The 57,671-nt window shown below is 42.4% G+C and carries 49 protein-coding genes (1 of these 49 only partly in view); 26 read left to right on the top strand and 23 right to left on the bottom strand.

All coding sequences use genetic code 11. The annotated features are described in order from the left end of the window. A protein-coding gene (locus tag ACGF49_RS09145) for a neuraminidase-like domain-containing protein (RefSeq protein ID WP_387490632.1) crosses the window boundary here: on the bottom strand, positions 1 to 4,749 show its 5' portion. 2,265 nt of this gene lie to the left of the window's left edge; only the first 4,749 of its 7,014 coding nucleotides appear in the window; it begins with the start codon at positions 4,747 to 4,749; the stop codon falls past the left edge of the window. 814 nt (positions 4,750 to 5,563) lie between these two features. Between ACGF49_RS09145 and ACGF49_RS09140 the strand changes: the two genes are divergently transcribed. Beyond that, positions 5,564 to 6,283, top strand: coding sequence for a class I SAM-dependent methyltransferase (locus ACGF49_RS09140; RefSeq protein WP_113042125.1), 720 nt, complete (start codon positions 5,564 to 5,566; stop codon positions 6,281 to 6,283). Between the two features lie 110 nt (positions 6,284 to 6,393). Here the strand turns inward: ACGF49_RS09140 and ACGF49_RS09135 are convergent, their stop codons facing one another. From ACGF49_RS09135 to ACGF49_RS09120, 4 genes are all read right to left on the bottom strand, one after another. Continuing rightward, a complete protein-coding gene (locus ACGF49_RS09135; RefSeq protein WP_387490643.1) occupies positions 6,394 to 7,506 on the bottom strand; it encodes a DUF3396 domain-containing protein in 1,113 nt (370 codons plus the stop codon). After that, positions 7,430 to 7,990 carry a contractile injection system protein, VgrG/Pvc8 family gene (locus tag ACGF49_RS09130; protein ID WP_387490629.1) on the bottom strand — a complete coding sequence of 187 codons (561 nt, stop codon included), beginning with the start codon at positions 7,988 to 7,990 and terminating at the stop codon, positions 7,430 to 7,432. The genes ACGF49_RS09135 and ACGF49_RS09130 overlap by 77 nt, the downstream gene beginning before the upstream one ends. A 483-nt stretch (positions 7,991 to 8,473) precedes the next feature. Continuing rightward, positions 8,474 to 10,144: a Tn3 family transposase gene (locus ACGF49_RS09125; RefSeq protein ID WP_387490626.1), complete on the bottom strand. Its 1,671-nt coding sequence runs from the start codon at positions 10,142 to 10,144 to the stop codon at positions 8,474 to 8,476. After that, entirely contained in the window at positions 10,116 to 11,306 is a 1,191-nt protein-coding gene (locus ACGF49_RS09120; RefSeq protein ID WP_387490624.1) for a DUF4158 domain-containing protein, read from the bottom strand. The genes ACGF49_RS09125 and ACGF49_RS09120 overlap by 29 nt, the downstream gene beginning before the upstream one ends. Positions 11,307 to 11,490: 184 nt before the next feature. Here ACGF49_RS09120 and ACGF49_RS09115 point away from each other — a divergent pair, with 184 nt between their 5' ends. The 7 genes from ACGF49_RS09115 (at position 11,491) to ACGF49_RS09085 (ending at position 20,024) form a co-directional block, all read left to right on the top strand. Then, positions 11,491 to 12,321 carry a KilA-N domain-containing protein gene (locus ACGF49_RS09115; protein ID WP_113042121.1) on the top strand — a complete coding sequence of 277 codons (831 nt, stop codon included), beginning with the start codon at positions 11,491 to 11,493 and terminating at the stop codon, positions 12,319 to 12,321. A gap of 7 nt (positions 12,322 to 12,328) precedes the next feature. Beyond that, entirely contained in the window at positions 12,329 to 12,940 is a 612-nt protein-coding gene (locus tag ACGF49_RS09110) for a recombinase family protein (RefSeq protein ID WP_228901517.1), read from the top strand. A 1,490-nt stretch (positions 12,941 to 14,430) separates the two neighbouring features. Next, positions 14,431 to 14,955, top strand: a complete 525-nt coding sequence (locus ACGF49_RS09105) for a fimbrial protein (protein ID WP_228901720.1) — start codon at positions 14,431 to 14,433, stop codon at positions 14,953 to 14,955. Between the two features lie 56 nt (positions 14,956 to 15,011). After that, positions 15,012 to 15,680 carry a molecular chaperone gene (locus ACGF49_RS09100; RefSeq protein WP_228901722.1) on the top strand — a complete coding sequence of 223 codons (669 nt, stop codon included), beginning with the start codon at positions 15,012 to 15,014 and terminating at the stop codon, positions 15,678 to 15,680. A gap of 23 nt (positions 15,681 to 15,703) precedes the next feature. Then, entirely contained in the window at positions 15,704 to 18,184 is a 2,481-nt protein-coding gene (locus tag ACGF49_RS09095; protein WP_387490619.1) for a fimbria/pilus outer membrane usher protein, read from the top strand. A gap of 28 nt (positions 18,185 to 18,212) precedes the next feature. Continuing rightward, positions 18,213 to 19,235: a fimbrial protein gene (locus ACGF49_RS09090; RefSeq protein ID WP_228901726.1), complete on the top strand. Its 1,023-nt coding sequence runs from the start codon at positions 18,213 to 18,215 to the stop codon at positions 19,233 to 19,235. Positions 19,236 to 19,280: 45 nt separating this feature from the next. Then, positions 19,281 to 20,024 carry a 4'-phosphopantetheinyl transferase gene (locus ACGF49_RS09085; protein ID WP_228901727.1) on the top strand — a complete coding sequence of 248 codons (744 nt, stop codon included), beginning with the start codon at positions 19,281 to 19,283 and terminating at the stop codon, positions 20,022 to 20,024. Positions 20,025 to 20,065: 41 nt separating this feature from the next. Here the strand turns inward: ACGF49_RS09085 and hpaR are convergent, their stop codons facing one another. Beyond that, a complete protein-coding gene (hpaR, locus tag ACGF49_RS09080; protein ID WP_113042113.1) occupies positions 20,066 to 20,518 on the bottom strand; it encodes a homoprotocatechuate degradation operon regulator HpaR in 453 nt (150 codons plus the stop codon). Positions 20,519 to 21,025: 507 nt separating this feature from the next. Here hpaR and ACGF49_RS09075 point away from each other — a divergent pair. The 9 genes from ACGF49_RS09075 to hpaI all read left to right on the top strand — a co-directional run bounded on the left by ACGF49_RS09075 (position 21,026) and on the right by hpaI (position 29,546). Continuing rightward, positions 21,026 to 21,658: a fumarylacetoacetate hydrolase family protein gene (locus tag ACGF49_RS09075; RefSeq protein ID WP_228901728.1), complete on the top strand. Its 633-nt coding sequence runs from the start codon at positions 21,026 to 21,028 to the stop codon at positions 21,656 to 21,658. Further along, positions 21,655 to 22,416, top strand: coding sequence for a fumarylacetoacetate hydrolase family protein (locus tag ACGF49_RS09070; RefSeq protein ID WP_113042111.1), 762 nt, complete (start codon positions 21,655 to 21,657; stop codon positions 22,414 to 22,416). The genes ACGF49_RS09075 and ACGF49_RS09070 overlap by 4 nt, the downstream gene beginning before the upstream one ends. Next, a complete protein-coding gene (hpaE, locus tag ACGF49_RS09065; RefSeq protein ID WP_113042110.1) occupies positions 22,416 to 23,882 on the top strand; it encodes a 5-carboxymethyl-2-hydroxymuconate semialdehyde dehydrogenase in 1,467 nt (488 codons plus the stop codon). Before ACGF49_RS09070 ends, hpaE begins: the two co-directional genes overlap by 1 nt. A 64-nt stretch (positions 23,883 to 23,946) precedes the next feature. Then, entirely contained in the window at positions 23,947 to 24,825 is an 879-nt protein-coding gene (gene hpaD / locus ACGF49_RS09060; protein WP_113042109.1) for a 3,4-dihydroxyphenylacetate 2,3-dioxygenase, read from the top strand. Positions 24,826 to 24,839: 14 nt separating this feature from the next. Continuing rightward, entirely contained in the window at positions 24,840 to 25,226 is a 387-nt protein-coding gene (locus tag ACGF49_RS09055) for a 5-carboxymethyl-2-hydroxymuconate Delta-isomerase (RefSeq protein WP_113042108.1), read from the top strand. Positions 25,227 to 25,228: 2 nt separating this feature from the next. Continuing rightward, on the top strand, positions 25,229 to 26,458 hold the full coding sequence (locus ACGF49_RS09050) for a Bcr/CflA family multidrug efflux MFS transporter (RefSeq protein ID WP_191214828.1): 1,230 nt from the start codon (positions 25,229 to 25,231) through the stop codon (positions 26,456 to 26,458). Further along, entirely contained in the window at positions 26,448 to 27,920 is a 1,473-nt protein-coding gene (locus ACGF49_RS09045; protein WP_113042107.1) for an NAD-dependent succinate-semialdehyde dehydrogenase, read from the top strand. The genes ACGF49_RS09050 and ACGF49_RS09045 overlap by 11 nt, the downstream gene beginning before the upstream one ends. A 4-nt stretch (positions 27,921 to 27,924) precedes the next feature. Next, on the top strand, positions 27,925 to 28,728 hold the full coding sequence (hpaH, locus tag ACGF49_RS09040) for a 2-oxo-hept-4-ene-1,7-dioate hydratase (RefSeq protein WP_049583187.1): 804 nt from the start codon (positions 27,925 to 27,927) through the stop codon (positions 28,726 to 28,728). An 11-nt stretch (positions 28,729 to 28,739) separates the two neighbouring features. Then, positions 28,740 to 29,546: a 4-hydroxy-2-oxoheptanedioate aldolase gene (gene hpaI / locus ACGF49_RS09035; protein ID WP_113042106.1), complete on the top strand. Its 807-nt coding sequence runs from the start codon at positions 28,740 to 28,742 to the stop codon at positions 29,544 to 29,546. 30 nt (positions 29,547 to 29,576) lie between these two features. On the opposite strand, the gene ACGF49_RS09030 is transcribed toward hpaI, so the two are convergent. Continuing rightward, complete coding sequence (locus ACGF49_RS09030; RefSeq protein ID WP_262977945.1) at positions 29,577 to 29,708, bottom strand: hypothetical protein; 132 nt, start codon at positions 29,706 to 29,708, stop codon at positions 29,577 to 29,579. Between the two features lie 57 nt (positions 29,709 to 29,765). On the opposite strand from ACGF49_RS09030, the gene hpaX reads away from it, so the two are divergent. The 9 genes from hpaX (at position 29,766) to phoA (ending at position 37,894) form a co-directional block, all read left to right on the top strand. Beyond that, entirely contained in the window at positions 29,766 to 31,142 is a 1,377-nt protein-coding gene (gene hpaX / locus ACGF49_RS09025; RefSeq protein ID WP_113042105.1) for a 4-hydroxyphenylacetate permease, read from the top strand. A gap of 25 nt (positions 31,143 to 31,167) precedes the next feature. After that, positions 31,168 to 32,058, top strand: coding sequence for a 4-hydroxyphenylacetate catabolism regulatory protein HpaA (gene hpaA, locus ACGF49_RS09020; RefSeq protein WP_113042104.1), 891 nt, complete (start codon positions 31,168 to 31,170; stop codon positions 32,056 to 32,058). Between the two features lie 606 nt (positions 32,059 to 32,664). Continuing rightward, the gene (locus ACGF49_RS09015) at positions 32,665 to 32,976 is read left to right on the top strand and encodes a YjeO family protein (RefSeq protein ID WP_113042102.1); all 312 of its coding nucleotides are present in this window, start codon (positions 32,665 to 32,667) and stop codon (positions 32,974 to 32,976) included. A 270-nt stretch (positions 32,977 to 33,246) separates the two neighbouring features. After that, a complete protein-coding gene (locus tag ACGF49_RS09010; protein ID WP_113042101.1) occupies positions 33,247 to 33,726 on the top strand; it encodes an Hcp family type VI secretion system effector in 480 nt (159 codons plus the stop codon). A gap of 2 nt (positions 33,727 to 33,728) precedes the next feature. Next, entirely contained in the window at positions 33,729 to 34,598 is an 870-nt protein-coding gene (locus ACGF49_RS09005) for an RNase A-like domain-containing protein (RefSeq protein ID WP_271859031.1), read from the top strand. Positions 34,599 to 34,615: 17 nt separating this feature from the next. Further along, positions 34,616 to 34,909, top strand: a complete 294-nt coding sequence (locus ACGF49_RS09000; RefSeq protein ID WP_113042099.1) for a contact-dependent growth inhibition system immunity protein — start codon at positions 34,616 to 34,618, stop codon at positions 34,907 to 34,909. A 126-nt stretch (positions 34,910 to 35,035) separates the two neighbouring features. After that, entirely contained in the window at positions 35,036 to 35,206 is a 171-nt protein-coding gene (locus tag ACGF49_RS08995) for a contact-dependent growth inhibition system immunity protein (protein WP_158536543.1), read from the top strand. 77 nt (positions 35,207 to 35,283) lie between these two features. Beyond that, positions 35,284 to 35,598: a hypothetical protein gene (locus ACGF49_RS08990; protein ID WP_349010650.1), complete on the top strand. Its 315-nt coding sequence runs from the start codon at positions 35,284 to 35,286 to the stop codon at positions 35,596 to 35,598. 862 nt (positions 35,599 to 36,460) lie between these two features. After that, a complete protein-coding gene (phoA, locus tag ACGF49_RS08985) occupies positions 36,461 to 37,894 on the top strand; it encodes an alkaline phosphatase (RefSeq protein WP_113042097.1) in 1,434 nt (477 codons plus the stop codon). A 69-nt stretch (positions 37,895 to 37,963) separates the two neighbouring features. Here phoA and ACGF49_RS08980 read toward each other — a convergent pair whose 3' ends face one another. The 16 genes from ACGF49_RS08980 to ACGF49_RS08905 form a co-directional block, all read right to left on the bottom strand. Next, positions 37,964 to 38,752, bottom strand: coding sequence for an ABC transporter permease (locus ACGF49_RS08980; protein WP_158536542.1), 789 nt, complete (start codon positions 38,750 to 38,752; stop codon positions 37,964 to 37,966). Beyond that, positions 38,752 to 39,525: an ABC-2 family transporter protein gene (locus ACGF49_RS08975; RefSeq protein ID WP_271866898.1), complete on the bottom strand. Its 774-nt coding sequence runs from the start codon at positions 39,523 to 39,525 to the stop codon at positions 38,752 to 38,754. The genes ACGF49_RS08980 and ACGF49_RS08975 overlap by 1 nt, the downstream gene beginning before the upstream one ends. 12 nt (positions 39,526 to 39,537) lie before the next feature. Then, on the bottom strand, positions 39,538 to 40,542 hold the full coding sequence (locus tag ACGF49_RS08970; RefSeq protein WP_113042095.1) for an ATP-binding cassette domain-containing protein: 1,005 nt from the start codon (positions 40,540 to 40,542) through the stop codon (positions 39,538 to 39,540). A gap of 2 nt (positions 40,543 to 40,544) precedes the next feature. Further along, on the bottom strand, positions 40,545 to 42,092 hold the full coding sequence (locus ACGF49_RS08965) for a GMC oxidoreductase (protein ID WP_158536541.1): 1,548 nt from the start codon (positions 42,090 to 42,092) through the stop codon (positions 40,545 to 40,547). Between the two features lie 70 nt (positions 42,093 to 42,162). After that, positions 42,163 to 43,185 (bottom strand): hypothetical protein, encoded by a 1,023-nt coding sequence (locus ACGF49_RS08960; RefSeq protein WP_113042093.1) that lies wholly within the window; start codon positions 43,183 to 43,185, stop codon positions 42,163 to 42,165. Continuing rightward, entirely contained in the window at positions 43,175 to 43,882 is a 708-nt protein-coding gene (locus tag ACGF49_RS08955) for a radical SAM/SPASM domain-containing protein (protein WP_113042092.1), read from the bottom strand. The genes ACGF49_RS08960 and ACGF49_RS08955 overlap by 11 nt, the downstream gene beginning before the upstream one ends. Positions 43,883 to 43,918: 36 nt before the next feature. Beyond that, complete coding sequence (locus ACGF49_RS08950) at positions 43,919 to 45,148, bottom strand: glycosyltransferase (protein WP_113042091.1); 1,230 nt, start codon at positions 45,146 to 45,148, stop codon at positions 43,919 to 43,921. 16 nt (positions 45,149 to 45,164) lie between these two features. Further along, positions 45,165 to 46,076, bottom strand: coding sequence for a radical SAM protein (locus ACGF49_RS08945; RefSeq protein WP_113042090.1), 912 nt, complete (start codon positions 46,074 to 46,076; stop codon positions 45,165 to 45,167). Between the two features lie 158 nt (positions 46,077 to 46,234). Continuing rightward, positions 46,235 to 47,467 carry a 2-deoxy-scyllo-inosose synthase gene (locus ACGF49_RS08940; RefSeq protein WP_113042089.1) on the bottom strand — a complete coding sequence of 411 codons (1,233 nt, stop codon included), beginning with the start codon at positions 47,465 to 47,467 and terminating at the stop codon, positions 46,235 to 46,237. A 14-nt stretch (positions 47,468 to 47,481) separates the two neighbouring features. After that, positions 47,482 to 47,757: a DUF6137 domain-containing protein gene (locus ACGF49_RS08935; protein WP_113042088.1), complete on the bottom strand. Its 276-nt coding sequence runs from the start codon at positions 47,755 to 47,757 to the stop codon at positions 47,482 to 47,484. Continuing rightward, a complete protein-coding gene (locus ACGF49_RS08930) occupies positions 47,742 to 48,515 on the bottom strand; it encodes a PIG-L deacetylase family protein (RefSeq protein ID WP_113042087.1) in 774 nt (257 codons plus the stop codon). The genes ACGF49_RS08935 and ACGF49_RS08930 overlap by 16 nt, the downstream gene beginning before the upstream one ends. Next, a complete protein-coding gene (locus ACGF49_RS08925; protein ID WP_113042086.1) occupies positions 48,512 to 49,762 on the bottom strand; it encodes an aminotransferase class III-fold pyridoxal phosphate-dependent enzyme in 1,251 nt (416 codons plus the stop codon). The genes ACGF49_RS08930 and ACGF49_RS08925 overlap by 4 nt, the downstream gene beginning before the upstream one ends. Beyond that, on the bottom strand, positions 49,755 to 51,668 hold the full coding sequence (locus tag ACGF49_RS08920; protein ID WP_228901769.1) for a hypothetical protein: 1,914 nt from the start codon (positions 51,666 to 51,668) through the stop codon (positions 49,755 to 49,757). Before ACGF49_RS08920 ends, ACGF49_RS08925 begins: the two co-directional genes overlap by 8 nt. Before the next feature lie 7 nt (positions 51,669 to 51,675). Next, positions 51,676 to 55,356 (bottom strand): hypothetical protein, encoded by a 3,681-nt coding sequence (locus ACGF49_RS08915; RefSeq protein ID WP_228901767.1) that lies wholly within the window; start codon positions 55,354 to 55,356, stop codon positions 51,676 to 51,678. A 19-nt stretch (positions 55,357 to 55,375) separates the two neighbouring features. Beyond that, on the bottom strand, positions 55,376 to 56,029 hold the full coding sequence (locus ACGF49_RS08910) for a histidine phosphatase family protein (RefSeq protein WP_113027085.1): 654 nt from the start codon (positions 56,027 to 56,029) through the stop codon (positions 55,376 to 55,378). Between the two features lie 23 nt (positions 56,030 to 56,052). Continuing rightward, positions 56,053 to 57,318, bottom strand: coding sequence for a DegT/DnrJ/EryC1/StrS family aminotransferase (locus tag ACGF49_RS08905; protein ID WP_205068547.1), 1,266 nt, complete (start codon positions 57,316 to 57,318; stop codon positions 56,053 to 56,055). Between the last annotated feature and the right edge of the window lie 353 nt (positions 57,319 to 57,671).

The following is a 57,671-nucleotide window of genomic DNA, read 5'->3' as shown; positions in this document are numbered from 1 at the left end:
TTCCATTGCATCAGGGGAATCTTCTCCTAATTTAGGTTCCTGAATATTCTGAGTTTCCATGCTCAAAATAGTATCTATTCCCGCGTTAGCGCGGCTAATTAATTTACGGGCAAACAACGTATTAAGGCGAGTACGATAGTCTCCCCATTGCATATATTGTGCCCCGCTTGGATCGCTGTGAAGGGATAGGACATTATTAGTTTCCGCCTTTTTGATAATACGGATACTAAAATGTTCTTCGCCTAGGTTACGATAATCTTTATCACCTTCATCAAATTTCTCAGCAAATGCTGTAAAGGTGACATCAATACTTGTTTCATTATTATTATATGTCAGCTCGGAGACATCTATTTCTTCGAGAGCTTTAAATTGATAATACATTTCTTCGAAGTTAGGGGTTGGCTCAGTAGGCACATTGTTGTTCTCGCTTGCTATAAACGTTTTTCCTTCGATACCGGTAGCCTTTATTATGACTTTAACATTTGAAGACTTAATATCGGTATTAATAAACATTGGCCCCGAAACATCAGTGTCAATACCACCGTGGTCATCCATATAGAAATATTCTTTGAATGGATTGTTGTTACTATGTTTATTATCAATATAACCATAGTTACCACTAATGTTACCGCCGGTGGTTGTGGATATTTCTTGAGAGCCAGGGGGAAGGTTAGGGAGCCAGGCTCTTACAAAGTTAGTGGTACTATCTCGATAAAACAGTAGTTTCCCTTTTTCGGGAGTGTCTCCATATTGATAAACAGGGTAGATAAATTTTTTATTTGATAAATTATTCGGGTTAATACCTAGCGTGGTATAAATAATAAATTTATCACCGAGCTTGCCGTATTTCTTAATCAGATTGCATTGATTACGTTGTCGACCTTCATATCCATTATGAATAATTCTTAACTTCGGTGAGATTTGGATTTTTGAACCTTTTAATAGGGGGCGGGTAATCAGAATACTCCCGCCATATACCATACTCAGGTAGCCTTCGCCCCAATCATAACCGTTATTACTGTTTACTGATGAAGGGATTTCGTAGTTTTCTGCATAGCGGTTATTGACTCTTATAATATTAGGAGTATCAAACTGTTTATAAGTATTTGTTTTGTAATTGTCAGGATTCATATCTTCATGTGATATATTTGATGAAATATACAGTCCTTGTATTGGAAAGAATTTTTCTTCTATTTCTTTTAATTTTTTCTCTGCTAGTTTTTTTTCCTCTGCTGATTTTTCTTTTACGCTGTCTATTGTTTTTGATTTTATTTCTTCTTCTGCTTTTTCGTTAGAATACCGCTCTACATCTTGTTTGATATAAAACATCACCAATAACTTATCTTTGCCTTGATAACTTGCACAATAGAGCCCTAACGCTTTATTCTTCGATTCTGGATTTAGAGTAGATATTTTATTATTCACATCAAAAGTGACTGGTGTATTCCAGGTACCGTCATAACGAATATGTGCCAATTTCAGTTCATAATAATAGCTTGTGGTCGTTTTGCTTCCTTGTTTGTCTTTTTTTATTTCTGATAGAGCTTCTGCTTCTGATCGATTAGTTACCTTCTTCTGTTCCAGCCAGATAATATACAGGCGGGATTGGTAGACTACTGGACGGATAGTATCTTCGTAGGGATTAATTGGGCAATCAATTTTATGCCACTCGCTCCAGGCATTAGCGGGGAATTTGCCTTCGCTGAATTTATTGTGATCCACACTGCGCCAATAATATTGATTCACTTCTGTTTTACTGCGCCCGATAAAATAGGTTAATCCTTGGTCATTATTAATGTTGTCATGATAGGCGCTGATGACTTCCAGATTAGCCACCTGTTCGAATGACGTTAGATAAGATTTAAAGGCATCTTCTACGGTATCGGTATTCAATTGACTCTGGCTGATGGATTGCAGTAGTGCATCCATTGTTTTTGTCTGGCCGATCCGCAATGTCGGATCGATGTAATTTTCAGGGTAGTAAAGGAGTTTAGCAATGCCGGCCCAGGTGCTATAGCGTTTGTTGTATTTATCCCAGTTAGTAAAGAATGAACGGCTGGTGACACTTGTGTCGGTATCTTCCTCCATATTTTTCAATGCGCGGTTAATATACAGTTGGATACTGGCAATAGCTTCCGCAATTTCCGTGGTTTTGATGGCGGCGGAGACCTGGTTATCGATCAATAGGTATTGATATAGATCATCCCGGTCTTTAATTACCGTATGTTTTCTTTCTTGTCGATCTTTTTGGTTATGAGAATAAATATAGTATGTACTTAATGCAGCACTGCGAGACTCATCCAGAAATGCATGTAGGGCATTGGCTTTTTGGGTGTCTAGCCCGGAGATTAATATCGAAGCGACATTTTCCCATTGGACATAATTAGTGGAAGATTCTATGTCTAATACTTGCGCCAGTTCAGAAATACCTTGTGGAGAGATATTCAATTGACGTGCGATATTAATCCATTGCCGGATAGTGTCGATAGATGGCCAGTTGGAGAAATCAGCTTTTGCTTGAGTCTTGGCTTGTTCCAGTAGATTTTTATCAAGATTCATGGCGTTAGCCAATAGTTCTGCTGTTAATGTTTCTTTTTCAAATTCGGCCAGTACAGAAGAGGCGTTTTCACCGAGTGAGTTAACCCAATCAGCAAAACGCGTTAGTATTATCAGGGAATGATGTGTTGGTGCTGTTACCTCTGTCATGCCGAAAAGTTCAGGTTTTGTCACAAACAGACGTATGGTGCTTTCGTTAAGGCCGGTAGAACGGTAAATCAGTGCTAGTTGTGCCAAGCACTGGAAATACTGGACCACGGGTTCAGCTTGTTTTTGGAATTCTGGTTGAGCGGTAACGGGATTTGTCCGCAACCAGTTCCATAATTTTTCCGCTGTCATTTTTCCTGTGCCGGGTTCTAGTTTATCTGCCCAGGTGAGTATGAAATATGCCGCATGTCCAGATGGTAATTGCAAAGCGGCGGCGATATAAGGAGATATGGCTTTTAATAGCTCTTCTTTGGTTTTTGCCTTTTTCTTGTCAAAGTTTTGCAGGCCGTTATATACAGTATCCAGTAAGTTGTGTACTTCTAGGACTAGGGTTTTGTGATAGTCGGTGGTGGTCATCACAAGTAACTGATATACACTCCACTTCCGTGTACGTAGCCAATTGGTAATGGTATAGAGTTTGCTAATTAGAACCGCTAAATTATCATGAGTAATCTCAGATAAATTGGTTGTTCCTTCATTTATGATTTCCAGAAGTAAACTCAGTTCATCAATAGTTAATTGATGGATATCCGCGAGTAATTTTGTGCGATAGAGATGAGAGAGATTATCTCTATTATTAACCATTGTTTCTTTAGTGTTGTCTCCATAGGTAACCTTTAGTAGTCGATTTAATGAGATATCATCAACGTTAAAAGCACGTTTAAGTACTGTTTTGTGCCAGCTGTTGGTACTGCTTAGATTGAAATCAATCTCCTGAGTGACATTGGTGGAAAAATCCTGACCATTCAGTTTTGGGGAATTAAATAAACGATCAAACTGGCTTGGATGGTCACCATTGCTAGGTTGTGAAATTGGTTCCTTGCATAGTATTAATGCAGTCTCAGCATCAATACCATAACGTTGCATATAGTATTTAATACAGAAGATTTTTTTTAACACTTCTTCATTGATGTTGAATTCTGGACTGATACTGCGGAGGATTCCACTTAATACCGTTGGTGATAAGTTTATAGCTTTGAATAGACGAATAAATTTATTAATTTTCAACAGAGCACGATAATCAGTCTTTTTAGTAGCATGCGATGCAGGTTCAGTAATTGCTATTTCTTCTGGGAGAGGTATAGTTCTTATTTTAAGGAAGTCGCTAAACTCTTCATCACTCAGATTGTAATAACTTTTCAGATATTCCAGTTTTTCTATCAGAGAAGGTTTAATATCACCAAAATTATTCTTATAAAGAGTTTCAGCAGTAGATTCGGTAATTTCTTCTGTCAGAATAGTAAATAACTCTGGTGAAACGGAGGCATTAATATCCAATAAGGAAGCTTGATACTGCAATTGAGAGAGTGTTGTTTCTGGGAATACACTTAATTGCTCAAATACTGAAGCCTGTAATTGAATAATCTTACGTACACTTTCATAGGCATCGTGATATGGCATTAAGCCAGAAGTGCGGAAAGTTGATAACTTTTTCATCACTTCCGCGTGGTTGTCCAAATTAGTCTGAGTCTTAATACTGTTCAGTAACATGTTATTAGACAGAGAAAGCGTGGAAATTTCCGTATTCATATTTTTCTGGCTGAGTACCAATGATTTTAGATCTGGGCGGCGCGTATCCAGATGATAAATGGAACCTTCTGCATGTAAATTCCGCGCCTGGCGATAAAGTTCAGCCAAATAAGCCGCAGGAGAAAACATAGAAGAAATTGCGCCAGGGGCTGCATATTGACTAGCGCGGTTGCCAAATCGGCTATTATAACCTTGTTGGTCAGCATGAGGTGTTGTCAGGGCAAGATGGACCGCACTTTGTAATTGAGGATTGGCGCGTTTCAGAATGCGGGCTTCATGCAGGATATTATCCTTTTGCATCTGCTGTGCTTCAAGATATAAGCTCTGGGTCTGTGACCATGAGAGTTTGTCCTTCACTTTTTTGCGAAGTTCGTCAAAAGAGAGATGGCAAATATCGGTTAGATTATTAAAATCTGCTCCTAACGCTTGTTGATATTCGGGCTTTAGTGTGTTCATGCTTATTCCTTTGAAATGTTGAGTCAATAAAACATTTATGCTGGCCTGCATATCGAGGAGATAAATAAGGTTATTTGTCTCCATCAAAATAAAGACAACACAGGTAACGTCTGATAGCGGTCTGAAATTAGGTTAAAAATAATGGTCAAATAAAAAACACCATTTAACTATCAACTATTTCGTAGAGTTATTATTTGTTTAAATGGCTGTTGTAATGCAATAACAAAAATTATAATTACATCATAAGTAATATAATTTATTGACAATAACGTAATGAAATAATTGCATTTGTTACATATTGCCTGCTATAAAAAAGAAGAGGGTTGATATTTTATAGTAGGCAATCGGACTCACTCACCCCGGTCACATAGTTATCTATGCTCCCGGGGATTCGCTCCCTTACCGTTGCGATGCATCTTAAAATGCAGGATTCAAGTTGATTGAGTATATATACAAGAAACTTGCTGTAAAAAAATGAATATTGTGATTGGACTCAATATATAGATAATACTCATATACACATAGTTGTATTTGTGTCATTTTGATATTGAATTTTTTTCACAATGGGGTTCTGGAGGAGGGTGATCAATTTAAAGAAAAAGCAATATTGCTAAATATGATTTAGGTATTGCAAAAACCAATTTATTATTTTAGGTTCTATTAGACCTTTTATTTAACTCAGTTATGTTTTTTCTTAGCAAAAACCGCCGTAAACTCTCGTCCAATGCGGACAGGGATATAAGGCGAAAAGTCCGAAGGACTTTAAAGAGCAATTTTTGGTTATTACTACACATATATGAATATGAGATGACAAATGAATACTGACTGGATGAATGAAGAGGTTTCAAACTTATTCGATCAATATGATGATTATTTGGAAGAGAGACTTGGGTACACACCGTTGATTGAGAACCTTAAGGAGAGCTTGGGGCAAAACATATCGGTTCTTGATTACGGTTGTGGTGGTGGGAAAGTGTCACGTCGGCTAATTGCTGGAGGCATAAAAACGGTAACGGGAGTAGATATCTCACAAACTATGGTGGACAAAGCCGCCAGCAATATCAATCGCGGCAATAGCTCTTATCATCAAATCAAAACTGGTGTCCTTAACTTCAATGATAATACTTTCGACGCAGCTATATGTTGTTACGTGTTCATCGGTAGCAATAAAAAGTCTGATCTTTTAAAAATCGCCAAGGAAGTGCATAGAACATTAAAACCTGGTGGTATTTTTTATGTATTGGATACTAATCCAGATTCTTGTGGGATTAAATTCAGATCTTTTATGAGCGGCGATCTAAATAAAAAATACAATGATGGAGAAATCAAGCCAGTGTATTTAGAGCTGCCAAATGGAACTATTTTTAAGATTTCAGATACGCATTGGCATAAAGATACATATTATGAAGTCTTGAACAAGGCCGGGTTCAAAACTATTGAGCTTTTTGAACACCATGACGCGGATGCTTTAGAGGATACTGGAGATTTACGATGTTACCCACCTTTTGCCATGTTCAAAGCTACTAAATTCTAGATGCTCTATACCCTATGGATTTCAAGATGCATCGCGACGGCAAGGGAGTGAATCCCCGGGAGCATAGCGAATTATGTGACCGGGGTGAGTGAGTACTGCTTCTCGTCCTTTTATGCCTCTCTGTTTTCCGCTTCCCGTATCAGATGCCAGAGGGTTGTGCCCGGTTTTGTACCTGGAACATCAAAAGACATCGCCCCCTGAGCAAAGAAGTACTGTTTGTCAGGCAGGCTATCGGTTCGCCAGATCCCGCTGACCAGTGCAGGGTGGTTGCCTCTCAGAGGAGTCACTTGCAGCGGTCCCCGGTCATAACGGGCATACCAGGCCAGTGTGGAAATATCATCAAAATGGCCCTCACCATAGAAATGCAATGAATGGCCTTCACGGGGAATGACTCGTATCGGACGTATCAGTTGGTTAATGGCAAAATAACTCTCCGGGACACTGCCCGGCAGTGGTGTTAAGTCCGGGTATTGACCAGCCCGGATCATCAGACCATTGGAATAAGGCGTAATCACCACATCCGGGTAGCGGGGGCGGGCCAGCATTTGCCGTATCCATAATTCCCCCCCCAACCGTTCTACAAAGCGTTTGGACAGCAGGGTGATCCAGTTAATGCCACGGATGGAGTGTTCATACTGTAATTTAGCTGTGAACACTGCGGAGTTCACTTGTAAGGAAGGATAACGTTGCGCCAGTTGATACTCTAAAGGAAAGTAGTCATAGAAGTCGTTGGGTAAGACCAGACAGTAGCCACAGTCCCCACTGTCCGGTTCGAGTTGTTCACATAAAAAATCCAGCCAGGCCATAAAACGAGCCATGCCGTCTTGCTCTTTTAAGTAATCCCAAGGCAGTGTCAGGCTTAGGTAAGAACTGCCGTTATCACCGCTTATTTCCCGAGAATCCAGATAACGCATCAGATAGCGAGGTGCCTCATCTTCATTTTTGGCATCACTGACCACCCAACCAGAAAACTGGTTTTTTTTCTGATTAAGAATGCCTTCTTCCACTTTAGCAATATTTTCCGGTGAATATTTTTTTAGCCCTTCCAGCTCATGACGGTGAAAACGCAGGTAGGTATCAAACTCTTCGCGAAAGCGGCGATAACAGGCCAGAATGCTTTGCTTTTTCTCCTGGGTGTAACCCTGTTTAAAAAACAGGGTAATTGAGAGACCCAGACGGGAAACGGTCAGCCCATCGCCATTGAGGAAGGTAAACGCGGCCAGTTGTGATCTTAGCTGGGCAAAGTAATCTGAAGGCGGATTCGCGTTTTTGCGTGGTGTATTCCCGTTCGACATGGCGTTTATAGAGCGTATCGCAGGCAAATAAAATACGATGCTCTTTAAGCAGGATCGTTAAGATTTCCGGTACGGACTTCCGATGGAAAATACGGCTATCCTGATTGAGCGTCATCAGCCACATTGTGGGGCGGACAGTGAAAATATAAAAAGTGCTACGACCATCGGTATTACCCTGTTCAGCCCCGGTTATCAACCCATTAATGGTCCGTTCGATGACGCCATTGCGGGTAATGGTCAGTGACGCGCTGTCCCCCAGCTGTTCATTCAGGGGAATGTCATCACGTGAGCTCACCACCTTTAACGTCAGGCGATAAAGCTGTGACAGCTCTTCCTGTAAAGTAAATTGTGATACCTGAAAGGTGGTTTGGGGCAGTGCGCCAATTCGGCAGGTGAAAACTAATCCATCCATATTTGAAACCCTACATAATTGAGCCATTATCCTGAAACGGGGATAACGCAAGAAGCCATTAAACGAGCCATGACATGCGGCTCTTTTAAATAGCGGCGGTCTGTTCCGCGGTAAAAAAATGACAGCGTAAAATAGCCATCATTTAATACGTGGCGTTAGAGAGAACAATAGACCGCGTCCAGCTGAGTAGGATGGAGTGGAGACAAATAACAGAGAATTTCGCTCTCTAAATATTATGACCACAAGATCACGATATTTATCATATGAACATAAAAAATGTGATAAATATCACATAAAATAGCTAATTAATCGCTATCAATGTAGGGTACGGAATGAATAAAAATCGCCGTAAATTTTCATCCGATGCGGAGGAAATATAAAACCCCAAAAGCATCGAGATATTAATCCGGTATATTGGCTATTTTTGCCCATCCCCCGATAGGGTTCAAAGTTACTTTTCAAGCCCTTCCACTGTTTATGACTTTAATCTGTAAATAATGTCGCCAGGTCAACCGACTTGACGAACTCACCAACGCTAAATGTTGTTGCTATGTCATTAAACTCAAATCGACCGTAGAAATTAATGTGTTGCCACGCCACTGGCGATATTTTACCCAGTCGTCCCATCTCAAATAAACCGTCAGGATCACCTCTCTCAAGCAAACTGGACAAGAGTTCTGCGTTAAAATAAATAATTGCATTGGCTATGAGTCTGGTACATTCGTGGATAATATGTTGTTCATTTTCACTTTTTACATTCATTTTGCCCCCGTTGACATGCGCTATCGCTTTTTTCAATCGGTGGTAAGCTTCACCACGGTTTAATGCTTTGGCAACATATTGGCGCAGGGATTTATTATCAATATAGTCAAGCATATAGATGCTTCTTATAATATTATCCAGCTCCCACAACGCTTTTTTTGTTTTATTTTGTCGGGCATAAGAGCTTAATTTCCTAACAATGGATGATTGCGTCGTTTCCTTCTGACCAAGAGAAGCCATTATATGTTGAATATTTGGCCACTCTTCGATAATCCGTTCTTCATTCACTTTACGAATAGGTTTAATAAGGAACTCTTCACTGTATTTCCCGGTTGGCTCAAACCCAATGATACCCTCTGTTTTTGTTGGAAAATTTTTGTAACGTGGGGCAAACTGATAGCCAAACGCGTATAAAATCCAAAAATTAACCTGATTAGTGCCGTGGGTATCTACAGAATGGCGATCGGGATCTATCTCTGTCGTATTATTGTAAAGGAGGTCGAACACAAAATAACTCTCGTGCTCGTGGGTGCCTATTACTTTTGCATTGATTGGCACATGGTTACCGACCAGTGTTAACGCTGAAATTCCTTTTTTAAGACCGAAGTATTTTGGTGCATATCTTGCATTGGCTGTATTTCTTTGGGTTTCAAACCGTTGCCCATCACTGCTGGAGTGGATCACATCCGGCTCAATATCGTAGTGTCGGAAAATAGATAATTTGGCGGTCGCATTAGCGACAATATCATTGGACTCCCTTAACGTTTCCAATCGGAAGAAGTTTTGATATGTCGTTTGTAGCACCTGATGACTTATGTCAGAAATCTCTCCCATCCTGCCCAGGCTCATATTGGTGCCAAGAGCAATAATACAGGCAATAAGTGACTTTTTATCCTGGTTGCCTTTAGTATATCTGCCTAAAACATGATTGAAACCCGCTAAGAATCCTGTCTTTTTGTCCACATAGCTTAATAAATTAGTGATGCTGATCGTTGGCACAAGATGATAAAAATGATGATTATCTTCGTCTTCTTCCTTTTTATAAGGCAGAGTCCAGTTAACTGTACGGCCTTTACGGTAATTGTTAAATTTAACGTCCTTATTTTTTCGGTTGATGATCCTTTGATTTACATGTTTTAGTTTTTCTTCAAGTTCATCTTTAAGTTCTTGCAAAGTTTGGGATATTGGTCTTTGCAATACGGGCAGATCTAGGTCATTCAGGACATTTTGTTTGTCGGCTTTCCACCTGTTCATGGGAATTAAGTCGTCTGTAAAACTTCGATATTTAGTGGTGTTCTGGTTAAAAATGTCCCCTGATTCAAAGGCTATTTTAAGCATCCTGTATACGGCAAATTCATATCGATCAGGAATGAGTTGAGGTGATTTTTCCATCCCTAAGACAAGTCTGGACAAAAATTGCGGCTTCAAGAAGTCCTGACTCATCGGTATGACTACTAAAGTCCAGTACCCGGATAATTTGACGCAAATTCTTTTTAAAGGCGGCCGATAAGGTCTCCAAGTGTTGCCAATGAAACTCCTCTTCATCAAAGCCTGATGACCCGATAAAGAGGGTCACTATCTCCATTTTTTCCCTGTTCAACACCTGAAATGCTTTGGCTCGTATCTCACCAAAAGAGACATTGTCAGTGATATCGGGGTTCAAGAAAAAGCCCAATATTTTGCCTGTGGCCTTGATATCCTCATTCGCTTGAGACTTCCTTTTATACACCATATCTTTAGCAAACAGTTTAGCGGCTTCTTCATACTGGCGGACATGGCCAATAAAGGCTTCGACCAGATTGTCATTGATGACGTGCGTTCGATGGTAGGTGTAGCAAAGAAGATAAAAATAAGCGATCAAAGGGTCAAATCGCCGAAGCTTATAAACTGAATAATATTCAATCAGTGTTGCATAATAGCGGATGCTTTCATTTGATATGCAAAGTGAGGGTAACCACTGACAGGCAAATTCATAAAGGGGACTGAGTTGCTTTACCCAGGTGGATTCTCTGACAATTTCGGTATAACTAAAGTCCCTTAGTGCCTTTTTTAGTTGGGTACTGTACGCAGGGGTAATGATCTGATTTTTATTGAGGTGACTTAACAAAGCCCGCAAGATAAACCCAGGATTAGCTGACCTTTTAACAACCCGTGCGGCCAGTTCAGCTAATTGTTCTGCCATGACACTGCCATAGCGTTGATAATTCAGATGCTGGCAAATAAGTCTTTGCAGTTGTATCCGGGTCGTCTTGCCTGGAACTTTTATATTGGTGGCAGAATGATCAGGGAAATGGCAAGCCAGAATATAAGAAATATCCGTGATGACACCTTCCAGCGTGTAGGTAAAGAATATTTTCCTGGATTTAAAATACCCAAGCATAAGAATGAAGTTCACCCTGGAGTTAACAGACCAATCTTGCGATATTATCTGATGCTCCGTATCGGATAAGGTGAAATAGTATTCTCGTTCCTCCAAAGTAAATCGAGGCAGGCCAAAATAGTCCTGAATTTCAGGTTGAGTCAGTATAGTCAGGCGCTTTTTATTGGTATTCATTTTTTTAATTCTTAATATGGCAGGGTGACATTGAATATGTCACTTTATCTTTTTCTTTCTACCTTTAATAGACATAGATTTATATACAGTTTATATTACATCTTTCCATCCGTATTTAGGCTAAAACAAGGCTGTCATTTAAACCTTCGTTTAACTGACACACCAAAAGCGAGAAGAAAGGTTTATGGCGCAAAAAATTGATGTTCGGGGTATAAAAGTCTCTGTCTTTTCCGACAAACAAGATGACTATATATCGCTATCTGACATCGCTAAGTACAAAGATGGCGACCGCGGTGATTACATTCTGCAAAACTGGATGAGAAACCGCAGTACCATTGAGTTTATCGGTTTGTGGGAACAGCTCCATAATCCCGATTTTAATTCCATCGAATTCGATGGGTTTAAACATGAAGCGGGCGCAAACAGTTTCTCTCTCACGCCAAAACGCTGGATCACAACCACCAATGCAATCGGGATCATCTCGAAAGCGGGCAGATATGGCGGAACTTATGCGCATCGGGATATTGCTTTTGAGTTTGCTTCCTGGATCAGCGCGGAGTTTAAGCTCTATCTATTAAAAGAATTCCAACGGCTCAAACAAGCAGAAAATGAACAGAAAAATCTGGAATGGAATGTTTCGCGCACTTTGGCCAAGGTCAACTATCATATTCATACAGAGTCAATAAAAACGAACATTATTCCCGCCCTGGAGCTTAACCCAAAAGCAAGAAACTTTGCTTACGCTAATGAGGCCGATATATTGAATCTGGCTTTGTTTGGCAAGACAGCCAGCGACTGGCGTAAAGAGAACCCGGAACTAAAAGGCAATATACGGGACTATGCCACACTGGAACAGCTTGTCGTGTTATCTAATTTAGAAAGCTTCAATGCTGAACTTATCGAGCAAGGCTTCTCTGCAAACGACAGGTTCCAAAAGCTGAATCGCGTTGCGGTCAGTCAAATGAAGATCCTGATAGAAAACAAATCCATTGAAAAACTTAAACAATTAAAATAGGTCGTTCATGCGAATTGGGTATACCCGTGTCTCCAAATCTGATGGAAGTCAGGTGCAGGATCTCCAACTGGATGCTTTACTTGCTGCCGGTGTTAATAAAGAAAACATTTATCAGGATGAAATATCAGGGAAGTCAGACAAACGTCCTGGATTGGATGCCTGTTTGAAAGCCCTTAGGCCTGGCGATGTGTTAATGGTATGGAAGCTTGACAGGCTTGGCCGAAGCTTAAAACATCTGGTGAATACTATCCATGATCTTGCGGATCGAAAAATCGGATTTAAGGTCCTGACCGGGCAAGGTGCAGAAATTGATACGACGACGGCCAGTGGCAAATTGGTCTTTGGGATTTTTGCCGCGCTGGCCGAATTTGAACGGGAGTTGATCAGTGAACGAACAAAAGCAGGGCTGGCAGCGGCCAGAGCAAGAGGACGTGAAGGTGGACGTTCTTTTAAACTTACAAAATCTCAGGTTCGCCTGGCACAAGCTTCCATGAAGAGTAGAGATTGTAGCGTATCTGAATTATGTGAAGAGCTTGGGATTAGCAGACAAGCTCTCTATAAGTATGTAGGACCAGATGGGGAACTCAGGGAACACGGCAAAAGAGTATTAAAATCTTAGCGCTAACTGAGTACCCATTTTTTTCCTCATCAACTTTGAAGCCTATCGGGGGATGGGCAAAAATAGCCAGATTGAGATCAATCTGACAGGAATGGGATATTCAAGCTGAATTGTGATCTCTGTCTCAGGGAGTTCCGTATTAATTACGGTATGCAATTTACGGATACAAAAGTTACCATGACCACTTCACGGTATCGAAAGTGACAATATTATTAGCACTATTTGCCCATATGTTAGTTAACAACATATGAAAATTGCAATTTTACGCCGTAATGGCCTTGGTGATTTAATTTGCACCCAACCATTAATTAAATATTTACAATATAAATTTCCCATAGCAGAGATCCATCTATTTATCGAATACGCTAAATGTATATGTATACACCACATAGATGACATCTGTTAACGCCGCGGTTCCAACTCAATTAATTTCTTCCATGACTAAAACTGTGATTAATGATTTTGACGATGAAGTATACAGCCACATCGATAGCAATAGAATATCCGAATTAATAATAAGACAAAAATGAATCAATTTGTCTAATTTATATCACGATGAAAAATAAGACATTAAATAAACATCATTATTATTTCTTGATTAAATTAACTCAATCAATCGATTAATTTAATTTTATAACACAATGAAATAGAAAGAAATTTTAATTAATTGCAAAAAAAATACTATTTTTTTGTTTAAATTGTTGAAAAAGATCATATTTTAGTTAATACTGTTTTCCATCGAGTGAGAATAAAACTAAAGCAAAGACGAAACTCTGAATTGGAAATCAACTTAAGGTTCTAAGAAAAATAAGAAGAAATTTTCGTTATCTTAACTGTGGTTAGGATGGCATTTTATCCGATCGTATTAATATCATTAATGCGATGGCATTACATATTACGGTTTGCCCAATCAGAATATTCACTTTCTTTGAGTAAGATACTAGTGCGTTGAGTAGCTATAGACTACTTTTTTTAATATCGCTATTGAATTTCCATTTCAATAAAAATAGTGAAGATGAATTTATCCATATGTGCTACGTACCTTGCCTGTAAGTACTTTTCACTACGTTATTAGCAATACATTAAAAGAACTTTGCTATTAACACAGGGCTTATCGTGTCGTAGGATTTTAGACATCTTAATAAAAATAAGAATCATTATTAACAACACGAATAGATTTAGATTTACAACAATAGATGATATTTTAGAGAATAAAATAATTCTTGTCTGAAAAACAATTAATATCAGACATTATTATCAATAATATAAATATAAATGAGCAGACTATAACATGGTGAGAAACAATGACTAAATTAGGATAAACTAAAGATATATGAAAAAAATGGTTAAAAATGCGATTGCATTCTATATCATGATAAAAATGACTTTAATGATATTATCAACCATTAAACTATCCTAATGGTCAGATATATATCTTTATTGTATAGACAAGACTAAAAAACATATTTATTAAGGTAAGGTATTTTTAAATGAAAAAGAATTTTATTTTGGCTTCTTTAGTGACGGTATTAGCAGTTTTCAGTAGTTTCAGTGCGTTATCTTATGATGGAACAATTAAATTCCGAGGTACTATTATTAATGAAGGGTGTACAGTAGCCGCAGGAATAGCAGGTAAAGAAGTTGAAGTAAATTTCGGCTCGTTGTCAAAAAGCGCATTTGGAAATGCTGTAGATACAGTTGCTGTAAGTAAAAATTTTTCTATATCCTTACAAAACTGTCAGGTAGCAGGAAACCTAGGTATCCTTTTTGATGGGGATCGTGATGCCAATAATAATAATGTTTTCAGTTCAGGAGTTTCTGGTGTAGGTATTAAAATATTCAGAGCAGATGGTACAACTGAAATAAGACCAAAAGAATATGCTACAGGACTTGTAACAGCAACAAAAAATACTGATACCGATATGCAATTCATAGCAAAACTAGTTTCGACAAGTACTAGTATTACACCAAATAAGATAAATAAAGATATCAAATTCACAATCATATATCCATAATCATTGAATAAACATCTTTAATATAATTAAACATTTTTATAACCAAAGGAGTAAAAATGCTTCGCTTTATTACTCCCTTTTTGTTTGTCTTTTTTATGGGACAAGTACAAGCAGGGATTACTTTAGGCGGAACTCGCCTGATCTATAATGGCTCACAAAAAGAAGCCACAATTTCTATCACCAACTCGGATACAGAAAGACCTTACCTTGTACAGTCGTGGGTAGATAATATCGATAACAGTCAAAATAAAGTACCGTTCGTTATTACACCGCCATTGTTTAAAATGTCGAAAGAGAGCGAACACCAGATTCGTGTTTCATATATCGGCAATCATCTGCCAGCGGATCGGGAATCGATATTTTTACTTAATGTCAATGCGATTCCGGCTGTCGAAAAAAATGACAATAGTAAGATGATCATCACGATAAAAAACATTATCAAATTGATTTATCGTCCATCAGGGTTATCTGATAACGAGGCTAATGATGCCATTAATCGTTTGGCTGCATCACGTAATGCCAGTGGCGTTCAATTAACTAACCCCACGGCTTATTATATTAATCTTAATGAGATGAAAATTGACGGAACATTAATACCTAAACCCGGATTTATTCCCCCTTTTAGTCATAAGGTATTTTCAGCCCAAAATGGCATAAAAAGCGTAATTCTGACTGCTATCAATGATTACGGTGGCACAACAGAAGAGCGCCAGTTTAATTTCTGATAATATTGTCTGATGAGTGTATTGTGAAAAGAATAATCAGTTTTGCTTTAATGATTTGTTGTTTATCGTTGCCAGCATATGCAGAGCTGTATTTCGATATCAATGCATTACAATTATCAGACGAAGACAGAGAAAATATTAATCTGGAAAGTCTGGAAAAAACGGACTCTCATATTCCAGGCGTCTATAAAGTTAATGTTATCGTCAATAAAAAGGATATCGGCATTAAAAGCCTATCCTTTATTGACTGTGGTGAGAAACTTTGCCCTGAATTATCTATCAGTTTACTGAAAGAAATCGGGGTAAAAATAGCAAGCTTCCCAGAATTAGCCTCCCTTGCTGAACAAGAAATCATTTCTCAACCGGAGAAATATATTAAACAGGCATCAGCAGAACTGGATTTAAGTGCTCTTACACTAATGTTGAATTTTCCGCAAGCGGCCATGCAATCGCAAATCAGGGGAGATATTTCTCCTGATCAGTGGGATGATGGTCTGCCTATGTTTTTCACCAATTATCATCTGACAGGAATGCAATCCTGGAATAAAAATCAAAGTGAACAGAATCAATATCTGAATTTACGTAGTGGCTTTAATTTAGGTCCGTGGCGAATTCGTCATAATAGTTACTACAACCATACGGGTACAACATCTGAATGGCAATCGCTTAAAGCCTATGCTGAACGGGATATTCGCTCATTAAGATCTCGGCTGGTATTGGGTGAAACATCCACCGATAGCATGGTATTCGATAGTTTCACTTTTAATGGCATTAAATTGATGTCTGATAGCCAAATGTTGCCAGATAGCCAACAAGGGTTTTCGCCTGTTGTCCGCGGTATTGCGATGACTCACGCAAGAATAGAAGTGCACCAGAAAGATAATATTATTTATCAGACTTTTGTTCCACCTGGCGCCTTTGAAATTACCGATATTTACCCCAGTAACCTGAATGGTGATCTGGAAATATCCATTTATGAAGAAAATGGCAATGTCAGAAAATTTACTCAACCTTTTGCTGCCTCACCATTGATGATCCGTACCGGCCAAATAAAATATTTTGCTAATATCGGTAAATTCAGCGGTGGCAAACAGGCCAGCAAAAAAAGATTTATTCAGACAGAAGCTATTTACGGGTTATGGGATAGCACCACCATTTATGGTGGAGTCATTGTTTCTTCTGACTATCAAAGTCATGCATTAGGTTTAGGGCATAATCTGGGAAAAATTGGCGCGGTATCAATCGATGTCACCAATGCAGCAACTCATTTCCCAAATGGAGAAAAGAAAAGCGGACAATCTTATCAGATACGCTACAGTAAAGGTTTTACTGAAACTAATACAACAGTGACATTAGCGGGTTATCGCTACAATACCAATGGTTATTACAGCTTTAGCGATGCCAATAATAATCACCCATTTGCTGATAATAACAGAAATAGCGCGCCTAAAAACCGGATGCAAATAATGATGGGCCAAAGCTTAGGACAATATGGCAGCTTTTCATTATCGGCTTGGCAGCAAGATTACTGGCAAGATAAAACCCGTAAGAATCAGTCATATTCTATGTCCTATAACACCAATATTCATGATATCGCTTTATCATTAAGCTATAATTACCATCGTAATCGCTCAAGTATTAATAACGATCAAGTGTTTTCATTCAATATCAGTATTCCTCTGGATAAATGGCTGCCATCAGATAATCACAGTGCATCGGTAGATTATGATACCGCTTATAACATCAACGGTAGCAGCCAGCACTCAATGACATTATCCGGCTCTTTACTGGAACAACAGAATCTGAACTATAGTATTTCTCAGGATTACAGCTACGAAAAATCAGAGAAAGAAAAACAATCAGGTAATGCCGCCAGTCTATATTACAGAGGTTCATATGGTTCAATTAATGTAGGCTATACCACTGATCATAGAAAAAATCAGCGGGTTAATTATGGATTAGAGGGCGCCATTATTGCCCATCCCTATGGCGTTACCCTCGCGCAAAATATTAGCGAAAGCGGCGCCAGTGCCTTAATTCGTGCCCCCGGGGCAACCAATGCCAAGGTACTGAATAATAGCGCTATCAGTACAGATTGGCGGGGATATACCATTGTGCCTTATATATCGCAATATCGGGAAAATATGTTATCCCTTGATACCAATACATTCGGTGATGACGTAGATATTGATAATCCAACCACTAAGGTCATTCCAACCAAGGGGGCATTGGTATTGGCGGATTATTCTATTCGTGTCGGTCATCGAGTATTTTTAACTTTACAACATAACGGTAAGAAACTTCCATTCGGCACAGTAATCACGGGCCCAAATGGTGTCAATGGTATGGTGAATGAGAAGGGAGAAGTTTTCCTAAGTGGTGTGAGTGACACAGCAAAATTAACAGCCGATTTAGGCGAGAAACAAAGCTGTCATATTCAATTCGATAGTAAATTATATCAGAAAATTAATGGTATTATTCTGACTTCATTGCGTTGTCGGTGATTAAATACAAATATCAACTGGAATATATATGAAACGATATTTATGGTTATTAATTTATCCTCTATTTTTACTAAGTAGCTATAAGTCATACGCTGACTGTGAGTTAGCCTCAAGAGCAAAAATTGCCAACTTAGCATTTAATTTAAATAATTTTAAATTGAGTTTTAATACAGATAATACGAAAAGTATTTATATAACAACTTTCAGTGCTGCCCAGATAGCTAATGAAATGGGTATTAGTGTAAAAGACCCGATTTTTTCATGTGATGAAGACAATGTATCACTAATGTTTGGTGACAGTGTTCTCCATGGAGTAAAATCAATTAAAACTCCACATGGTTCAGGAGGATTAGAAATAATCCCAAATAGGTTATACTTATATTTTACTATCTCAGGGGGAAAAATCGGTGAAAGAGGATATCCTCAAACAGATGGTTCTAATTACTCATATAATCTGGGAACAAGAAGAAACATTACCTGGGGAGATATAGGCGGTATTAGTATCTATCTTTATAAAACAGGAGCAATTGATATACCAAAAACATTCTCTAATGGCATAATGTTTAAATTAGTAGCATTAGGGAAAAGAAGTACAAACTTAATATCAATAAGGCATTCAGGTTTATATAGATTTAAGGCTACTGGCTGTATGACAACAACCTCAACACCGAAAGTAGATTTTGGTAATATTCCCAGTTATTTATTTAAAGGAAAAGGAACAACTGCCGGCCATGCTGATTTTAATATCGGCATTGAATGTACAGAAAAAATCGAACCTACAATTACATTTTCAGCAAGAACAATCAGTGGCGCCCCAGAGAGTATTATTCAATTAAACAGAGCTAATGCAGCGAATACAGCAAAAGGGGTTGGTGTGCAAATCTTATATATGGGAACGCCCGTTCCTGTTGGAAAGCCATTTGTTGTCGGTCATTCTGACAGGAATTCTCGTTATAATTTACCTTTCACTGCCCGCTATTACCAAACCGATGATAGAATAACAGGCGGAAAAGCTAACGCTACAGCACATTTTACCGTTCAATATGAGTGATATTCAGTATAAACTGGACAGTATTTCCTTATCTGGATAATTAACATGGAACAGACAGTTATACACACCAATCAAGCATCACTGCCAGAATATGACAACGGATTTATGACGCAAATTGAGTATGGAACAGTTGTTAAACATCCCCAAGTGCATTTCTGGCAAGCTCGTTTTGAACTTTCACATTATCACGACGAATTGTTCAATCAATTAAATCTCCTCTTCCCTGCTACATTAGCTAAAGCCGTTAAGAAGCGGCGGGCTGAATATCTGGCAGCACGTTATTGCGCCAGACAACTTTTAGCGCAATTAGGGCAACCAGCATTTAATTTGATCTCCGGTAATGATCGCGCTCCAATTTGGCCGGAAGGTATTTGCGGTTCTGTTTCTCATTCATCTCATTGTGCAATTGTGCTGGCTGCACCGCAAACTCATAACCGATTAATTGGTGTCGATGTAGAAGCGATCGTCGATCGTCAAAATATAGATGAAATCACAAAAATGATTGTGAATGACAAGGAAATTCAACTTCTGAAACATTGTCATTTACCACTTGAACAAGCATTTACCCTTGCCTTTTCTGTAAAAGAGAGTTTGTATAAGGCACTCTATCCACAAGTAAAACGGTTCTTTGGTTTTGAAGCGGCTGAAATTACTGCTCTATCCCTCGAAAATAATGAAATAACATTAGCGTTGCGGGAAACTCTCACCCATCATTACCCAACAGGTACACTATTTCGAGGGCAATTTATTATCTACCCACAGGAAATATTAACGCTAATTATTCAATAGATAAAACTGATAATTGCTGATTCTGCTCAGCAATTTCACTATTATTCATTACCCTCATCCTTTTCCGTATTTATCAGTGAGTTCTTACCAACAGCAATTAACTCTTCCAACAACGCTGAAAGCTGAACCAGCTTTTCCGGCGAAAAAGCTTTTTCAATCGCCTGATATCCCTGTTCTACCTGCTCTTTCGCCTTTTCATAAAGTTTCTGGCCATCCGGTGTTAAAGAAACATAAAGTTTGCGCTGGTCATTCATCGGTTTAAGACGAAAGATCAAGCCATCACGCTCCATACGAGTTAATATCCCAGTCAAACTTGGACGAAGAATGCAGGTCTGGCAAGACAAATCATAAAAATCAATTGACCGATTACCAGACAGTACACGAATAATACGCCACTGCTGTTCAGTCAAATTATGACTCTTAAGGATTGGGCGGAAAAAACCCATCGCGGTTTCTCGCGCTTGAAGTAATGCAATTGTCAGAGATTCATGCATGGGTAATGAAGGCTCTTATTTTAGTTAATCACTGATTTACTCTCTGTTGAAAGTATTATACTCGTTATCTTTCAAGTTGCCTCTTTGTTGGCTGCACTCACTCCGGTCACATCGTTATCTATGCTCCCGGGGATTCGCTCCCTTGCCGTCGCGATGCATCTTGAAATCCATAAGGTATATCTCACTCTATAACCACAGTAAAAAAGACTAGCACGTCCCTCAGTCAACCACAAAGAAAAAATCATAAAAATATTAATAAGTAAATAAAAATAAACTCTTAAAATTAGGTTAATAAAAGGTTAATAAAGAAGTAAGTACTTTATCCATAAAAAGATTAATATATTGATTAATAATGATAAAAAACAAATTTAGGGGAGATATTGTTACTGAGATCACAATTAAAATTAACAAACACATTAACATATTGCAACAACTCGCCCTATAGTTTATTAATATATTAATAAGTGCATCTTAAAACCGCCCGTTTAAGTTTATGAGGAATCGTTAATGAAAGGCACTGTCTTCGCCGTAGCCCTCAACCACCAGAGCCAGGTAGATTTCTGGCATGACTCATTTCAGCAAACACCTTATAACACTTTGCCTAAGACACCAGTATGGTTCATTAAACCACGCAATACCGTTATCACCTCCGGTGAAGCGATTCCCCATCCGGTAGGTGAAGAGGTTCAAAGCGGTGCAACGCTGGCATTAATAATAGGTAAAACCGCCCGCAAAGTTGCTATCGAAAACGCAGCCGAATATATCGCAGGTTATGCATTAGCTAATGAAGTCAGCCTGCCTGAAACCGCTTTTTATCGTCCGGGAATTAAAGCTAAGTGTCGTGATGGTTTTTGCCCCATAGGCCAAATGATCCATCCTAAATCCATTGATGCGTTAGATATTATTACCGAAATCAATGGTCAGGAAGTCGATCGCTGGTCAACCGCCGATCTGGTACGTTCAGCCACGGAATTAGTTGCAGCATTGAGTGATTTCGCAACCCTTAAAGAGGGGGATGTGATCCTGCTTGGAACGCCACACCAACGCGTGGCTATCAAACCGGGCGACAAAGTTGTTATTCGAGCAGCAGGTTTCCCATCACTGGAAAATCAGGTTGTGCAAGTGGGAGAAAAAGCATGAAACACGCAAGAGTTCACTATCAAGGTCGCGATTTGATTGTTACCGTCGATGAACAGGAAAATGTCTGTCTGCCTGATGGCAGTAAAATCAACGGCGAATCCGTTCAGTGGCTGCCACCCGCAAACGGTACCCTGTTTGCCCTCGGTTTGAATTATGCTGATCACGCCACTGAGCTGGAATTTAAGCCTCCCAAAGAACCGCTGGTTTTTATCAAGGCCGCCAATACGCTAACCGGTCATCGTCAGGTTTCCGTTCGCCCTGATAATGTGGAATATATGCATTATGAAGCCGAGCTGGTGGTTGTCATCGGCAAAACCGCCCACAAAGTGACTAAAGAACAAGCGATGGATTACGTTGCCGGGTACACCGTCTGTAACGATTACGCAATCCGTGACTATCTGGAAAACTACTATCGCCCTAATCTCCGGGTAAAAAGCCGCGATACACTGACCCCCATCGGTCCGTGGTTCGTCGATAAAGAAGATGTACCCAATCCGCATAATCTGACATTAAGCACCTGGGTTAATGGTGAATTGCGTCAACGCGGCACAACCGCTGATTTGATCTTCAATATTCCATTCTTGATCGCTTATTTAAGTGACTTTATGACGCTGCAACCGGGAGACATGATCGCCACCGGCACGCCAAAAGGATTATCCGATGTGGTGCCGGGAGATGAAGTTATTGTTGAAGTTGAAGGTGTAGGGCGTCTGGTCAACCGTATTGTCAGCCAGCAAGAGTATGAGGAGAGTCTGTAATGACCGTAATTAACCATTGGATCAACGGCAAAAACGTCAGCAGTAAAACCTATTTTGAAACCACAAACCCGGCTACCGGCGAAGTGCTGGCAGAAGTCGCTTCCGGCGGTCAAGAAGAGGTTGATCAAGCCGTTGCCGCCGCAAAGGCAGCCTTTCCCAAATGGGCAGATCTGCCGATGAAAGAGCGTGCACGCCTGATGCGCCGTTTGGGTGAACTGATTGATGAGAATGTGCCTGAAATCGCCGCAATGGAAACCAAAGATACCGGTCTGCCCATTCATCAGACACAAAATGTGCTGATCCCTCGCGCTTCTCACAATTTCAACTTCTTTGCTGAGATTTGTCAGCAAATGAACGGCCGTACCTATCCCGTTGATGACAAGATGCTCAACTATACATTGGTGCAACCCGTCGGTGTTTGTGCACTGATTTCTCCGTGGAACGTGCCATTTATGACCGCCACTTGGAAAGTTGCCCCCTGTTTAGCACTAGGTAACACCGCAGTACTGAAAATGTCAGAGCTTTCCCCATTAACCGCAAACCGTTTAGGAGAATTGGCACGAGAAGCGGGTATCCCTGCCGGTGTGCTGAATGTGGTTCAGGGATATGGTGCTACCGCGGGTGACGCACTGGTGAAACATCACGATGTACGGGCAGTTTCGTTTACCGGCGGCACAGCAACGGGTCGTCAGATTATGAAAAATGCCGGCTTGAAAAAATATTCAATGGAACTAGGGGGTAAATCTCCGGTTCTGATCTTCGAAGATGCGGATATTGATCGCGCACTGGATGCCGCGTTGTTCACCATTTTCTCTATTAATGGTGAACGTTGTACCGCCGGTTCACGCATTTTCATTCAGGAAAGTATCTACCCTGAGTTTATTAAGCGTTTTGTGGAACGCGCTAATCGTTTGCGGGTGGGTGATCCACAAGATCCAACCACCCAGATCGGTGCACTTATCAGCAAGCCGCATTGGGAGAAAGTCTCCGGTTACATCCGTCTGGGAATAGAGGAAGGTGCAACGTTGCTGGCTGGTGGCCCAGACAAGCCCATCGATTTGCCGACACACCTGAAAGAGGGCCATTTCCTGCGCCCAACGGTGCTGGCGGATGTTGATAACCGTATGCGGGTTGCTCAGGAGGAGATCTTTGGCCCTGTCGCCTGCCTGCTGCCATTCAAAGATGAAGCAGAAGGTCTGCGCCTGGCAAATGACGTGGAGTACGGTCTGGCTTCTTACATCTGGACGCAGGATGTCAGCAAAGTCTTGCGATTGGCCCGCAATATTGAAGCTGGCATGGTATTCGTCAACACCCAGAACGTCCGTGACCTGCGTCAACCCTTCGGCGGCGTGAAAGCCTCTGGCACTGGCCGTGAAGGCGGTGAATACAGTTTTGACGTGTTTGCTGAGATGAAAAACGTCTGTATCTCTATGGGGGATCATCCAATCCCACGTTGGGGGGTATAACCGTTCCGTCAGCGTTAACCACGGCGAATTCCGGTTCGCCGTCCTGATATCAAATGAGGATTTTATGGGTAAGTTAGCGTTAGCAGCCAAAATTACACATGTGCCATCCATGTATCTGTCTGAACTACCGGGAAAGCATCACGGTTGCCGTCAGGGAGCGATTGATGGTCACAAAGAGATCAGTCGCCGTTGTCGCGAAATGGGTGTCGATACCATTATTGTGTTTGATACGCACTGGTTGGTGAATAGTGCCTATCACATCAATTGCGCCGACCATTTCTCCGGCATTTACACCAGTAATGAATTACCCCACTTCATCCGGGATATGAGTTATGAATATGACGGTAACCCTGAATTGGGACAAATGATCGCAGAAGAGGCACGCAATGTCGGCGTACGCGCTCAGGCGCATGAAATCTCAAGCCTGAAACTGGAGTATGGCACGCTGGTACCAATGCGTTACATGAACAGTGACCGACATTTTAAAGTTGTCTCGGTCTCCGCATTCTGCACTGTCCATGCTTTTGAAGATAGCCGTCGTCTTGGAGAGGCAATTCTGACAGCGATTGAGAAATATGATGGCACCGTTGCTGTACTCGCCAGCGGTTCCCTTTCTCACCGCTTTATTGATGATCAACGCGCTGAAGAGGGCATGAATAGCTACACCCGAGAATTTGATGAACAGATGGATCATCGGGTGGTTCAACTTTGGAAAGAGGGCAAATTCAAAGAGTTCTGCAAGATGCTGCCGGAATATGCAGATTATTGTTATGGCGAAGGCAATATGCACGACACGGTGATGTTATTAGGTCTACTCGGTTGGGATAAATATGACGGTAAAGTGGAGTTTCTGACTGAACTGTTTGCGAGTTCTGGTACCGGGCAAGTCAACGCCGTATTTCCACTACCTGATTACATCACCGATAAACCCGCGATCCCCTGATTAGGAGCAACCTAATGCCACATTTTTATGCTGAATGTACGGAAAATATCCGCGAACAAGCCAATTTGCCTGAATTGTTTGTCAAAGTGAATCAGGCGCTGGCAGATACCGGTATTTTCCCATTAGGCGGCATACGCAGCCGCGCCATCTGGCTGGATACTTGGCAAATGGCCGATGGTCAACATGATTACGCCTTCGTCCATATGACACTGAAAATCGGCGCAGGACGCAGCCTTGAAAGCCGTCAACAGGTTGGTGAGATACTGTTCACTCTGATCAAACAACATTTTGCCTCGCTGATGGCACAACGTTACCTTGCCCTCTCTTTTACGATGGAAGAATTAGACCCGGTATTGAACTACAAACAAAACAACGTCCACGCCTTGTTTCGTAAGGAGTAGTGATGCCGAAGCCCTTTCATCCGCATCCTCCTCGCTGGTTAATCCCTTTATTAGGCGCACTGGTGGCCTTCGGGCCTCTGTCGATCGATATGTACCTGCCAGCCTTGCCGGAAATGGCAAGGCAATTACAGGCAACACAAGGGCAGATGCAACATACTTTGGGCGCATTTTTCGCCGGTTTCTGTATCGGTATGCTGTTATACGGCCCACTGAGCGACCATTTAGGGCGAAGAAAACTGCTGCTCAGCGGTATCGCATTATTTGTCGTTGCCAGTGCGTTGTGTACCTTGGTGACACACGTTGAACACCTGATTTTACTGCGCGCATTACAGGCATTTGGCAGCGGCGCCGCGGTGGTCATGGGCCGAGCGATCGCCCGTGATATCTATGGCCCACAGGAATTACCACGCGTGCTATCACTCATGACTTTAGTGACCATGATAGCGCCACTTATTGCCCCATTACTTGGTGGCTTATTGTTAACCTATTTCAATTGGCAAGCCATATTTGCGTTATTGGGCCTGTTCGGTTGTATCAGTGGAATATTATTACTATTTTTCTTGCCAGAAACGCTGCCCGCTCAGAGTAACAATGGAAAACTTATCACCGCTTTTAAAAATTACGGCAAGTTACTGACTGACGGTGAAGCTATGGCAACTATCGGCACATTGGCATTTACTTGTGCGGCTATGTTCGCATTTATCAGTGGTTCCCCTTTCGTCTATATCAACTATTTTCAGGTTCCGGCGAATTACTATGGGTTACTGTTCGCCTGTAATGCACTCGGCATGATGGCAATAGTGCTGCTCAATGTCCGTTTACTAAAAGTCTACGATCTTTCTCGTCTGTTATTTATCCAAACCAGTGCTCAATTACTGTTTGGCATCTTACTGGTTATCTTTTATCAGCAAAGTCTGACGGTGATCGTCATTTTGATCGTACTGTTTATCTCGCTGGTTAATGCCATTGGTACTAACAGCCTCTCTTTATTACTTCAACATCGAGGCCAACTTGCCGGCAGCGCCAGCGCGCTCGCGATTTCCGCACAATTTGCTATGGCAGCACTTGCCAGTGTTGCCGTCTCTTTACTACAAGATGAAACCCCTTTTGCTATGGCCCTTGTAATGACGGTTTGTGCTGGATTGTGTTGGTTATGCCAACAGCTAGCCACTTTCTACCGGCGAAAACCACTCATACAAGTGTCTTCAGGAGAAAAAAATCATGACAAATAATGTAAATACGGAATTACTGCGTCAACAAGCTTATATCAACGGGCAGTGGGTTGATGCCGACAACCAAGCAACTTTTAAGGTGACTAACCCGGCAAATGGTGAAGTTATTGCCCACGTCAGTAATATGGGGGCGGCCGAAACAGAACGCGCAATTGCAGCCGCTCAGCAAGCCCTGCCAGCCTGGAGAGCCATGACAGCCAAACAACGCAGCCAGATCCTGCAACGTTGGTTTCAGTTAATGCTGGCAAATCAACAGGCACTGGCTGAATTGTTGAGCCGGGAGCAAGGGAAGCCACAGACAGAAGCTATGGGCGAGATCGCTTATGGTGCCAGTTTCATCGAATGGTTTGCGGAAGAAGGTAAACGTACCTACGGTGAAACCATTCCAAGCCCCTTGCCCGGTCGCCGGATTGCCACGATTAAACAACCTATTGGCGTTGTGGCGGCCATTACACCGTGGAACTTCCCCAACGCCATGATCACCCGCAAGGTTGGCCCTGCTCTGGCAGCGGGCTGCACGGTGATCCTAAAACCCGCCTCGGAAACCCCACTTTCCGCTCTGGCTCTGGCCGCGCTAGCGGAACAAGCCGGCATTCCCGCAGGGGTATTCAATGTGGTGACTGGCGTCGATGCAAAAACCATCGGCGGGGTTATGACCCAAAGCCCGATTGTTCGCAAACTCTCTTTTACTGGTTCAACCCGTGTCGGTAAGCTCTTGATGGCACAAAGTGCCGATACCGTGAAAAAGCTATCACTAGAATTGGGCGGCAATGCACCATTTATCGTTTTTGATGATGCTGATATTGATGCCGCGGTACAGGGAGCGTTGATAGCTAAATTCCGCAACAGCGGTCAAACCTGTGTTTGCGCTAATCGAATTTTGGTGCAGGAAACCATTTATGACACTTTTGCCGAACGTCTGGCACAAGCCGTTAATCGGTTGCAGGTTGGCCCGGCCAACGATGCCAAATCACAACAAGGCCCACTGATCAATCAAGCCGCCGTCGATAAAGTCGAGGAACACATCAGTGACGCCATTTCCCACGGCGCACGCATATTGGCCGGGGGTAAACCACACGCTCTAGGCGGTCTGTTCTTCGAACCTACCGTACTGGCTGATGTCAATGAATCCATGCTTATCTCCCAAGAAGAAACATTTGGCCCTATTGCTCCCCTGTTCAAATTCCGTGATGAAGCAGAAGCCATTCATCTGGCAAATGAGACTGAATTTGGGCTGGCGGCTTATTTTTATTCCCGCGATATCGGCCGGATCTACCGTGTGGCAGAAGCGCTGGAGAGCGGCATGGTCGGGATCAATGAAGGTTTGATCTCTAATGAAGCCGCCCCCTTCGGCGGCATTAAACAATCGGGCTTGGGACGTGAAGGTTCTCGTTACGGTATCGAAGATTATCTGGAAGTGAAATACCTCTGCTTTGGTGGCATAGAGGACACAGGAGTTTAACCGCATGTTACAGAAAGAAGTCGTATCACAGGTTGCACATCGTCTGCATCAAGCAGAAAAAAGCCGTGAACAAATACGCCAGATCTCATTGGATTACCCTGAAATCACCATCGACGATGCTTATGCTATTCAGCGTCACTGGGTGGAGTTGAAAATTGCCGAAGGTCGCGTACTCAAAGGCCATAAAATTGGCCTGACCTCAAAGGCTATGCAAGCCAGTTCACAAATCAGTGAGCCAGATTATGGCGCTCTGCTGGACGATATGTTTTTCCCTGATGGCAGTGATATTCCCTGTGATCGCTTTATTGTGCCCCGTATTGAGGTCGAACTGGCATTTATTCTGGCAAAACCTTTGCGTGGCCCGAACTGCACACTGTTTGATGTTTACAATGCAACCGATTACATCATTCCAGCGTTGGAATTGATCGACGCCCGTTGCCATAACATCGATCCGGAAACCAAGCGTCCACGCAAAGTGTTCGATACGATTTCTGACAATGCCGCCAACGGCGGCGTCATTATGGGCGGCCGCCCAATTAAACCCGACGAGTTTGATCTGCGCTGGATCAGCGCTCTGCTCTATCGCAATGGCGTGATTGAAGAATCCGGTGTCGCGGCTGCGGTACTTAATCATCCGGCTAACGGTGTCGCATGGTTGGCAAACAAACTGGCCCCACATGGTGTTCAGCTTGAGGCAGGACAAATCATTCTCAGCGGCTCTTTTACCCGCCCGGTTCCAGCAAATAAAGGGGATACCTTCCATGTGGATTATGGCCCCATCGGTGCTATCAGTTGTCGTTTTGTTTAAGGAGGAAAAATATGGATCGGTTAACCAATAAATTTAAACAGGCATTAAAAGCAGGCCAGCCACAAATCGGTCTATGGTTAGGGCTTTGTAACCCCTATAGTGCTGAATTAGTGGCCGGAGCCGGTTTCGACTGGCTACTTATTGATGGCGAACATGCACCGAACGATGTTCAGACGATTTTAAGCCAATTGCAAGCCATCGCTCCTTATCCAAGTCATCCCATTGTGCGCCCACCCTGGAATGATCTGGTCATCATTAAACAACTACTGGATATCGGCGCCCAAACGTTATTAATCCCCATGATACAAAACGCCGAGCAGGCTTACGAAGCGGTTCGCGCAACCCGTTATCCACCGGCAGGTATCCGTGGTGTGGGCAGCGCTCTGGCAAGAGCTTCCCACTGGAACAGAATTCCTGATTATTTGCATCGCGCCAATGATGAAATCTGCGTTCTGGTTCAGGTAGAAACCCGTGAAGCACTCGGTAACCTGCCGGAGATCCTCAAAGTAGACGGTGTGGATGGTGTTTTTATCGGTCCGGCGGATCTAAGTTCCGACATGGGCTTTACCAATAATCCGCAACATCCTGAAGTGAAAGCCGCAATTGAGCAGGCAATCGCCCAAATCAAAGTAGCGGGTAAAGCGCCGGGCATTCTGATGTCAGCACCCAATGTCGCCGAGCATTACCTGAAACTCGGCGCTCTATTCGTTGCTGTTGGTATTGATACAACTTTACTGGCTCGGACAGCGGAAGCACTGGCAGCACGATTTATCGCGGATAAAGAGCCGCCGGTAGCACCTTTATCCGGTGTTTATTAATCTTAGCAATCATAATATACCCTATGGATTTCAAGATGCATCGCGGCGGCAAAGGAGTGAATCCCCGGGAGCATAGATAACGATGTGACCGGGGTGAGCGAGTGCAGCCAACAAAGAGGCAACTTGAAAGATAACGGGTATAACAACTGATTTACTCAACAAGCATTTAATTTCCTAAACAACGTCATACACATAAAACAGTAATTAAGGAAAATGATAATGAGCGATTCATCAACTGCCGTGCAACAGCCGGAGCTTCCGGTTGGTCAACATAAACCGCTAACGGCACAACAGCAATCCGTCATTAATAAGCTATTCCGTCGCCTGATTATTTTCCTGTTCGTCTTATTTGTATTTTCGTTTCTGGATCGAATTAATATCGGATTTGCCGGCCTGACAATGGGCAAAGATCTTGGACTGAACGCAACCATGTTCGGTCTGGCGGCAACGCTGTTCTATGCCACTTATGTTATCTTCGGTATTCCTAGCAATATCATGCTTAGCATTGTCGGAGCGCGACGCTGGATAGCCACGATTATGGTGCTCTGGGGGATCGCTTCCACTGCCACCATGTTCGCCACCGGACCAACCAGTCTGTATATCTTGCGTATGCTAGTCGGTATCGCCGAAGCAGGTTTCGTGCCGGGTATCCTGTTGTATCTGACTTACTGGTTCCCGGCTTACTATCGCGCCCGTGCCAACGCGTTGTTTATGGTGGCAATGCCGGTGACGATGGCGTTTGGTTCTCTGGCTTCCGGTTATATTCTGGAAATGGATGGCCTCATGAACCTTCACGGCTGGCAATGGTTATTCCTGCTGGAAGGTTTTCCTTCGGTACTACTGGGAATTGTCGTTTGGTTCTATCTTGATGATTCACCCAAGCGAGCTAAGTGGCTGACAGATGAAGACAAAAAATGCTTACAAGAGATGATGGATAACGACCAGCCCGCTCTGGTTCAATCAGCAAGCTCATCAACTTATCAGACAATGCAAAAACGCAGTATATGGCGTGAGATTTTCGCGCCGATCATGCTGATGTATACCTTGGCCTACTTCTGTCTAACCAATACCTTGAGTGCGATTAATATCTGGACGCCACAGATTGTGCAAAGCTTCAATCAGGGCAGCAGTAACATCATGATCGGCATTCTGACCGCTATTCCTCAGTTTTGTACCATCATCGGGATGGTTTACTGGAGTCGCCGTTCAGACCGGTTACAAGAACGTAAAATGCATACGGCGCTACCCTATCTGTTCGCCGCTGCGGGCTGGATATTGACCTCATTGACTCACCACAGTGTCATTCAGCTCACTGGGATTATTATGGCTTCAGCCGGTTCATTTACCGCAATGGCGGTCTTCTGGACAACGCCGGATCAAGCTATCAGTTTACGCGCAAGGGCGATCGGCATTGCCGTTATTAGCGCTACAGGTAACATAGGTTCAGCACTCAGCCCGTTATTAATCGGCTGGCTGAAAGATCAGACAGGAAGCTTTAATACCGGACTCTATTTCGTTGCCGGATTGCTGGTCGTTGGCGCAGCCATTATTTGGCTGATCCCAATGAAACACGCCAGACAGATAATAGCGTCATAATTTTCAATAAAAAGGAAAAACCATCATGGCTGAACCTATCATTGCCAACATTGATATCAGCAAGGATTATGATGAAACCCAAGGCACTGATGATGTGCATTATCAGACCTTTGGCCGGATGGCGGCATTTTTTGGTCGTAATATGCAAGCTCATCGTCACGATGGTTTCTTCCAACTTCATTTTTTGATCACCGGCCATATTGAATTACAGTTGGATGCTCAACATTATTCTGTACAGGCACCGCTGTTTATCCTGACTCCGCCCTCCGTTCCTCACGCTTTTTTCACTCAAGATGACAGTGACGGATATGTCCTTACTGTACGGCAAGATCTGATATTACCGTTATTGGAATCACTCTATCCGGCTAATAAAGATATTCTTGATATTCCGGCTATTTGCTTATCCGTCGCCGATAAACCGGAAGAGCTAGCCGCTTTTAATCACTATTGGGCGTTAATCGCCCGCGAATCATCTAATAACTTTATCGGTCGAGAGCAATCGCTGACATTCCTGGCACAAGCTATATTTACCCTGTTATTGCGCAATATTCCTCTTGATGATCACCCGATGAATGGCGTACGAGGAGAAATTAAATTGTTTCAGCGCTTTAACCAATTAATAGACAATTATTATCATCATCATCTTTCCGTACCGGAATATGCTCATAAGTTAGATATTACAGAATCGCGGTTAAAAGATATGTGCCATCGGTTTACCAACCGTCCACCGAAACGACTTATCTTCGACCGTCAACTGCGTGAAGCTAAACGGCTATTATTATTCAGTGATTGCCCAGTATTTGAAGTTGCCTATCAGCTCGGATTTAAAGATCCAGCCTATTTTGCCCGCTTCTTTAATCGATTAGTTGGTTGCTCACCTAGTTATTGGCGAGAAAGAAATATTCACGAAAAATAAATATCCATGCTAATTATTCCAAGCCCGGCATTTTATTCTGCTTGTTCAGCAAACCTCGTGCTATTAATTCGTGCTAAACCGACTCATTTTTATTACAAAACCTCTTCCAAGAATTAAAATTCTGAATATACTGAGATTCTGTAACTCACTGGAACTTTTTGAAGGATAAATGATGGCAACCGGAGTGCCTATATAAATATACCCTATGGATTTCAAGATGCATCGCGGCGGCAAGGGAGTGAATCCCCGGGAGCATAGATAACTATGTGACCGGGGTGAGCGAGTGCAGCCAACAAAGAGGCAACTTGAAAGATAACGGGTATAAATTTATTTAAGAAAAGGAAACACAACATATGCAACGCCTTCACTATACGGCAGATAAACTCAGATCCCCCTGTTTTGGCACCACCGATTTCATACGTTATAAATGGCTATCCAACAATCTACATGATGTAAATAGTCAAAATTATTTATGGGCACATGGGATACCCCATGTACAATACAATAAGAAATTAATAACAAAATCTGCCCATCCCCAAAAAACACCTGTTTTATTATTTGCAGGATTAAAACCAAGACAACGCATTTAATCGTGAGAATTTCATAATGAGCAAATCAGCTATAGCTTTAAATATCACTTATGCTATCTTTTGTGCGTTATTTATATATATGATGTCATACTTAGAAGAAGAGTATTATATCGGTGGTCAGGATATAGATAATCTCTGTACTGTTTACAGAGAGCTGATAGATGGTAATCGCGATGTATTTGCTCCAACATGCTTACTGATTATGTCACCCTTAATTTATGCAACCGTGAAGAAAAGATTCAAATCACTTTCTCTTAATGTCATTACATTTGCTTTGCTAGGATACTGGATGTGGCGGTTTTTTATCAGATTAATCGTATGCGTTTAGGATAGTTTCAAATTATTCGGGTAGCGGCCACTGGGTGTTACCTGAATGTCAACTCACGCTATGCGATTGTTATAAATACGACACCTTGAACAGTTCAGATTTTTACGTTCCTCTTAATACTCTGATGCTATCTTCATTAAGTTCTTTTTTCATTTTGATAGTTTAAATTATCCTTATAAATGTAAATTATCTTAAATTTATAAATTTTTGATTGCTTTTTGCACACACCCTACAGCAGGATAAAAAAAGCACATTAGAGGAGCAACCAGTATGGCAAATATCATTTATCTAACATTGAAAGGCAAAAAACAGGGGTTGATCTCCTCTGGCTGCGGCTCCTTAAACTCCATAGGAAATCATTACCAGCACGGTCATGAGAATGAGATTTTTATTTACTCGCTTCAACATTTAATGACAAGGGAACAACACGTATCCCATCATCCGGTTATGGTAGTAAAACCCATCGATAAATCTTCGCCTTTATTGGCGCGAAGCTTCGATGACAATGAAGAGCTGGAATGTTTATTTGAAAATTATCGCACATCACTAACCGGAGGATTAGAAAAAAACTATTCTATCAGGCTAGGCCACGCCTTGATATCCAGCATAAAAAGCAATTATCCGCATTCCAGAGATAATAATGCCGGCATACCACAGGAAATCATCTGTTTTACTTACAAAGATATCACGTGGAACAATCTTGCCTGCTCAACCGGTTCTTATAGCTTCTGGGATGACAGGATTTATTGACGATGAATAATGCCACTTATTTAACTGATACTCCTGTTGATTCAGAATCGGAGAATGGGTTACGAATTGTTTTATCACCTGTGCAACTTGCGGCGATCCTGTCGGATAATACCATTACTGAGGAAGAGACTTGGAGTAACAGAATATTAGGTGGAGCGGGTTTAGCGGCAGGAGTCGTTGAACTGATTGGCGCTGGCGCTCTTTGTCTAGCGCCCGATCCTTCAACCCTAACTAAAGCTGCCTGTGTTATTATCGGCGCACACAGCCTTGATGTAATGAATGCTTCTGCCAGTCAAATAATTACCGGCAGAGAAACCACGACGGAAACTTATCGCGAGGCGGTAAATTTAGCAAAAGAATTTGGGGCTGATGATTACACCGCTTCTGAAATAGGGCTTACTGTCGATATTGCTGTACCATTGTCATTTGCTTCAATAGCGGGCGCAGTTAGAGTTGCCTCTGTACGAGTAGGACGAATTAAGTTAATTGAACATGAATCGCCTACAGGTTTAAAACCGGGTGGACATACTTTGGCTAAACATGTTGGGTTATCAGAGCAGGAGTTAAGGGCTAGAATACTAAACAGTAAAGGAAGATTAAAAGAAGCAAGTACATTTTACAATCAAGATGTGGCAGAGAAAGTGATTTCAAAAGCCTTAAAAAATAATCAGATAAAAATAACCACCTTACTAAAACATACTCCAAAAGGAGTAAAACAAGAGATAGAATATGCTTCAAGTACACCTGTTGGTTTTGGCCTTGTTAATGGCTCTCAAAATATACAAAAATTATATAAAGTTAGAATAGTTTTAATCCATTCCGAATTTAATGGTAAACTGTATTATATATTAACAGCGTTCCCAGCATACTAAAATCTTAGGAAATAAAAATGGAACTAAATCGTTTAATGTTTGCTTATTTCAATCAAGACTATGACATAATATCTGGCCCTGAGCTTGATGATGTCATAAATGACTACCTTGATACCACGAATGAAGCAATGAAGAAAGAATTAATAGAGGAAATAGAGTCTCTTATCCATAATTCAGAAAATATAGAGAAAGACTTTCAAACTCTCTATTCTAGTTCTAGCTTTTGCCCTAAATTATGGGATACCACAGCATTTGAATTTCTAAAATATGTATCAAAAAGAACAAAAAATTATCTGGATAAAGGCAAGTAACTAAAAATTTTTTCACATAACAACAAACAAGGAAGTTTAATCAATAAGAATAGTTTATATATTTCAAGTAATTCTATTGATTTCGATTACTAGGAGATCGCAATAATATGAAAGGCCACAATTAAAATGACCGGACAATATCCATTTCTAGATATTTTAATGCATGCTTACTTTAATCAGGACTTCGATATAATATCAGGTCCCGAGCTTGATGATGTTATCAATGATTTTCTTCATGTCGCAACTCTGGGAATGATAAAAGGGTATATACCCGTCATCTTCATGTGTCCAAATTAGCACAAGAATATTTGGATAAAAAAGATGACTAATCATAGTAATTTTTAATGTGACAGTAAATAAAGAGGTTAAATATAATGGACATGAGAGAAAAATGGCTGTACATAGATAAGATGAAAAATGCTGTTGAGAAGAATGATTATGAATCATTTCAAAGAATATTAAATGAGCTGCAAGGAAATTATCTTAATATTGCACCACTAATGTTATTAAAAAATATTAATAATCTTATCCTTGGTGCTAACAATATAAAAGGATTTTTTAGAACTCATTATTATGGCTCAGCTAATCCACAGTTATGGGACACTATTTCCGCCGTATTAGAACATCTGAATGAGTCATCTAAAATAATGCAAAATTATATGAATAAACACCATGAAAAGGATAAATAAATCAACCTTGAATCCATAAAATATTCAAATAAAAAACGCTTTTGAAGGTGATTAATTATATATTACACTTCAAAGGCGTCATTCAATGATAACCGATGCAATGACCCTGTAAATAAATTTATACTCATTTAAATAATTCATTGGTATATTTGCCATTCCGAATCTTTCAGTAGGAAATTATTCCATCGGTTTACGACAAATTTATCTCTCAGTTAGAGACTTTATTGAAGTCTGCTCCTTTTGGAAATTATTGTCTGATTAGTCCATTATATCCTTATTTTCCCATCTTTCCCTGAGAGCATAAAGATCCACAAAGCGGATATTTATTTCTAATTTTTTACGATAATTCAATGAATCGCAAATTCTAAATCATTATCAAACGTTATTGTTTTACCCCTTGATTTTAATGGGTATAACGCCTTGACTGTGACTTCCGCTACCTATTTTTCGCTCAATTTAATGATTATTGTATATAGCGTTTTGCGTCCAACCCATGTCAATATTACGTTCTTTTGACGTTACTCAAGCCTAATTGTTACATAATAGGTTAAAAAACAGATAATAAGAGCCATAACTTCTGATAAATCCAACGAAAAAACATGCTCAGATGAGCAAAGTAAATTTTCCTCTTCAAAGCAGTTTACACATAACAGATAAAAGAGATTGAAAAACCCACATGATAGATGTAGTTCTCAGTGATACGGAATATCTACAAATGTAGCAAAACCAAAGTCATGATATAATAAAATTAAAATCAGTTATTTAAATTTTTCAGCTTTATTTTCATTTATCTAAGGGGAGCTTGGTAAATTCTTCACTATCAAACCCTCAAATAAAATTAAATTTTCATAGGAAAAATAAGATGACTAAAAAATTTAAGAAATTAATTATGTTTCTTGTAACATTATTAACACTAGGAACATGTTTACCTACATTGGCCATCAATAGTAAAGAACAACCCCCGTCTGAATATCGTATATCAAAAGGTGACATAACAAAATTTGGTGGAGCACGCAGAGTTACACAAGAACAAACCGCAGCGCTTAGAGATTCATTAGATAATAAGAAAGTCAAGAACGTTATCTTGTTTATTGGTGATGGTATGGGAGATTCTGAAATTACATTAGCTCGTAACTACGCAGAAGGGGCAGGAGGATTTTTCAAGGGAATTGATGCAATGCCATTAGTTGGACAATATACACATTACTCATTAAATAAAGATACCAAGAAACCCAATTATGTTTCGGATTCAGCATCTTCAGCCACTGCTTGGGCTACTGGAGTAAAAACTTACAACGGGGCATTATCCATTGATGTTTTTAACAAACCCCATCAGACCTTATTGGAGCTAGCAAAAAAGAACAAAAAAGCAACCGGTAATGTCACTACGGCTGAAGTTCAGGATGCAACATCCGCAGCACTGTATGCGCATGTCACGCAGCGTGAATGCTATGGCCCAACAGAAACGTCGGAAATGTGCCCCACTGATGCCCTCGAAAAAAGGGGGAAAGGTTCTATCACGGAACAACTTCTGACGGCACGTGCAGATGTCACGTTAGGGGGAGGAATCGATATCTTTTCCCAGCAATCAGTGGCCGGTGTCAATACAGGAAAAACGCTAAAACAGCAGGCGCTGGAGCAAGGGTATCAATGGGTAACAGATATAACATCATTGAACGCAGTGAAAGAAGCGAATCAAAGAAAACCGCTATTGGGATTATTTAATGAAGAAGTTTTACACGGAATGTGGGAGGGGCCGAAAGCGATTTATCATGGAAATCTTAACGAAGCCCCGGTGAAATGCAAACTGAACACCAAACGGAGTTCGCAGCAGCCGACATTAGTACAGATGACCGAAAAAGCTATTGATCTACTGAAAGTCAATAAAAATGGCTTCTTCCTGCAAGTGGAAAGTGCGTTGACTGATGATTATGAGCACTCCGCCAATCCTTGCGCACAAATCGGTGAAGTCGTTGCTTTAGATGAAGCAGTACAAGCCGGTTTGAGATTCGCTAAACAACATGGGGATACACTAGTAATTGTTACTGCGGATCATGGACATTCCAGTCAGATTATTGAACCTGATGTTAAAGCCCCCGGTTTGACCCGCTCACTGATTACCAAAGACAGGGCCGTTATCACGGTCAGTTATGGTAATTCAGAAACAACTTCTCAGAAACATACTGGTACACAATTACGTGTAGCAGCTTATGGTCCACACGCTGCAAATATTGCTGGATTAACCGACCAGACGGATCTATTTTTTACCATACGGGATGCGATGGGGTTGAAATAATATAGATAAAACAGCCTGTTACATGATCAAACTCGCACAGCATAACGTTGCGCGAGTGATCTTATTTATTCAGCTAGAAGCCGAACGATATCCACGCAATGCACGCTTCCAAACTAATCGTGCCACAATAAAGAAAAAGATGGCTATTCCCAGCGATCCCATTGCCAAAGGCAAGTTCAACATCCCTAACAATGCCATAACTGGGGAACTGGTCATGACACCAATGGGGATCAGAAAACTAAAGATTAACCGCCAGGGCATACCAAATAGATGAATAGGCCAACGAGCAAAACCCAATAACGAAGAAAGAACATTGGTCAAATTTTGCACTCTAACTAATGCAAAAGAGGCCGCAATAGCAAGAACAAACAACGCGTAAGCCGTGGCAAGCCCACCAAGCGATAAGATGACTGTCATCATGATATCCATGAACGAAGGTTGAGTATCAAGCTGTATAAAAGCGTAAATAGCCAAGCCAAGTCCGAAGAAAAAATCAATACTTTTCCATAACCTAATATCGACAAGTGAACAGAGAAAAAGTGAATCGACGGGCCGCATTAAAATATAATCAAATAAACCCGTTCGAATACCTGAAACAGCAGCAGCAAGGCTGGGAGCAATCAAGCCTTCAACAACAGCATATAACATCATATACCAGCCCATTAATACCAGCATTTGCTCGAATGACCAGCCTGCAACGGTACCACGTTCATTAAACAAAATGAAAAGCGGTAACAGTTGTAGTATCGCCATGATGAGTGAAAGCAAACCATCTATCATGAAGTCCCAACGGTATTGTATCGAGCGTTTTATACTCAAGATAAACGCCATACGAATGACTACAAGAGAATGCATCATTATCCAAACGCCAAGTAACGGCGGACACCTCGCCGCCAGACAAAAAATGCGGCAGCAAACAGCAAAGCCACCAGTGCGAACTGACAGGCTACCCATTGAGCAGCGACAAACAGGGAATGTTTTCCAATTAATATTTCTACTGGCAGTGAAATCACAAACCGGAATGGCAGCCAATTTGCTATCTGACCTGCCCACTCTGGTAATAAGGCCAACGGAAACATATATCCTGATAGTACACTACTGGCCGCAACATATATTTTATGTACAACTAATGAACGCTCGATCCAGAAGCTCAAACTCCCGATCAGCAAGTGGATACTTTGATTAATAAGGAAGGCACCTGATAACGCCAGTGCCAGCAAACCTAATTGCGGTAAATTTAGCGGTTGGCTCTGTAAGCTCATTATCAGTGCCAATATAAAAATAGGTAAAGCAACAATTAGGCTTAATCCCAGTTCGGCAATAGTAATTGCCAAGTAGTTGATAAAAGGATGAATGGGGCGCATCAACCAAACAGAAAGTTCACCAAGGCGGATATTTTCGTTAATGTCCCAGACGTTGTTACAGCTGGTTAATATAGTGGTCACGAGAACGGCAACATAGTAAAGATTAAAATCCTCTGCGGTATAACCTTGAAAAGAGCCATCTTGAGTTACCGAACGCCAAAAAACCAGCATGATTAATGGCATACTGAGTGTGACGAGCCAGAGCAGAAATTCGGCTCGAAATGAGAATGTTTCAAATAATCGGACTTTTATAAGAGCGAAAAGCATGTCGGTTCGCCTCTATTCAGGAATTTGTTTTTGTTCGGTTTTATTCTGGTTGGGATGACCAAAAATCTGGCGCAGTATTTCTTCCAATGGAAGATCTTCTATGGTGAGGTCAACTGCCAATTGTTGTTCAACCAGAAAATGTACGAGTCTAGGGACATGATCGCGGTGAACTCGAATTTGAGAACGTTCTTCAGTTTGTGAAATGAGCGAGCCAAAGCGTGAAAAATCGGGAATATTGATCTGGCGATTCATTGAGAACGAGACGATTTTTTCAGGATTTTGTTTCGCCGTGAAGGTTCGCAGATCGCCGTCATAGAAAATCGTGCCACGATCAACAATGATAATGCGTTGACACAATACCCGCACATCTTCCATATAGTGTGACGTCAACAGAATAGTAGCATTGTGGCGGCGATTATATTCAGCAACAAAATCACGCAGAGCAGCTTGCATGGCGACATCAAGACCAATCGTCGGCTCATCAAGAAAGAGAACCTTGGGTTGATGGATCAACGAGGCAACCACTTCACACCGCATACGTTCCCCTAATGAGAGCTGGCGAGTGGGTTTGGTCATGATGGTGTTCAGTTGCAGTAAGTCGCCCAACTCTTTCAGAGTCTGTTTATGTACGGCCACGGGAATCTCGAACAGGACCCGTATCATTTCAAATGTATCAATAGGAGGCAAATCCCAGATCAATTGCCCCTTATTACCCATTACAAGACCAACACTGTGTAAAAAAGTTTTTTCGCGCAAATAGGGAGTATGTCCTTCGACGGTGATTCGGCCACTGCTGGGATGTAATAACCCACTGAGTAACTTGACCAATGTGGTTTTGCCGGCACCATTGGGGCCGAGTATCCCTACCCTTTCACCATTTTCTATCTGGAAGCTGACATTTTTTAGTGCGACGACGGTTTCATATTTCCTTTTCCAGAGTGAATTGAGCGCGGAACGGAAACTTTCGTTACGTTGATGCACCTGATAAATTCTGGAAACTTCTTCTGCTCGGATCATGCTCAGTCAACTCCAACAACATGTTGTGCTACACGTAATGCATTTGCCTGAATGGTGAGTGTGGGATTGAGCCCACCGGGGAAAGGCATAAAGCTGCCATCTACAATATAAAGGTTTTCGAGTTCGTGAACCCGGCAGTTAGGATCTAAAACAGAACGTGCCGGATCTGTACCGCTGCGGCATGTGCCATGCAGGTGAGTACTCCCTTCTTCAGAACGTGTACGCTTAGAATGAATTTGTGTGGCACCTGCGGCGTGAAGAATATCGACAGCGCGTTCAGCCATATAGGACAGACGAGCCAAATCATGAGAGGCTGTTTGATAGTCGATCATGATTTTAGGTATCCCCCAAACATCACAACGGGAAGAGAGTTTCACCCGGTTTTCATAGGCAGGGGTATCTGCAATGATGGTTTCTAATTCTAAGGGTAGTAGTTCGGGGAACTCGTCGGGGACAGGGATGGTACGAGCTTCGTAAATTAATCCTCCCATTCCACCAGGGCAACGAGCATCAAGATAGTGGTCCAAAATCGCCAACGTAGAGAAAGGGCCACGAAGCCCAACAGCATGATTACGCATGGCATCAGTTACTGGCACTACACCACGTATACGCTGGCTGAGTTTCATACATAGCCCACGACCAACGAGATCATGCCGATTACCAATACCATTGGGCGCAAAAGGGGTGACTGATCGCAATAAAAGTGCCGCACTCTGTATTGCGTTACAGGCAACGAAGAAATACCGTGCTTTCACATGACGAATACTGCCATCTTCCAGATCCAGACAACGCAGCGTACTGATTTGCCCTGAGCGTTCTTGTTCCAGCGCCACGCCCCGGATACCTGAAAGGAGGGTAAAATTGCAGTGGTTGACCAAACGCTTAATATAGATATTCAGGACATCACTTTTAGCACCGCTGGGGCATTGGAAATCAATACAGTGTTTTTCCTGTGTGCAGAGTTTAGGATCAATCGCCATCGGCGTTGTGAACGGATGATAACCGAGCTGTTTTGCCGCCGCTGCCATGATATCCGCAGGCAGTGACCTTGGGAGGGCATTGCCTCCCTCTTTTGCGGATGCTGTGTGTGGCCCACCACTGACACGCAACTGTTCTTCAACAATGGCATAGTATTTTTCTAAATCAGTCAGATGAATTGGCCAAGCAATATCAAGCCCAATACCTGATAACCAGGAGCGAGCATCAAAATCGCAATCCTGATAACGGAAAGATGCACCTCCATAAAAGAGCGTCCCCCCACCTACATTTCTCGTACTCCAGGACCATCCTCGCTCTTCCCAGCCATTTTCCCCTTTAATCTCTGCCATGGGAGAAGAACTATCTACCTCTTCTTGTGTTACTTTAGGCGTAAGTAGGTTTCCTTCTTCAACCATAATGACCGACCAACCACATGCTTGCAGTGCATTCGCAACTACCGCACCACTAGCACCACTACCTATCACACAAGCGTCGGCAACTAACTCTGCAGGTGCCTGTTTTAATCCATGAAAATGGCGTGCACCTAGCTGTAATTTTTCTTGAATTGACATCTTATGATTTTCTCCAGGGTCCATTATCACCACTTCTTTTCATCACTAAAAAGGTCTAAGGAGGTTGTTTTCATCGGTGGCGCACTGCCATGTGGTGTAACAATTGGCTATAAACGGCTCCCACGTCATTCCATGACCAATGAGATCGGGGAACTGGAGTCAGCCCCGCAATACCCTCTTCTTTCAACCAATCAAGTAAAGCCTTGTTATCTTCCACAAGATGAGCGGCAAAACGGCGTGTAGCACCCGAATGGGCATAAGCCACAACCGGTATACCCAGTTGTACGGCTTCGGCGGACAGAAAGTTAAATGTCTCGTGATAATCACTTAATACTAGTGCAGCACTGGCTCCGCCAAAAATCATCTCGTGATCGTGTTCCAGATCGTAATAATCGAAAACCTTATGTCGTTCACCCAAATTTAAGCCATTAAAATAGTGCCTGGCTTCTTTGCCCCGTTTCGACCAGTTATTAAAGAGGATATGCAGATGCAATCCCTTCTCCAGACAAACCTCGACAACCGGAGAGAGCTTCTCAAGCGCCACCTTACCCGCTAATAAGACCACCGGACCGTTGGGGGAATGGTAATCACGGGCGGGGATATGATCCGCCGCCCAAGGAATGTAATGTCGTTTGGGAAAACAATATGTCCATGGTGCCTCATAAAAAAAGATATCGGCGGCATAGGCGTCTGGCGCAGCGGCAATGGCGACGCAATCAGCGGCATTTGCTCCGGGCTGATGGGCATGGCAGGCAGATAAATTGGCATGGGAGTCGGTGAGCAACGAGACATCATGCCAGACCCGGATAGTACGCTGTCTCAGCGATTCTGGCGCTTGTTGGCCGACGCGAAATAACTCACTTTCCATTAAAGGAATGATAGCCGTGATATTTTGGGACGAGACTTGCTCTGCTAAGTTATCAAAGGTTGGGTATTCTTGAGCAGAATACCAAATGACCTCAACGTCACAGCAGGGCAGGATATGCGCAAGATTCCAATAGGCCGTTTCTATTCCCCCCCATCCCCGCCGATCAAAATTGTCTGGATACCGCTCTATCAATACCACATATTGTGACGTTTTTTTAAAGGACATAATCGAACGCCTCACTTTTTTGATGTGAACGATTATTGCAACGACGGCAAATATCCGTTGCATTTCGATTTCCACATGAGAGTGCTTTACGAGCCCGACGAAACTGAGGTGAATTCCAGATTCCCATGATAGGGGTGTCAAAGACGTTACCGAGAACCACTTCTTCTTTGTTATCCTCATAGCAAAGTACTACATTCCCTGTGATCGTGATAATCAACATGTCTGATGGCGCAAAACAGGGAAGATTCGAGACGATTTCTGGCCCAGCGATCACATTGCCCGCGCGATTGGTTAACTGTAACTGATCAGGAATAAGCCAGATAAGATCAGGTTTGGGCGCTCCAGGTTTGCTATCGTGCTGAGTGATAATAAACTGTTTAATGCCATTTTTATGTAACAGCTGATATTTCTCATCCGTCAGATAATCGCCATTGCTATACAATATTTGTCTGACTTCCGGCAGCCGTTCAGTGACCCAGGCAACAAATTGCGGTAATTTAGGATGCAGCAGCGGTTCATTATAAAAATGATAAGAAAGTCTCCCGGTAAAATTTGCCTCTTCCAATCTGTCGATAATACGCTCAAATTGCTCAGATTTCATTCTGTTAGGTGCATCGCGTGGCGCTATTACATTAGGGCAATACACACAACGTCGATTGCATCGTGAATTGATTTCAATCTCTACCATAGAAAACATATACGCTATCCTTATATGTTATTTGGTTGGATACTGTTATTTGATAACAGATTGCTCGACTAGCTCGTGATAGATACTCTTTAATCGAGGCAATACAGCGTCTGGTGCAAAGATTTCTATCGGATTTTTGTTGTTATCACTCTCTTCTACAATGGGAGCCTGTTGAGGCTGGGCTAGAGCACGATTAATGCAGTTAACCAATTGGTTCATGTCTCCAGCAGGAGCGAGCAGTTCAGGAGAAATTTTTCCCAGTATTTCGTTAATACCGCCAACGGCATAGGCAGCCACCGGCACCCCTACCGCAGTAGCTTCAATGGAAACACCACCAAACTCTTCGTGTTCTGACGGCATGACAATGACATGACAAGCCGCAATCGCGGTTGCCACCTGATCATTAGGGATAAATCCCGTGATAGTAAATTGGGACTCTAGCTGATGTTGAGCAATAGTCTCTTCAAGTCTATGCCGCTGCGGACCATCTCCCACGACTAAAAAATGCAGGTCAAGATGACGCAGACGATCAGCCACAGCAACAAAATGTGTCCAGCCTTTTTCTTTTGCTATACGCCCAATAAAGCCAATGTTTTTTGTTTTTAATCCATATTTCTGTCGAAAAGCCTGAATTGCTGATTCACCGGGATGCCGGAATTGTTTAGGATCGACAACATCAGGAATAATTTCCACACGACGAGCATATGGACGAATAACAGAGGCTGTACGTTCAGTCAGTGCGATGGTTGTTGCGGCAATGTTTACCGCCTTACGCTCCAGATAGCGAGCCAATTTATGTGTCATACGATCCCAAATTGACATCGGCTGATAAACTGACAGTCGTGAACAGTGGATAGTGAGTATCAATGGACAAGATAGCAACTTAGGAACCAGATAAGCGACTAACAGCGCAGGGATTTGCCCATCAAGATGGAGATGAATAAGATCAAAAGGTTCCTGTCGCATTTTTGGGCGAATAGCTAACAACGTTGCCAGTGCCCAGGATTGAGTTAATCCTTTTAATCCAGTCAACTCCGAACGTAATTCAGGTAACCGGAGATAAGTTCTTTCTACACAGAGATTGGTGTGTAAAGTACGTTGGTGTGGCAGACCAGGAAAACCGATAGTCATCACATGCTGTTGTACTCCTCGCTCTGCCAGCCACATAGCCTGCCGCCAGATCTGAATCTGCATTCCACCGACAGAGTCATATTCAGCAGGCCAACTCTTTACATCAGGGTGATGAAAAAAAGGCGTTAATCGCAATACACGCATATCTTGTCCTCTTTTCCTATTTATTAAGTGTCATACGATCACGCTGGTTGTTGAACTCCTGGTTAGAAAGACAAGTACCACAAGGAAAGTGGTCGTATTCCTGCTCTTCTTGCAATCCTTCAATTTCCAGATACTTGGGAACAGGAGAGTAAGAATCACACTTCACCATTGAGATATTTTCGCCATCAATGTAATAGTTGAAACCATTCTTAATCTGGTCACAGACGAAATCACCACGTCTCCCATGTTGGTAGATGTAATCCCAACGGTCGAAGAAAGCCTTACATTCCAAAAAAGAGGCTTTATGAAGCTGTTCATAATTCAAATGCACTGTCAGTGGCCGCCCTTTAGTTGCTAGCAGGGGTAAAAAATGCAGGCGACCAGTGAAACCACGAGCCTGCAAGGTATCGATAAAATCATTGATTTCTTCGACGGATTGGCCGTGGTAGACACATTGTAGTTCGGCAGAAAGGCTCACGGCATGGTCTAAAATGATATCTATCTGTTTTTGTCTTAAACCCCGTGCCTTATTCATTTGCTCAGTATGTCCATCAATAGAAATGACCCAGAGCAAACCAGGACGAAGACAGGCGGGAAGGCGTGTGCCATTGGTGAGTACTTCGATGGAATAATCTTTTTTCTGAACACATTCGGCCAAAAAATCGAGTATTTTTGGGTAAAGTGTAATTTCCCCATCGGCTTCAACCCGAAGGAAAACATCATGCGGATTAAAGCGCTCCAAAATGCGAGTTAATGAATTAATAATAGCTTCTGTGTTCACTCTAGCCCGCTTTATCTCACAATAACTGCAACGTAGATTACAGGATGTTTTTATCCCGATATTACGATAACGACGCACCCGGCGAGTCACGGGGGGCCAAGATGAAGGTGGTTGAATAGTATGAATGATATTGATTAAGTCTGACATAATACCCCCTAAGAACCTGATTACTGCGTATAGTTCGACATTTATAAGCACCTCTAGAAACTGAGAACCCTGATATTAGTACCAGTAGGTTTTAATTTCTTTGCTGCGCTACGTTGAACAATTGTCATGACAGGCTGTAATCAGATTCTGATTAAATTTTAGGTTGTTTGAAAAATATGCTGGCGCAACATTGATTCGACTAAATCAACAGGCACAAGCGTTAAGGGATACCCTTCACCACTCCAAAGGGGGGTTCCCAATTCATTTAACAGAATCATCGGAATTTCATTGGGCTTCGCGCGCAGATAACCACGTTTATTATCAGATTGCAGTATCTGCATAATGGCTTCCAGGGTTGTTCCTACAGGTGCCTTAATATCGACGCCGTTAAGGTGAATCAGGCGGTAGTGCATATCACGTGCTTGTGATGTCAATAAACCAAGGGTGTGAGAAACTTCAGCTGCGACTATCATGCCAAGCGCCACAGATTCACCATGAGTCAGTCTTCCATTACAGCTTAATTCGATAGCGTGCCCTACAGTGTGACCATATTCGAATACAAGGGCATGATGTCTCTCCCGCTTATCGTTAACCATGACTTTTTGTTTGGTGAGAGCCCCCGCCTGAACGATGCATGCAAGTGTTTGTTCGTCGTAATGCGCTTCTGCATTCAGTGTCCTAGTTAAAAATGGGATATTCTCAGTTTCCAATATCAGCACATTTTTAATGATTTCGCATAATCCAGATCGCAAGTGTTGGGACGGCAACGTCAGCAAGAAAGCAGTATCAGCAAAAACCGCTTCTGGCGTATGAAAACAACCCATCAGATTTTTGCCTTGTGGCATGTTCACCGCTTGTTTTAGAGAAATAACAGAATCGCTCATTGCAATCAGGCTAGTGGGGATATGCACGAAACGAATACCACGAAATAGTAGCGCGGCCAGCAGCCCTGCTATATTGCCGATAACCCCCCCTCCCATCGCGACAATAACACTTTTGCGATCAACATCCGTATTAAGCAATTGATTTGCCAGATAATCCAATGTATTGAGTGACTTATTTGCTTCTCCTTCTGGAATTGACCAGACCCAAACCGGCACCTTTGTTTTTAGAGTTAGCCGTTGTACGAAAGGAGCAGCATGAAGCTGGTTTACGGTATCGTCAGTAATGATATGCAGAGAAGACGCCGACATCTCAGCTAAATGCACCGAAATTTCCTCTGTGCAGTGGCTCCCTACCCAGAAAGGATAAGCAACATCTTCAAAATGCAACTCAATTTTATGCATAGAATACGCATTATCTTGAAGTAAACAGGATGACACATTGCTTTTTTCATGTAATTTATTGTTATTAAAAGGTATATCAATACCATTTTTTTCAGTATTTATCATTTTTTTACCTATGATTAAGGTGATAATGGCATTGGTTCATCAGATGATTGTGTATTAAGCTTCTTGTTTATTATTTCTGCGAGGTTATTAATTTCCATTGACAAATGTTCGTATTTCGACCAACCCAGAGTGCAATCAAGGAGTGCTTCCAGACGTACCATAAATTCAATGGCATCCCGTGCAGGGATCTCTAACCGTCCTCGCTTGATTAGTTCTTCTGCGTCATCTCCCGTTGTCTCACAGGCGATTTTGATAATTAATTGACGAATATAACCTACTGATATTGACATGATTTCTCCCAAAATCTTTCTGCATGGTAAACTGCTTGCCCGGTATGGAAACATGTTTGTGCCAGACGTTGTGCATGGACAATAATTGCATCAATCGTTTCCTGATCGGTTTGGCTGGCATAATTAGATAGTGCTGAGAATTTATCTGCTAATGTTTGATCAATACTGATGGCTTCTAGTATGCTGAATTTTCGCTCTGTCAACTGTTTTTCCAAAATATCCAGTGTAAATTCAGCTGCATAGGGCAGGTCTTCGTAAAAAGCAAGTTGCCATTGATGATTATGTAGTGAACAAATGGCATGATGGACAATCTGATGGTCGATATGATGACCAATGGCGGCTGGCGCAATCACAACATCAGGGTTGGACTCTCCCAAGACCTGCTGTAGCATCTCCAATACGATTGAAGTTCGTATGTCATTAGTAAGTTGTCCCTGAGTAAACTGCAATTGGCGCTCACTCCCATCGTCATAGCCGGACAGGCTGGAATCTGAGAGCCCAAGAGGGTATAACTTCATCTTAAAATTTTGACAAAAAGTCTGCTCTTCTTTTATGCGTATTTTACTGATAACGTCGGAACCCGCATCACGCAGGGATTTAGGGAGCGCCCATCGACTTTGGGTAAATACGGTCACAACCTCTAATGTGGATACAGCCGCCAGTTGTGAGACAAAACCACCTATCGAATAAGCAATATCATCGGGATGTGGAGCAATTAAGGTCAGACGTTTACCATACCAGTCTTTTATTCTGCTCATAAGGCATACCTTTGTAACCAATGGATAGCATCGGCAGCAGGCATAATATCACTGGCACCGTCGATCATATTGAATGCAGCTTCCATTTGTCGCTCGATAGAGACATGGATTTGGTGCTGCGTAGAGAAGTGTAGAGCAAGTTCTGAAAATACCTGTTTGAAGTGGATCTCCAATTTCGTTAAAACAGCTTCAGTTGCCAGCGAAACAGCTTGATTATCAAACTTATACAGTAACAGGCCGTGTTTACCGCAAGCAGTATAGAAAGCCTCATCCAATTCTGGCGTTGCACAGATAAATTGCAGTAATGGTCCATCCCCCATGACTTTTATTGGCAACTCTGCCTGCGCAATTAGTGTGCGTAATGTGTTTGCCAGCATTGACCCACACGAGACCAGACGTTTGTAGCCTTGTTCGTCATGCATATATTTCAATGTGGCTAAAGCAGCGACAATAGGCACTGTGTCAAAGTAAGCGGTATAGGTCATATGTTTAGTTTTTTGCATCATTTCAGTTGGCCCGACGAGGCAGGATAAGCGTTGCCCATTGCATAGTCCTTTGGCAAAGGTATAAAAATCAGCCTGTTCGCCAATAACCTGTTGTAACGCAGAACCAGTCACTGAACGATAGCCATTTTTGACTTCATCACTGCAAAATAGAACGCCATATTCACGGGCAAGATGGGCTATTTTTTTTAATGTTTCTGGTTTGAGATGTACATAGTCGGGAGAAATCATCACCATTGCGACTTCGCCATGATAGTTTTCTAACACATCAGCCAGTAACTCAGGGATGAAATAGAAATCGATAATGCTGCTTTCATTTGGCTGCAAAAAATGGGAAGGCGAAGCCCATAAATCCCCCCAACCGTGGTAACCTGCGCTGGCGATGATTTTTTTGCCTGTTATCTTCCGGGCACACTGGACAACAGCACGGCAGGCTTCAGTTCCTGAGCTGAAAAAAGCAACTTGCCCATTTGGGATACCACTATCAGCAACAATGATTTCTGCGAGAGCTTCAAAAGGCTCTGACCAGCAGGTGGAAGACCCCTGTTCATTATTTAAACTGGAGATTATTGCTTCTGTGACTACCGGATGATGGTGTCCCAACGTGATGCTACCTTTGCCATTCATCAGGTCAATATAGTCTTTTCCATCACTCAGTCTGACGATAGCACCACTTGCGGATAGAGCACGTAAGTTTGGTGCCGGTACGCCAATAGCAGAGGCGATTTTTTCAGGTTTACTCATAAACACTCCCCGATATTTCAGTCGGTTGCATATTCGCGATGCTTTCAATAATCAAGTTGTGGTACTGGATAAAAGTTTGGAATAACAAGGTGAGATCTTCACATAATCGCATCTTACCTATAGAGCTAAATTGACGTACTTCCCGGCGGAAACCGTCAAGTAGTAAAAGCAGCGCAACAGGTAAGGAAGTGAATATCACTGGTGAATTATCATTCTCTGTCTGGTTACTGTTGTACATCAGCTGTAATGTGGCGGGCGGCAGTTGATATACCAACAGAAAAACAGCTATCTCCAATTCTGGCCAGCTTATCCCTCCCCAGTTAGCCTCCTGATGAAAACGGTAGAGATGCCCATCCTTGCCAACTTGCCAGTGCCAATCACCAAAGGCATAGCTAAGGGAAGAGCGTATTGGTCGGGTACTTCCTGCAAAAGGAGGAATATTGAGTGAATCGAGCCAAATGGGTAAGTCAGGTACTTTGTGTTCACTCAATTTACTTTTACCCACTTTGTGTTGCAGGCGTTCCCATGCATTACGAATGGCTGCTCCTATTGGAATCTGAGGTAGCTGGCCGACAATATCTATTAATGGTGATTGGCTGACAGACTGAATAACAGCGTTGCACTGTGTAAGCCAAACCTGATGATTTTCATGAGGTGTTTCAGCCATAAGATCCCGTAATGGCCGCAATCCCGGAAGATGTTGAGCAATATGATAACCATCAAGAAACCACGCCTCAGGATGGGCAGTATTGGCTTGCTTCACCCGATTGAATTCCGTGAGTCCATAGGTGCTTTCCCCAATAAATCTCAGGTGCAACAATGGCGTTTCATGTTTATCCGTGACTAACAAGGGAGTTTTTTTGGGGTTAATCAACCTTCTTGCATATTTTTCCATTGCTGGCGAGTTCCAAGGCAACCAAGCCTCATCCAAGCCATATCTTTTTTCCATTGTTGGGCAATGGATAAAGATCTGTGTATCCGCGTTATTTATTATTGTCGAATTCAGTAAATCAGACGCTGGTATCGCAGAAGTCAATGTAGAAAGAAAATGGCGGTGATCATTTTTTAACAACAGTTGCCAGAGTGAACGCCGTTCACGTGTCATCAGTGGTGATCGCACAAATACGGTTGACCATGAAGCTGATGTTGTGATTTTTCTCACATGCCCAATGCTGGCAAACCAGATGTTTTCTGCTTTGAAGGCTAACCATTCCGCAAGTTTTTCAACGGTATTGCCTGTATCGGGTTGATCATCAACAATCACGACGTCTGGACGTTCAGATTGTGCGTCAAGAAGACGAAATAGAGTATCCAACTCTGAAGGATGGTACTGACAATAGGCGTTAATATGCCTTAAAGGGCGCAGTGTTAGCCATGCAGGGGGCACACCATTAATCTGAGTTAATCCTGCAACCCAACGTGGAATAAGAAAACTCCCACCACTGCGGAGACCGACAACCACGATGGAACGCCCGGAGGCAAACTGGCGGGCGAAACGGATTGCATCATCCACACAGACTTCGGTATCCCCTACATCATAGCCATAACACTCTGGCAAGGGGAGTGCCAAAATACGGGTCAGTAGATCCATCCAGGGAGAAAATTGACCTTGCAATACAATGCCTATTTGTTGAGAACACTCCGTTTCAGCCGTGATTTTATGACCACAAGCGATAGACAAAGCGGCCTGTTGCGCATGTGTAGCAGAACATTTGGCCTGACGGCGGACAGATAACGGCTGTTGACTGGCTTCAGCAAGAAGACTTAGGTCGCTCCATATTTGTCCCAGAGCGCAGGCTGATACATAACCATCACCGTTTTGAGCATATTCAGTGGCGAATAACTTCGCCACTAACTCTGAGGGAGTAATCTGTATTCTAGCAACCTTGCCTAGGTATTTAGTCATTCTGCCCTCATTTTGTCCGCATAGTGCTAATAATCGCAATCGGATCAACTTCAGACAATTTAAAACGGCCTTTCTCCTCTGTGGCTATAGGAGCCAGAGCACGTTGAATATACGTTTCAATTTCCTCTGTGATGCCATAAGGGATAAGACTAAGTTGTCTGACAAATTGTTGACATTGGCCCTCAGAGAGTACATTTGCATGATAGGCAAGCAAGTACTCTTTGCAGCGTTTAAACTGACTTTGCCAAATCGCGATTTCACCTGCGATTGAGGCAGCAGAACCTGCATTTACCGCGATTTCAGGAACGTGGTGCAAAACTAAATTACGCAATCCGGCATTTTTTGGAGCAGTAACCAACTGCTGCAATGTAGCCGACAAATCTCGACGATGTAACAAGCTGACTGCGATCCGTTCAGCCCCAATCGGGGAGAGTGGTTTTTGTACCATCCGCATCAACGTCTGCTCTGGCCATACTGCTGAAAGGAGTAATCCCATCTGCCCTGCGGTGGTGTGAAGGCATTCCCACTGTTCTTGGTCATCCTCTGTTTTTTCCAGCTTCTCAATAATTCGGTGAAAAGCATCCCAGGCATGGTCAAAACCAGCAAGGTAAGCGCTGGTGACCTCATCACGTATAGATTCATTCAGACAGAGTGCAGCGAGCGTTGAGGCAAAGGGCAACGAATAAACTGTGATACGCTGAACAGAAAAATCAATCACAGCCCGGTAATTAACATAAGCGTGGAATAGATCACTCCAGGGAGAATGTCCCAGCATGTCATGCACATGGGAAACTTCATCATTAGGCACATAGGAGAAATCATAAGCAGTATCGAATAGCACTCGCAACCAAAGCACCAGTTGCTCAAGATCCTGTCTCTGCCAATGTAAGCCATCAGCACGCTTTAAACGTAAGAAAAGTGTCCAAGTGCCTAATTGGCAGACCCGATTTGATGATATCTGCCATTGTGGTTTCCATTCTGAAATACGTGATGCCAATGCATCGAAGACATATAAGCGACCAATCTCCTCTTCCGGGGCATTCGGAAGCTCGCAGAACTCAACAACCAATTCCTTCTCATTAAAGAGGAAACTGGCCTTATGTACGACAAAAGGCAGAGAAATCTCAAAGAGGTTATTAGTTAACCTTAAAAGGCAAGAGCGGGCATCACCAAAACCATCAGCGATATTGATCAATTTATGTAAAAGCGCAGGTAGATCAGGCCCCGATTCAGCCCGGAAACGAACCAGCATCCATTGATGCAATAGATTGTGTAACTGGTGAGCATTTTCTATCGGTAGCTGTTCCGGTGTCATATTACCGGCGACAGGCATTAAAACCTGCCAACGTAAGAAATCATCCCCCAAGATTTCTACAACATCTTCTTTTAATTCAAGAAAAAAAGTGTCCGGCATAGGGTTATGACGAACATGCTCTACCCATCCCTGGAAAGCGCTTAATGCCGATTTTTCTGTGGCAGAAAGCGTTGATAGCTGAGCAAACTCCATCCAATCGCTGAGCAGATCTAGATAATTTTGATACGTGCTCAGCTCGTGTCTATCAACCACATCGGCTAATACCGCCTTGAGTACCTGATCGTAAGTATCCACTAAATCTATGCGACAAAGTGCCCTCAAGGTGGGTAATTTCGCCTGATGTAACTCTTTCATCAGGCTATCCGTAGCTTGTAGCAAATCAGCGGCTTCACTCGCTCCTGCCAGTGCTGCGGCTGCTTTAAAGCGCTTAAGTGGAGACAGGAAAGCCACATAGTCAGCAAACGCTTTGGGCGCACAAACCAGATTTGCCAGTGCAGTCGGTGACAATTGACGATGATGGATAACTTCAAACAGTTCGTGAACAGAAAGTGTAGAGCCTGCTGCCTGGGTTAACGCGTGTAAGATGTTGATCCGGTCTGCATCTTCATAAATGGGAATAATGTCTGTATCTGCGAGCACATGAAGTAGACACGCCAGTAGCAGACGCCCATCCCCATTTGGGGACGTTATCGCAACATCAACCCATTGCGCCAATGGCATCGCGGGAATTCTCTCAATCCATGATTCGGCTTTGATAAATAACATCAGCAGGCGCAGGTCATTGAGTTGGCTGACCTTATCTGCCAATGTTGGGATAGCCTTACATAAGTTCGGTAATGCTGACTGCGTATCGGTTTTGGCTCTGAAAGCACAGAGATAATCTGTTGTTACATCGGTTGCCAACCAATGAGCAGGGTAGAGCATCATCGCTTTCTCACCGACTTGTGCCAGGAGCCAACCTGTTAAACTTGGGCTTCGGACAATGTCACCATGCTGTAACCACGTGTCCATTGGAAAAAGAGTACGTTGCCTGAGTGAAGCACCGATTTTTTCCTCTAATACCGGTAAGCCAGCCAGCGCACGTTGCAAAACATCCGAAAGATCTTGAGAAGACAGCGCCGTAATGGGCAGAGATTCTCTATCGTCAAAAATATGCTGTACAGCAGCAGGCAAATTAACCGACTCAATGGTTTCCGTTTCCAATTCGATAAGTGGTTTTTGCGCACTAAAGTAGGCTTGCTCTCCCACACTATTAATAATGACCAAAGGAACTGTGGGGATATTGGTTAACTGGGTAAGAAAAACGGGCAATTTTTGTTGACGGAACATGATGCCAGCATGTTCACTGGCAACGCCTGATTCAACGAAGACAGCCACAAGAGTGGATCGCACTGGCAAAGGAAGACGCAAATAACGAGACCAAGCATCGTCTAATGTAGATGCCGAAAGGAAAACGCCTAAATTAGGCTTTGCAGGATGCAGCAATGTTGTTACGGGAACCACCTGCATACTACGTGCCAGCTCTTCTTTCACTTCAGTGGTTAACTGCTCAACCTGACGCTCAAGTACATAACCCGGAGCGGGGCGTGCCTGTACTAACCAAATCTTATCCACGCGAACCTGACATAATTGAGCGCCATGCCACAGAGGTGCAGCTAACGTTGGCCAATGATAGGCCACAGAGTTTGCCCTTGAGCCGGGGGATTGTGCAGACGCAAAACCAAAACCGAACGCCAGTTCTCCCCGGATACCTTCAGAGGCATGTAAAGTCAATCCGGTCACGGAAACCAGGCCATGATCCGTTTCCAAAACCCACTCAGTGTCTAACGCAATTTCAGAGAAATATTGATGTAATTGATTGATAATTTTATTTAAATTATGGCATGCATCGGCTGTCAGATACGGAGCCTGTAAGGCGTCCACTGTAGATGGCGTACCTTCAATCAATTTTTGCACAAAACAGGTGATTGGCTGCGGTTGATAACCCGGATCACTTAACCGTTGCTGTTCAATGGATTGAAGTTCAAATCCACTGAAAGCCACCGTAGAAAGCGTATCACTAAAATCTGCCGGACAATGACAGATGATACTGGCATAGCCTCCAGCATTCACGAAAGCATCACCATCCTCTAAACCCGCACTGCGAATAATCCAGGGGGCAGGGCCACAAACTTTCTCAACCTGTTTTATCCAATCGGGGTGCTCAGTGATGTACTGACTGTAGAGGGTGCGTAGCAGTGCGGTATCTGCTTGCGGATAATGTCTTACAATGGCAAGCGCTTTATCAGCCGCAAATCCCACTAAAGGTGGAACCAATGCTGAAAAATCAGTGTGCCGGGAAAGTTGTTGTAATCGTTCAAATTTTGCAGCCATACGTTTTATCTTCTTACCTTTAAAGCCATAATCTCAAATGATTTTTCGCGTTAACAAGAACAAGCCTAGATTTTCCACCTATCTCTTCATTCTCTATAACGTGCAATGCTGTATTACTAATACGCATATGCCAGCGTTGTAATAGGGAGATTTCCAGCCCTAGCAACACAAACATTGCTAACTCTATAGTGAATGCATGGGAAACGATCAGAGTGACCATTTCCCGGCCACGCTGTTGGTGCCGTTGACGCAAAAAATCGGTCACTCGTGCTCGTTGTTCAATAACAGTTTCTACTTCAGGTCTTACTTTAATTGTGGGACTATTCAAACGTTCTTCCAGCATTGCATCCCATTCCGGCAAACTTAATGGCGGTATCAGTGAAGGTGCTATACGCACTTCTTCCAAACGCTCATCAGATATCAACGGTAAATTGTACCGTGCAGTGAGAAATTTGGCCGTTTGCATTGTTCGGACCATTGGGCTGCTAAATATCTTGTCTCCGATTAACTCCTTGGGAAAATTATCTGCTAATAATTGTGCTTGCTGCTGGCCCATTTCCGTCAATGGTGAATCAGGCAAAACTGAACTGATTAACACATGGTCATCCTGTAGATTGCATGTTGCTTCTGCGTGTCGGATGAACACAAAACGATGGCAATGTGTTGACGTCATAATAGTTTTGGCCTTTTAGTGATTCATAGATGCTCGGCATGGCTCATTACCTTCTCCAGAGCACGCTGGACATCAAGCATGTCTGTTTCTTCTGCAAGTAAAAAATGATGCGGCAAGGCAATGTGGCTATGGGAGAATGCCTCCGCTATTGGCAGACTAAAACGCTGCGGCTGAACGGATGACTGAAAGTCTTTGCTTAATACGAAACGCCGCCGACTCGCGGGTTGGTATAACGTACATTGATTTAATGCGGCGTACATAGGCTTACAAGGTAAATTCAGCTCTGCTGACAGGGCTTCTGCCAGTTTTTCTACTGAAACCTTCTCTAAGACAGATTCAGGTAACCCAATGACATAGCTATAATAGACACGCTCAGTGGTACCCAGAGTGGTTTGCTGAGGAAAACAGCCAATTTGCAGCATCAGTTCATCCAAATATTCAGCATTACAGCGCCGGATAGCATTCTCGGTATCAAGTTTTTCTAATTGAGCTAACAAAATTGCGGCATGAAATTCAGACAAGCAATAGTTTGAACCCATTAACTCAGCGGTTTCTAATAACTCCATATGATCCAACGGTGGTGGTACACTGCTTAATGTGCGTCCATCGGCGCGTAGATGGGCTAATCGTCTAGCAATTTGCTCATCTTGAGTTAGTACTGCTCCACCTTCTCCACTGGTCAACAGCTTACTGTGTTGCATGCTGAACGTTCCAGCAATACCAAATGTCCCCACATGTTGACCAGCAAAACGAGCACCGTGTGCTTGAGAGCAATCTTCAATGAGTGGCAAATTATTTTTTTCTGCAATATGCATTAAGGCATTCAGATCTGCAACCGCAGAACCGAGGTGTACAACTGTAATCGCACGACAGCGAGAAGTAATTGCTTCCTCAACCGCATTTGGATCTAAGCACCCTGTCTGAGGATTCACGTCGGTTAGCATTGGAATAGCATTAATATTAAGAACAGCTGATGCTGAAGCGACCCAAGATAAACCAGGTACAATGACTTCATCACCAGCTCCGACCCCTACTGCCTCTAAAGCCATAGTCAAGCTGGCAGTACCACTGGAAGCAGGAACACAATAATTAGCATTCGTGTAACGTGCATAAGCTTCAGCAAAACGCTGTTCAAAAGAAGGTACCCCACGGTATGGTCCACTTATTGACCAACGCTGACTATTTAAAACAGAAAGTAGATTATCTACAGTTTCGGGAGAACTTGTAGGCCACCCAGGCCAAGACATTGTTCGAATGGAAGAGCCACCATGTATTGCCAGTTTAGACACGATGAGTAATCTCCTTTTCAAATAAGAAGTGATATTAATCCAGCGAAAAATCCATAGGTATCGTTAAGCTATAAGGGATATGTCTCTCTTTCATTTACATAGAATATCCTATGTGAATTACCACCGGTTTACTAACTGCCTATCTCAATAGGGCTATTTTATTTGCCCTTCTTTGCCATAAAGAGCGAACCTGGGCAGTGCTCAAAATCCTCACGTACTACGTGTACGCTCCGGTTTTTCCGCGCTGTCCGTGTTCAAACTGCCTGCAACAATTACGCCTATTGAGATAGGCTCTAAGTTAAATAACCAATAGCACCGCTACACTCAGTCCTTAAACTCAGTTATAGCTATAG

It is taken from the genome of Photorhabdus sp. RM96S (assembly GCF_042879335.1).
Classification (GTDB): Bacteria; Pseudomonadota; Gammaproteobacteria; order Enterobacterales; family Enterobacteriaceae; genus Photorhabdus; species Photorhabdus kayaii.
This window is presented reverse-complemented; position numbering and strand designations above follow the sequence as displayed.

Bases quoted from the DNA above. Each gene is read 5' to 3' on its own strand.
- ACGF49_RS08950 (WP_113042091.1), bottom strand. From the start codon at position 45,148: ATGCGTGTATTGCGATTAACGCCTTTTTTTCATCACCCTGATGTAAAG.
- ACGF49_RS09015 (WP_113042102.1), top strand. From the start codon at position 32,665: ATGAGCAAATCAGCTATAGCTTTAAATATCACTTATGCTATCTTTTGT.
- hpaR (WP_113042113.1), bottom strand. From the start codon at position 20,518: ATGCATGAATCTCTGACAATTGCATTACTTCAAGCGCGAGAAACCGCG.
- ACGF49_RS09090 (WP_228901726.1), top strand. From the start codon at position 18,213: ATGAAACGATATTTATGGTTATTAATTTATCCTCTATTTTTACTAAGT.
- ACGF49_RS08955 (WP_113042092.1), bottom strand. From the start codon at position 43,882: ATGTTTTCTATGGTAGAGATTGAAATCAATTCACGATGCAATCGACGT.
- hpaA (WP_113042104.1), top strand. From the start codon at position 31,168: ATGGCTGAACCTATCATTGCCAACATTGATATCAGCAAGGATTATGAT.
- ACGF49_RS09050 (WP_191214828.1), top strand. From the start codon at position 25,229: ATGCCGAAGCCCTTTCATCCGCATCCTCCTCGCTGGTTAATCCCTTTA.
- ACGF49_RS09075 (WP_228901728.1), top strand. From the start codon at position 21,026: ATGAAAGGCACTGTCTTCGCCGTAGCCCTCAACCACCAGAGCCAGGTA.
- hpaE (WP_113042110.1), top strand. From the start codon at position 22,416: ATGACCGTAATTAACCATTGGATCAACGGCAAAAACGTCAGCAGTAAA.
- ACGF49_RS09125 (WP_387490626.1), bottom strand. From the start codon at position 10,144: ATGGAAAAATCACCTCAACTCATTCCTGATCGATATGAATTTGCCGTA.
- ACGF49_RS09085 (WP_228901727.1), top strand. From the start codon at position 19,281: ATGGAACAGACAGTTATACACACCAATCAAGCATCACTGCCAGAATAT.
- ACGF49_RS09110 (WP_228901517.1), top strand. From the start codon at position 12,329: ATGCGAATTGGGTATACCCGTGTCTCCAAATCTGATGGAAGTCAGGTG.
- hpaD (WP_113042109.1), top strand. From the start codon at position 23,947: ATGGGTAAGTTAGCGTTAGCAGCCAAAATTACACATGTGCCATCCATG.
- hpaX (WP_113042105.1), top strand. From the start codon at position 29,766: ATGAGCGATTCATCAACTGCCGTGCAACAGCCGGAGCTTCCGGTTGGT.
- ACGF49_RS08990 (WP_349010650.1), top strand. From the start codon at position 35,284: ATGGACATGAGAGAAAAATGGCTGTACATAGATAAGATGAAAAATGCT.
- ACGF49_RS09070 (WP_113042111.1), top strand. From the start codon at position 21,655: ATGAAACACGCAAGAGTTCACTATCAAGGTCGCGATTTGATTGTTACC.
- ACGF49_RS09045 (WP_113042107.1), top strand. From the start codon at position 26,448: ATGACAAATAATGTAAATACGGAATTACTGCGTCAACAAGCTTATATC.
- ACGF49_RS08975 (WP_271866898.1), bottom strand. From the start codon at position 39,525: ATGCTTTTCGCTCTTATAAAAGTCCGATTATTTGAAACATTCTCATTT.
- ACGF49_RS08960 (WP_113042093.1), bottom strand. From the start codon at position 43,185: ATGTCCTTTAAAAAAACGTCACAATATGTGGTATTGATAGAGCGGTAT.
- ACGF49_RS09055 (WP_113042108.1), top strand. From the start codon at position 24,840: ATGCCACATTTTTATGCTGAATGTACGGAAAATATCCGCGAACAAGCC.
- ACGF49_RS09130 (WP_387490629.1), bottom strand. From the start codon at position 7,990: ATGGATGGATTAGTTTTCACCTGCCGAATTGGCGCACTGCCCCAAACC.
- ACGF49_RS08915 (WP_228901767.1), bottom strand. From the start codon at position 55,356: ATGGCTGCAAAATTTGAACGATTACAACAACTTTCCCGGCACACTGAT.
- ACGF49_RS08965 (WP_158536541.1), bottom strand. From the start codon at position 42,092: ATGTCAATTCAAGAAAAATTACAGCTAGGTGCACGCCATTTTCATGGA.
- ACGF49_RS09115 (WP_113042121.1), top strand. From the start codon at position 11,491: ATGGCGCAAAAAATTGATGTTCGGGGTATAAAAGTCTCTGTCTTTTCC.
- ACGF49_RS08920 (WP_228901769.1), bottom strand. From the start codon at position 51,668: ATGACTAAATACCTAGGCAAGGTTGCTAGAATACAGATTACTCCCTCA.
- ACGF49_RS09120 (WP_387490624.1), bottom strand. From the start codon at position 11,306: ATGAATACCAATAAAAAGCGCCTGACTATACTGACTCAACCTGAAATT.
- hpaI (WP_113042106.1), top strand. From the start codon at position 28,740: ATGGATCGGTTAACCAATAAATTTAAACAGGCATTAAAAGCAGGCCAG.
- ACGF49_RS08940 (WP_113042089.1), bottom strand. From the start codon at position 47,467: ATGATAAATACTGAAAAAAATGGTATTGATATACCTTTTAATAACAAT.
- ACGF49_RS08910 (WP_113027085.1), bottom strand. From the start codon at position 56,029: ATGACGTCAACACATTGCCATCGTTTTGTGTTCATCCGACACGCAGAA.
- ACGF49_RS08970 (WP_113042095.1), bottom strand. From the start codon at position 40,542: ATGATCCGAGCAGAAGAAGTTTCCAGAATTTATCAGGTGCATCAACGT.
- ACGF49_RS09105 (WP_228901720.1), top strand. From the start codon at position 14,431: ATGAAAAAGAATTTTATTTTGGCTTCTTTAGTGACGGTATTAGCAGTT.
- ACGF49_RS09005 (WP_271859031.1), top strand. From the start codon at position 33,729: ATGAATAATGCCACTTATTTAACTGATACTCCTGTTGATTCAGAATCG.
- ACGF49_RS08925 (WP_113042086.1), bottom strand. From the start codon at position 49,762: ATGAGTAAACCTGAAAAAATCGCCTCTGCTATTGGCGTACCGGCACCA.
- ACGF49_RS09000 (WP_113042099.1), top strand. From the start codon at position 34,616: ATGGAACTAAATCGTTTAATGTTTGCTTATTTCAATCAAGACTATGAC.
- ACGF49_RS08930 (WP_113042087.1), bottom strand. From the start codon at position 48,515: ATGAGCAGAATAAAAGACTGGTATGGTAAACGTCTGACCTTAATTGCT.
- ACGF49_RS08935 (WP_113042088.1), bottom strand. From the start codon at position 47,757: ATGTCAATATCAGTAGGTTATATTCGTCAATTAATTATCAAAATCGCC.
- ACGF49_RS09100 (WP_228901722.1), top strand. From the start codon at position 15,012: ATGCTTCGCTTTATTACTCCCTTTTTGTTTGTCTTTTTTATGGGACAA.
- ACGF49_RS08980 (WP_158536542.1), bottom strand. From the start codon at position 38,752: ATGATGCATTCTCTTGTAGTCATTCGTATGGCGTTTATCTTGAGTATA.
- ACGF49_RS08995 (WP_158536543.1), top strand. From the start codon at position 35,036: ATGACCGGACAATATCCATTTCTAGATATTTTAATGCATGCTTACTTT.
- ACGF49_RS09010 (WP_113042101.1), top strand. From the start codon at position 33,247: ATGGCAAATATCATTTATCTAACATTGAAAGGCAAAAAACAGGGGTTG.
- hpaH (WP_049583187.1), top strand. From the start codon at position 27,925: ATGTTACAGAAAGAAGTCGTATCACAGGTTGCACATCGTCTGCATCAA.
- phoA (WP_113042097.1), top strand. From the start codon at position 36,461: ATGACTAAAAAATTTAAGAAATTAATTATGTTTCTTGTAACATTATTA.
- ACGF49_RS08945 (WP_113042090.1), bottom strand. From the start codon at position 46,076: ATGTCAGACTTAATCAATATCATTCATACTATTCAACCACCTTCATCT.
- ACGF49_RS09140 (WP_113042125.1), top strand. From the start codon at position 5,564: ATGAATACTGACTGGATGAATGAAGAGGTTTCAAACTTATTCGATCAA.